Here is a 57,671-nt window from a genome sequence, read left to right as displayed (position 1 = left end):
TTTATTTCCCCTCACCTATTCATTCGGGTTATTAATTAATCTTTTTCATTCCTAATATTATCCCCATGAGCATACTCATGTATGTGATTCGGGTGAGCGACCGCCGATAACACCGCTGTAGCGCCAAGGACGAAGGGGTTAGCATCAGCACTATCACTCTTAATTTATAACCAACTAAAGTTATAACCCAAAGTCATTGCCGTTACAGCAAGGCAGCAAGCGAGTGAATCCCGATGAGCTTACTTATGTAAGTGATTCGGGTGAGCGAGCGCCGCTAACACCGCTGTAGCGTCAAGGACGAAGGGTTTAGCGTGAGCGCCGGACCTTATCACCGTAATACTGCATCATCTGCCGCAATGTATCTAGAGTAACAGGCTTAGATAAGCAGTTATCCATACCGGCTTCAAGGCAACGCTGCTTACTTTCCGCTAATGCATTTGCAGTAACGCCGATAACAGGGAAATGTTGATTCAACTGCCTTATACGCTGAGTGAGTCGATAGCCATCCATATTCGGCATATTGACGTCAGTTAGCACGATATCGATGTGATTACCACTTAGCACTGCTAAAGCATCCAACCCATCGTTCGCGGTCATGACCTGATAACCTAATGCAGTGAGTTGATCAGCCAGTAATCGACGATTGATTGGGTGATCATCCACCACCAGAATATGCATATCCGCATTATCATCCTGACTGGCTTTCGATACGGGTAACTGCAATGTTGTATTTTCGGCTACTTGGCGAGCTTCCAACAAAATGCGGTCCAGTAGTGGAATAATTTCGAGCAGCGTAGAGGTGCTCAGCAACCAATAACCAGGGCGTGTCTCTTGTGGTAAGCCGATATGTTCGATGGATAGTTGAATCCATGTCGATGAGGGTGCGCTAATTTGTGGTAAATAATCGCAAACAAGCACTTGATTGCCCAAAGGCTCATCAAGGCTGTAACGCCGCGCTGTTGCACCAAAATGGCCCAGTAAATCAAATAGATATTGCTCTAAGCGCGCATTACGAATATCCAACCATACTGTTTTTCCTTGCCAACGATCACTCTGCGGCAACAGGGTACTATTGGCTTGGGAGTGATTCTCGGCTAGATAGAGGGGAAGTCGAAAAGCAAAAATACTGCCCATCCCCAGTTCAGAAATCACTTCAACATCCCCGTCCATCAAGTTGATCAGTTTCTCACAGATAGCTAAACCTAAACCGGTCCCTTGGAAGTGACGCTGCACACCGGTACCGCTCTGGAAGAAGGGATCAAAAAGCTGATTTATCTCGCGTGAATTAATCCCTACGCCTGTATCTCGAACCCTGAATTCCAAATAATCGCCGCGCACCCGCACTTGCAGGATAATGCAGCCGGTATCGGTAAATTTAATCGCGTTATTCAGTAAGTTAGAAATAACTTGCTGCAGGCGAACAGGATCGCCCATCATCATTCGTGGCACATTCGGCTCAATAAAGCAGTACAATCCTAATTGTTTTTTAACCACCAAAGGGAGGTAATTGGCAGAGATATGCGTTATCACTTCGACGGTAGAAAATTCACTTGGCTCAATTTTCAGTTGTTCAGATTCAATTTTAGAGAAGTCGAGTATGTCACTGATAATTTTCAGTAATAGGCCGGAGGAGTTATTCATCGCCGTCACCAAGCGTTCCACTCCGTGGGGAAGTTCTTTGGTTTGCAATAAATCGAGGTTACCAATGATCCCATACAAAGGAGTGCGTAATTCATGGCTAACCGTGGCCAAAAACATCGATTTTGATTGGCTGGCCTGCTCTGCTGCTGCGGCCATTTCTTGCAGTGACTCTTCCATTTTGACGCGTGAACTGACATCCACTAGTACACAAATGGCAACATCTTCGTTGCGGTAGCGAGAATGAACAAAACTAATCTGCAGGTTATTATTATTACTGGTCATCACATCGACAAAATTTGCCTGCTGCTCACAGATTATTCGCGTAATACGTTCTCGGTCCTCGTTCGTTAGCAAATTAATATAATTATGCGCTAACTCATTACTCAGAATATTGGTTCCATCACTGATACGCAGGATAGATATTCCCACTGGAGCGGAGGCGACAATTTTACGGTTGAACTGCTCATGCTCTTCCAGCCTCAAGGCGTTATCTTCCGCCGGATGAAACATTTTCCGCTCAAACAGCCAAGCCAAAGTGAAAATCACCACTGCAGAAAGAATGTTTAGCAGTATTGCATTGAAAATCAATAGTTTGATTGTTTCTATTATTGTTTTGACGGGTAAAGAATAAGTGATGCTTAGCGTAGAAGGCAGCAAATTCTTTTTCAAAATCAGATCATTATAATCATCAACATAACCAAAATAGGAGGAACTATCTGGATAATTATCCAGCATTGAAGCGTGGCGTTCACCCGTGACCAACTGCAAGACCGGCGCATTGTCCTGGTCCAGCAAAGTCACACCAATCGGTAGCGGCCCCGAGGAGATAAAATCTTCTAGGCGAATAGTTTGCTCAGTGCCAATAAATGCTTCTAACTTGCTGCCCACATATAACGGGCTAAAAACATACAATGTGCCAATTTCTGGGCGAACTCCTGGGACCACCCAATAAAATGCGTCATCCTTGTCTTGATTGTCTGCATCCTTATAGCTTAAAACATGTTCATTCATTGACTTAAGTAGATTTTCTTGATCCATTGGTGTGTTACGAATATCGAAATCCACCATGCACAATGTGTCACTGCCAATAAAGAAAATGCGGTTCAGGTCATATGCAGCGGCAAAATTTTCTTTCCAAAACAGGATAAGGTTACTGAGCGAGCTTAATGACGAGTAACGAGATGAACTGAGTGCCGCACAATCGGCATCTGGATTGAGGGGATAAAATTTTGGGGCTGTTTTATTTTTGACAAACGCGCCCGACGCAATATCACTGCTCGCAGAATCCTGCTTTAACTTGTTTTCCGCCATATATTTAATATCACGGATAGTGTCCGACGAGTGCCTGAAGAAGCTCTGTGCCAGTTCAAAGTTAGTATTATATTCTTGACGAATATCAGATTTCTTCTCATTCAAAATGTTCAGGAGATAAAACGTCGTCAGTAATGCGCCCAGCGACCATAGCATGATAGCCAATACCCGAAAGAGGTAGCGGGAGATTTTTAGTGTCGTGCGAAATGAAGAAAGATATTTCAAACTGATACCTGGTCGAGCATCGCCGGAGAGGCTGCGTGGTTGACAGAATACACTACCCATAACACATAAAAAAGCCAGCACGATGGCTGGCTTTTGTTTTCATACTTTTACACGTTATACGTTGTCATCTTCAGCGTCGGCATCAGAATCATCTTCTGGCGCGTTAGGCGTGGTGTTTTCATCACCGCCCTCTTCACCTTCCAAGGATTCGCCCTCAAGGATATCATCATCCTCTTCAGGTTCTGCGACACGTTGCAGACCGACCACATGCTCATCCTCCGCAGTACGGATAAGCGTCACACCTTGGGTATTACGACCCACAATGCTCACTTCCGACACGCGGGTACGAACCAAGGTACCAGCATCAGTAATCATCATGATTTGATCGGTTGGTGCAACCTGAACGGCACCGACAACTTTACCATTACGCTCACTGACTTTAATGGAGATAACCCCCTGAGTCGCACGTGACTTAGTTGGATATTCTTCCACCGCAGTACGTTTGCCATAACCGTTTTCAGTCACGGTCAAGATTTCGCCATCACCACGAGGGATAATCAGAGAGATAACTCGATCATCGCCATTGAGGTTGATACCACGTACACCGGTTGCGGTACGGCCCATCGAACGAACCTGCGTTTCTGGGAAGCGAACCACTTTACCCAATGCAGAGAACAGCATGACTTCGTTGCTGCCATCCGTCAGGTCCACGCCAATCAGCTCATCGCCTTCATTCAGATTGACGGCAATAATGCCGGCACTGCGTGGGCGACTGAACTCGGTCAACGCGGTTTTCTTCACTGTACCACTGGCGGTTGCCATAAAGATGTGGCGACCTTCTTCATATTCCCGCACTGGCAGAATCGCGGTGATACGCTCATTCGGTTCAAGCGGCAATAAGTTGACGATCGGGCGACCACGCGCGCCACGGCTGGCTTCCGGCAACTGATAGACCTTCATCCAATAGAGACGGCCACGGCTGGAGAAGCACAAAATAGTATCGTGGGTGTTGGCCACCAGCAGACGATCAATGAAGTCTTCTTCTTTGATACGTGCAGCCGATTTACCTTTACCACCACGGCGCTGAGCTTCGTAATCTGTCAACGGTTGATATTTGACGTAACCTTGATGAGATAACGTCACAACCACATCTTCCTGATTAATCAGATCTTCGATGTTGATATCGGAGGTATTGGCGGTTATTTCAGTACGACGTGCATCGTTATACTGCTCTTTAATCGCCACTAGCTCTTCGCGGATCACTTCCATCAAGCGCTCTGGGTTTTCCAGAATAAAGATCAATTCACCAATTAAGGTCAGCAGTTCTTTATACTCATCCAGCAGTTTTTCATGCTCTAGGCCGGTCAGTTTCTGCAAACGCAGATCCAAAATTGCCTGAGCTTGCTGCTCGGTGAGGTAATACTTGCCATCGCGAATACCGAATTCTGCTTCTAGCCACTCTGGGCGAGCGGCGTCATTACCGGCACGTTCCAACATGGCCGCAACGTTACCTAACTCCCACGGGCTGGCAATCAAGCCCGCTTTGGCTTCCGCAGGCGTTGCTGCACGGCGAATCAATTCGATAATTGGATCGATGTTAGCCAATGCAATCGCTAGTGCTTCAAGGATATGCGCACGGTCACGTGCTTTACGCAGTTCAAAAATAGTCCTACGTGTTACCACTTCGCGGCGGTGGCGCACAAAGGCAACCAAAATGTCCTTCAGGTTAAGCAATTTAGGCTGCCCTTGAGACAGAGCCACCATATTGATACCGAAAGTCACCTGCAATTGTGTCAGCGAATAGAGGTTGTTAAGCACCACTTCACCAACCGCATCACGTTTGATTTCAATCACGATACGCATGCCGTCTTTATCCGACTCATCACGTAACGCGCTGATGCCTTCAACACGTTTTTCTTTTACTAGCTCGGCGATTTTTTCAATCAACCGCGCCTTATTCACCTGATACGGAATTTCGTGAACAATGATAGTTTCACGGCCCGTTTTTGCATCAGCTTCGACTTCAGCACGGGCACGGATATACACCTTGCCACGGCCAGTACGATAGGCCTCTTCGATACCGCGACGACCATTGATAATCGCAGCAGTGGGGAAGTCTGGCCCAGGGATATACTCCATCAGCCCTTCGATGCTGATGTTTTCATCTTCGATGTAAGCCAAACAGCCATCAATAACCTCAGAAAGGTTATGTGGCGGAATATTGGTTGCCATCCCGACGGCAATACCTGACGAACCATTCACCAACAGGTTAGGGATACGCGTAGGCATAACGGCAGGGATCTGCTCAGTGCCATCATAGTTTGGCACGTAGTCGACGGTTTCTTTTTCTAAATCCGCTAACAATTCGTGAGCAATTTTAGACATACGGATTTCGGTATAACGCATCGCTGCGGCGGAGTCGCCATCAACGGAACCGAAGTTACCCTGCCCATCCACCAGCATATAGCGCAGTGAAAACGGCTGGGCCATACGCACGATTGTGTCGTAGACCGCGCTGTCACCATGCGGGTGATATTTACCGATAACGTCCCCAACTACACGGGCCGATTTTTTGTATGGTTTATTCCAGTCATTGCCCAGTACATTCATCGCGAACAGTACGCGACGGTGAACCGGCTTCAGTCCATCCCGGACATCTGGTAAAGCACGTCCGACAATAACGGACATCGCATAATCCAGATAGGAGCTTTTCAGCTCTTCCTCGATGTTGACCGGTGTTATTTCTCTGGCAAGGTCGCTCATTGAGCCGCTATCCCTCTACTAATTACCGGATTTAAAGGTACGAAACTATATCACAAAACCCAAATTTTGGCGAAACTACATTACGCTAACGACAATCTCCCCGACTCTCGGGACAAACTGCGCGACACCTCAGTCATAGACACAAAACTGCCCCTATTGATAGGGAACATGTATAATCCGCGCAAAGAAACAGAACAGTGAGAATTCTTCATGCGTGCAGAGACCCCGACTCCTCATCATAATGTCGACGAGCAAGAAATCGCTAAATTTGAAGCTGTTGCTTCCCGCTGGTGGGATTTGGAAGGTGAGTTTAAACCTCTCCATCGTATTAATCCCCTGCGTCTGGACTATATTTTGCAGCGCTCCGGCGGCATCTTCGGTAAGAACGTATTAGACGTCGGTTGCGGTGGCGGTATTCTGGCGGAAAGCATGGCACATGAAGGCGCAAACGTCACAGGGCTGGATATGGGCTATGAACCCCTGCAAGTGGCCCGCCTGCATGCGCTGGAAACGGGCACCAAACTGGATTATGTGCAGGAAACGGTGGAACAACACGCACAAAAACACCCGCAACATTACGATGTAGTAACCTGCATGGAAATGCTCGAGCACGTGCCTGATCCGGCTTCCGTTATCCGTGCCTGCGCGCAATTGGTCAAACCGGGTGGTCATGTGTTCTTTTCAACCATTAATCGTAATACCAAATCTTGGTTGATGGCTGTTGTCGGCGCGGAATATGTTCTGAAAATGGTGCCGAAAGGCACTCATGATTCGAAAAAGTTTATTCGCCCATCAGAACTCATCGGCTGGGTGGATAAAACCTCATTGCTGGAACGCCACATTATCGGGTTGCACTACAATCCGCTGACAGACCACTTTAAGCTGGGTCGTAACGTCGATGTCAACTACATGGTACATACTCAGCGAGACAGTCAGTAATTGACCTTCATCATTGGCGTTCTTACGCCAAATCGCAGCGCCAATGATGTTTGTCCCATGGCCCAAATACGGCCCCATGAGTGACGTTAAGGTGTACCCATTTATGACTTTATACATCGTCAAGCATAAAATCGGGCAGAAACGGTTTTTTTAAGCAATAAAAGCGATAAGTAATACTGTTTTTTTCTAATGTTTAATAAACCGTCAAACGATCAAATTTTTAAGATTTTCAGTAAAATCTTATCCCCTAGATCACAGGGAGGTAAGCACCAGTCATGGCGCAGGCTGAGAGCATTTCGTAACAATTCACCCCCAAGTTATCCACACAATTATCCGATCTTGTTCACTTGCTAAAAGATACAATACTCACTATCTTGTTATCTAACCAACACCCACCCCCTATATATTGTGTTTACATACTGAACAATGACACTACTCGCTGTCTGATAATTCAGCGCGCTATTGGCATGGTTAACAGGATATGAACGCATGGAAGGTAAAAGATCACATGAACCAAAGTCTACTTGTTACTAAACGTGATGGCAGCAAAGAGCGCATCAATCTGGATAAAATCCACCGCGTCATCGACTGGGCTGCGGAAGGTTTGCATAACGTCTCAGTATCTCAAGTAGAATTGCGTTCGCACATTCAGTTTTATGATGGCATTAAAACGGCCGATATCCATGAAACCATCATCAAAGCCGCAGCAGATCTGATCTCCCGTGACGCGCCAGATTATCAATATTTAGCCGCGCGTCTGGCGATTTTCCATCTGCGTAAAAAAGCCTACGGCCAGTTTGAACCACCAAAACTCTTCGCCCATGTGTCGAAGATGGTGGAAATGGGTAAATACGACAAACATCTGCTGGAAGATTACACCGCAGACGATTTCGAACAGATGGACACTTTCATCGACCATTGGCGCGATATGAACTTCTCTTATGCTGCGGTTAAGCAGTTGGAAGGCAAATATCTGGTGCAGAACCGTGTCAGCGGTGAGATCTATGAAAGTGCCCAATTCCTGTACATGCTGGTTTCTGCTTGCCTCTTCTCAGGCTACCCACGCGAAACACGCATGGATTACATCAAACGTTTCTATGATGCCATTTCGACGTTTAAAATTTCGCTGCCAACGCCCATTATGTCTGGCGTTCGTACCCCTACCCGCCAGTTCAGTTCTTGCGTGTTGATTGAGTGCGGTGACAGTCTGGATTCTATCAATGCTACGTCCAGCGCCATTGTGAAATATGTGTCACAACGTGCCGGTATCGGTATCAATGCAGGCCGTATCCGCGCACTGGGTAGCCCAATTCGTGGTGGTGAAGCCTTCCATACTGGCTGTATCCCGTTTTACAAACACTTCCAAACGGCGGTAAAATCCTGCTCTCAAGGCGGCGTGCGTGGTGGTGCAGCGACATTATTCTACCCAATGTGGCATTTAGAAGTTGAAAGCTTACTGGTGCTGAAAAACAACCGTGGTGTTGAAGGCAACCGCGTGCGTCATATGGATTACGGCGTACAAATCAACAAACTGATGTATCAGCGTTTGGTGAAAGGTGAAGATATCACCCTGTTCAGCCCATCCGATGTTCCGGGGCTATATGACGCGTTCTTCGCCGATCAGGATGAATTCGAGCGCCTTTATGTCAAATATGAGCAAGACAGCAACATCCGTAAGCAACGTGTCAAAGCGGTTGAGCTTTTCTCTCTGATGATGCAAGAGCGCGCCTCCACTGGCCGCATCTATATTCAGAATGTGGATCACTGCAACACACATAGCCCATTTGATCCGAAGATTGCGCCGGTACGCCAGTCAAACCTGTGTTTGGAAATTGCCTTGCCAACAAAACCGTTGAACGACATCAACGACGAGAACGGCGAAATCGCACTCTGCACATTGTCAGCTTTCAACTTAGGTGCCATCGATAGCCTAGATGATTTAGAAGACTTGGCGGTACTGGCCGTTCGCGCGCTGGATGCATTGCTCGACTATCAAGATTACCCTATCGCAGCAGCCAAACGTGGTGCCATGGGCCGCCGTACCTTGGGTATCGGCGTGATTAACTTTGCTTACTACCTGGCGAAGAATGGCGTGCGTTACTCTGATGGCAGCGCAAATAACCTGACTCACCGCACTTTTGAAGCGATTCAATACTACTTATTGAAAGCCTCAAACGCGCTGGCCCGTGAGCAAGGGGCTTGCCAGTGGTTTAACGAAACCACTTACTCACAGGGTATTCTGCCGATCGATACCTACAAAAAAGATTTGGATACCATCAGCGACGAACCTTTGCATTACGACTGGGAAACGCTGCGTAAAGACATTCAGACTCATGGTCTACGTAACTCCACGCTGTCTGCATTGATGCCATCTGAGACTTCATCGCAAATCTCCAATGCCACCAACGGCATTGAGCCACCGCGTGGTTATGTCAGCATCAAAGCGTCCAAAGATGGTATTCTGCGTCAGGTTGTCCCTGAGTATGAGCGCCTGAAAGAGGCTTACGAATTACTGTGGGATATGCCGAATAACGACGGCTACCTGCAACTGGTCGGCTTGATGCAGAAATTCGTTGATCAGGCGATTTCAGCGAATACCAATTACGATCCAACCCGCTTCCCATCCGGTAAAGTACCGATGAAGCAGTTGTTGAAAGACTTGCTGACCACCTATAAGTTTGGCGTCAAAACCCTTTACTATCAAAACACCCGTGACGGTGCTGATGATGTGCAGGAAGATATTCAAAGCCAGCCGGGTGACGACGACTGCGAAGGCGGTGCATGTAAGATCTGATTTAGCATTTTGGCCATTCTCCGGCGTGAGGCGTTTCAATACGCCACCCGCCGGAGGATGATTCATTTTGATTTTTATCCCTTCTTACTGGGTATGGCAGATTATCTATCTCCGGCAATATCCAGTAAGCAGGCATAAGGGCCTTTCTTCATTTGCCCTTTTCTCCCCCTGAGGAAATCATGGCCTATACCACTTTTTCACAGAATAAAAACAATCAGTTACTCGAACCCATGTTCTTTGGTCAAAGCGTCAACGTGGCGCGTTTCGATCAGCAAAAACACGCCATATTCGAAAAACTGATTGAGAAACAGCTCTCTTTCTTCTGGCGTCCAGAAGAGATTGACGTCTCACGTGATCGCATCGATTACAACGCACTACCAGAACACGAAAAACACATTTTTATCAGCAATCTAAAATATCAAACTTTGCTGGACTCCATTCAGGGCCGCAGCCCGAACGTGGCTTTATTGCCGCTGATTTCAATTCCGGAGTTAGAAACTTGGGTCGAAACTTGGTCGTTCTCTGAAACCATTCACTCCCGTTCTTACACGCACATCATTCGTAATATCGTTAACGATCCCTCCATCGTTTTCGATGATATCGTGACCAACGAAGAGATCCTCAAACGCGCAAAAGATATCTCCGCGTACTATGATGATCTGATTGAAATGACAAGTTACTACCATCTGCTGGGTGAAGGCTCCCATCAGGTCAACGGTAAAACCGTCGTGGTCAATCTGCGCGAATTGAAAAAACAGCTTTATCTGTGTTTGATGAGCGTAAATGCGCTTGAAGCAATTCGTTTCTACGTTAGTTTTGCCTGCTCATTTGCCTTTGCTGAACGCGAACTGATGGAAGGCAACGCCAAAATCATCAAAATGATCGCCCGCGATGAAGCACTGCATCTGACCGGTACCCAGCATATTCTTAACTTGATGCGTTCCGGTGAAGACGATCCAGAGATGGCTGAAATTGCTGAAGAGTGCCAGCAACAGTGCTACGACTTATTCGTCTTGGCGGCACAACAAGAAAAAGAGTGGGCTGAATATCTGTTCCGTGACGGCTCCATGATTGGTTTGAATAAAGAAATACTGTGCCAGTACGTTGAATATATTACTAATATTCGCATGCAGGCCGTGGGCCTTGGTGTGCCGTTTAACACACGCACTAACCCCATTCCATGGATCAACTCTTGGCTGGTGTCTGATAACGTGCAGGTGGCTCCGCAAGAAGTTGAAGTCAGCTCCTATCTGGTGGGCCAGATTGATTCTGAAATCAACGCCGATGACTTGAGCGATTTCGAGCTGTAAGCCATGACATTGACGTCCAGTAAATGTATGGATGGGCTGAGTCAAAATAGCCGTCAGCCTGATGGTCTCTTGCAAAAGAACGCGACGGTGACGCTAAGCCATACCGGCGCTCAACTTAGTTGCCCTGCGGATAGCTGCAATTTGCTGGAAACCCTCGAGCGCCATCAGGTACAGATTGAGTACCAATGCCGCTCGGGCTATTGCGGCTCTTGCCGCTTGCGCTTACTCAAAGGGGAAGTGTGCTATTCACAGCAACCCTTGGCGTTTATTCAGCCTAACGAGATCCTGCCCTGCTGCTGCCAGCCGCTGGGTGATATTGAAATCGAGTTTTAACTCACGGTTCTTCATAGGGATAACAGATGAACACAAAAACAATCTTAGCCGCCTGCTTGTTTATGGCAACCTCCGCTAGCGCACTGGCAGAGACACTAAAGCCGCTTAATCAGCAGCAACCGCTAGAGAAAATCGCGCCTTATCCAGCACCTGAAAAAGGCATGACTCGGCAGGTTATCTTCCTTGAGCCGCAGCAAGATGAAACACGTTTTAAAGTGGAATTGCTGATCGGGAAAACGTTAGAAGTTGACTGTAATCGCCATATGCTTGGCGGTAATCTGGAAACCAGAACCTTATCAGGTTGGGGCTTCGACTATCTGGTGATGGATAAGATATCTGAGCCTGCTTCAACCATGATGGCGTGCCCAGATAATAGCCGTCACCCGCAATTTATCGCCGCTAACCTCGGCGATGCCGCCATGCAGCGCTATAACAGCCGCCTACCGATTGTGGTGTATGTACCACAAGGCGTGGACGTGAAATACCGCATTTGGGAAGCGGGCGATGAAGTCAGAAATGCAGTGGTGAAATAGTCGCTCATAACGCAAGATTAAAATAGGCGGATAATGGGGCAGTCTAGTGGGTGTATAAACCTATACAACGTCTAAATTGGACATAAAAGGCACCGATTAATTCTGGTGCCTTTTTTATTAAGGTCGAGTTGCTTTCACTACAAAATCTCAATCACTTCCAGCCAGCCGTGTTGCCCACAAACAGGGCGGCCTTTTAGCCAACGGCGCAACATATCCAACGCCAGCATGGCACTGCTCTCCTGACGAACCCGTAACCCGTGACGACTCGCCTGATAACGAATCGTCTGGGCAAATGTTCCCTCAGGCGTGTGCAAGGCGACACTCAAACAATCATTTTGCATTGCACTCACCGCAAGCACCAATTGCGCCCCGCACAGCATTGATAATGATTGCGCGCGGCTAGCCACCTCAGTCAATGGCTCCTGACAGTGCGCAGGTAGCAGTTCGCCGCCCACCAGCGGCACAGCCGCGCTCTGCAACTGCCAATGCATCAACCCGCCAGTGAATTGCTCACTCACGGCCAGCAGCAAGCCACGTTGCGTTAATTGCTCCGCTAGCCATGCCGGTAGACCCTGAGTACCTTCAAATATCGCGCTATCACCCACAATCTCCCTAACTTGTTGCCATACCTGTTCCATCTCGGACTGCGCAGACGCAGGGCCAGTGAGCTTCAATTCAATAATGGGTGCAGATGAGCGATAACCGATTACTGCGCCTTCAGGCAGCGGTAGCGGCTCAAGCTCGAGCGCTAAGTCACTTTCTGACCGGCCAAAAGTCGTCATACGTAAGCATAAAGGAGGCTCAGCCACATCAAAGTGTTGACGCAAACGCGGCATGATCTGCTGCTCTACCATCACTTTGAATTCTGACGGCACGCCTGGGGTGAAAAACATCAGGCATTTATTCAGCTTTAATGCGAATCCACAAGCCGTACCGACGGGGTTATCCAGCATTTCTGCATTGGCCGGAATATGAGCCTGCTTGCGGTTAGTCGATGACATCACCCGGCCTCGCTCCTGAAAAAAGGCCTCCATGCGTGCAATCCACTCAGGATGCTCAATCAGCTCGGTGCCCGCAGCACGCGCCGCAGCTAAAGCGCTCAGGTCATCACTGGTTGGCCCAAGCCCACCGTTCACAATCAAGACATCGGCAACTTGGCTCCGTTCTGTGAGCACCTCGATCAGTGCTGAGAGTGAATCACCCACGGTTTCCCGACTACTGATTGGCAATCCCTGATTAAATAAGTAATCCGCCAACCACGCCGCGTTAGTATCAATAATCTGCCCATGCAGCACCTCATCTCCGGTACTCAACATCTCAACTCTAATCATTTCTTTCTCCGTTGATGCCCATAAGAACCACTTTATGAATCCCAACCTCTAAACACAATCATTTCCCGCAAGGCGGAATAAATAACCATACTAAAGATGCTATTTTACCCCGCTGAATGTTTGTAACGATACCTTTACACAGGCCGTAACGTCGATTTGACACAAACAGGCCAATCCACTACCCTGCTGCACTCAATAATTCCAATAAAATGTTATGTAGTAGAGGAAAGCGTGAAGAATCGCACTCTGGGCAGTATATTTATCGTTGCAGGCACGACGATTGGTGCAGGAATGTTAGCGATGCCGTTGGCGGCGGCTGGTGTGGGTTTTGGTGTCACCCTTGCGATGTTAATTTCTCTTTGGATATTAATGTGTTATACCGCTTTATTGTTGGTTGAAGTTTATCAGCATGAGGCGGCAGATACCGGGCTTGGCACCTTAGCGAAACGCTATCTTGGCCATCGAGGCCAATGGCTCACCGGTTTCAGCATGATGTTTTTGATGTATGCACTCACTGCCGCCTATATCAGCGGTGCGGGTGAGTTATTGGCAACCAGTATCAGCCAATGGACGCAACAATCATTCCCCACCTCGCTCGGGGTATTGCTGTTCACGGTAGTGGCCGGCGGCGTCGTTTGCATCGGCACCCATTCAGTCGACCTTTTCAATCGCATCTTATTTAGCGCCAAAATTATCTTCTTGATTGCGATGTTGGCCCTGATGATGCCACACATTGAAAAGACCAATTTATTGACGCTGCCACTGGAACAAGGATTGGCGCTGTCTGCCATACCCGTTATTTTTACCTCATTTGGCTTCCATGGCAGTGTGCCGAGCATCGTCAATTACATGGGCGGCAATATCCGCAAGCTGCGTTGGGTGTTTATCATCGGCAGTGCGATCCCGCTGATTGCTTATATCTTCTGGCAGTTGACCACGCTGGGAGCGATATCGTCTCATACCTTTGTCGGGATCCTAGCCCAACAAGCGGGGCTAAACGGTTTATTGCAAGCCGTGCGCGATGTTGTCGCCTCGCCACACGTTGAGTTAGCCGTTCACCTATTTGCTGACTTAGCGCTCGCGACCTCGTTTCTGGGGGTGGCATTGGGGCTGTTTGATTATCTGGCCGATTTGTTTAAGCGCCGTAACTCAGTCCGTGGCCGCCTACAAACGGGTGTGATTACATTTACGCCTCCCCTGCTATTTGCGCTGTTCTACCCTCGCGGTTTTATTATGGCGCTGGGGTTCGCCGCCGTCGCGTTATCGATTTTAGCCTTAATTCTGCCTGCAATGCTGGCGTGGAAAGCCCGTAAAATCCATCAAGGCCATTATCGTGTTTGGGGAGGAAAACCTGCACTGGCGGCGGTATTTGCTTGCGGTGTGGTGGTGATTGGTATTCAGGTCGGCATTGTCACCGGCGCATTACCGGCAGTCGGATAGTTAAATCGGTTTTCATCAATAATAAGGGCGCCTCTAGAGCGCCCTTGTTCATTCATCAGAAACTATTTGGCATGCGCATCTAACGTCATTAGCGCCGCCAAGACAAATATTAGAAGTTTAAGCCCGCGCCGATGTATACCCCATCGGCAACACGGTTATCCCGTTTACCTTCTTTACCTTCCATATTAATATAGCGGTAGCCGACATCAACAGTCAGTGGACGGAAAACATTCCAGCGCACGCCGCCGTTAGCTTCGCTATAGGATTTCATGCCACTGGTCAGTTCTTCCGGTGAGAAATAACCTTCGCCATACAGGGTAAAAGATTTGTTGATTGGATACGTTAACCCACCACCGATGGCGACAGCGCCGCCGCTGCTACCGTCTTCTGGTGACATATAAATGCCTTTACCGCCTACGGTCGCCATCATTGGGCCAATAGGGAGATTAAAACCTAACCCCATCCCATAGATATCACCGTCATGGTCACTGCGCGCCCAGTTGCCACTGATCGCCAAACCGCCAGTATTTGTCCCTAGACCAAAACCTAAGTTGGTGTAATGACGCCCTGTTTCAGCGTTAAAACTCACAGCACTGGCAGAACCGGCCACAAACAACAGGCTCGCTGCGCAGGCGATTAAATGCTTATTCATATTATTCTCTCATGATTCATGATGTCACCCGTGAGCTAATCCCAGCTAACAGGTTTCCCTGCGTCGAGTTTAACCGAAAAAAACACCATAAACACACGTAAAAAACGAATAAATAGCGCAGTATTTCAAATGATTGTAAATATCCATTTGATAGAAGCCCTTTATGTTAACAATGGTAATGATAAGGCGTACCTATTTGCTGAATGTCCGCAATAAGGCTACAACTAGTGTGGAGATCAATGAATGACCCCCGGTTGTTGTTTAAATTATTATCTTGTCAATCAGGCTTTTGACGAAATCTAATGCTTTTGAGCACCCGAGAAATCAGTCAATTCAATAGCGATAATGGAGAGAATGATGAGCAAAAAGAAAGGATTAACCACTGCAGCGGGCGCGCCCGTTGTTGATAATAATAATGTCGTAACCGCTGGCCGCCGTGGCCCCATGCTTCTGCAAGATGTGTGGTTCTTGGAAAAGCTGGCCCACTTTGACCGTGAAGTGATCCCTGAGCGCCGTATGCATGCGAAAGGTTCTGGTGCTCACGGAACCTTTACCGTCACTCATGACATCACGAAATACACTCGAGCAAAAATTTTCGCTGACATTGGCAAGCAAACCGAGATGTTTGTTCGCTTCTCGACCGTCGCCGGTGAACGTGGCGCTGCTGATGCAGAACGTGATATCCGCGGTTTTGCCATGAAATATTATACCGAGGAAGGCAACTGGGATTTAGTCGGTAATGATACGCCCGTGTTCTATTTACGTGACCCGCTAAAATTCCCTGATCTGAACCACGTCGTTAAACGCGACCCACGTACTAACTTGCGTAACCCTATCTATAAATGGGATTTCTTCTCCCAACTGCCAGAATCACTACATCAGCTCACCATCGATTTCAGTGACCGTGGCCTACCGAAGTCCTATCGTCATATGCATGGTTTCGGTAGCCATACCTTCAGCTTTATCAATGCCAATAATGAGCGTTTCTGGGTTAAATTCCATTTCCGCTGCCAGCAAGGCATTGAAAATCTTATGGATGACGAGGCTGAAAAACTGGTTGGGATGGATCGTGAAAGTTCCCAGCGTGATTTGTACGAAGCCATTGAGCATGGCGACTTCCCACGTTGGAACCTACAAATTCAGGTGATGCCTGAGCATGAAGCTTCCCAGACACCGTATAACCCATTTGATTTGACTAAAGTGTGGCCGCACGGTGACTATCCGCTGATTGATGTGGGTTTCTTCGAGCTAAACCGCAATCCAGAAAACTATTTTGCCGAAGTTGAGCAAGCCTCTTTCAACCCTGCCAACGTGGTGCCGGGTGTCAGTTTCTCTCCTGACCGTATGTTGCAAGGGCGTCTGTTCTCCTACGGTGATGCTGCACGCTATCGTTTGGGCGTAAACCATCATCAAATTCCGGTGAACAGTGCGAAATGTCCGTTCCACAATTATCACCGTGACGGCGCAATGCGTGTTGACGGTAACAGTGGTAATGGTGCGACTTACGAGCCAAACAGTTTTGGCCTATTCCAAGAGCAGCCTGATTTTAGCGAGCCACCATTGACGTTAGAAGGTGCGGCGGATCACTGGAATCACCGTGAAGATACCGATTATTTCTCCCAACCAAGGGCGCTGTTTAATTTGCTGAGTGCAGAAGAGCATCAGCGGATGTTTGCCCGTATTGCCGGTGAGTTATCACAGGTGCCGGAAGAGATTCAGCGCCGTCAGGTTGCGTTGTTTAGTCAGGTTCATCCGGATTATGGTGATGGGGTGAAGAAGGCTTTGGGGTTAAATTAAGGTTTGATTTTTTGTTTGTTTGTGGCCCCTCTTAGGAGGGGCTTTTTTGTATTTGTTTTAGAGTTGAAGGTGAAGCTGATTTTGTTTGGTGATCGGTTCGGTTGACATGAAATCGGCGCTCACCTTGCCTCTGATGCCTCAACCGCCAAAGGGGCCATGAGCGAGGCCCCTTTGGATACCCGCGCTTGCGCACGCATCGCTTGCCTGCGTCGCAGGTTCCCTCACTCATCGTTTCGGCTGACGGACGGCTTTATTCGCATCCCTGCTCATCACGCCTAAAACGGGCGTCCTGCCCGTTTTCCTTGCCTTCTCTCTTCATTCGGCAGCTCAAATGTGCTTTTAACGTCAAGATCAAAACCAAGGGGCTTGGGTCTTTTGATGTTGAGCGCAATCAGGAGTATTGCCGACGAGGATAGAGGGTAGAGTGAGCGGGCAGGACGCCCGCGAAAAGCGCGTTTGGGCAAGGATGCCCATCGCGCTGGCTCGTTAGCCGGAAGACGTAGGAGGTTTACCCGCAGGGCAATATTTCGCGCAAAGGCGCGGGTGTTGGGCCGCCGCCCTGCGGCCCGACTCGGTTGAGGCGACGAGGTTAAAGTGACCGCAGAACGCCTATCAACCGAAACAAGATCCGGTATTCTGTTGAAGTATCAGAGCTAAAGTAAGCACCTAACTCATATCAACTCAAAACCCGATCCGATCCCCCCTCACCATCTCCCCCACCAACCGCCTCGACACCTTAATCCCCCCGACCTTCAGCGTCTGGGGCAAACGATAAAACGCCACTGGCCGTTGGAACACGGCTAGCTGAGGCGCTAACCAATCCGCTAATGCGGTTTCATCCACGGTAACGTCAGCGTCGATAACGGCCACTGGGCGGTGACCAAACTCATGGTCAGCAATAGGCACAACAAATGCTTGCTGCACACCGGGATATTGCAACAAAATCCGTTCGATATCCTCGGGCTGGATGCTCTCACCACCACTGAAAAAGACATTATCCAACCGACCTAGAATGCGTAACTCCCCCGCTTGCCATACCCCTCGGTCGCGGGTGTGGAACCAACCGTCATCATCCATAAGTGGCCGTAACTGCCCTTGTTGCCAGTAACCCGCAGCAAGACAGTCGGCTTTCATCCACACTTCATCATCCACCAGCTTAATCTCGCGGTGCGCCAAGGGAACCCCGACACCCGGTAAACCATCAGCCCGTTTAGCGCACACGGTTGACGCGGCTTCAGTTAATCCGTAACCACACCAGCAGCGAATACCGCGGGCCTCAGCTTGTTCCGTCAATTCTGTTGGGATCATCGCGCCGCCCAACAACACCTCTTTTAACGTTAATGCGGTGTCTTCGCTGGCCAATAATCGCCATAACTGTGTCGGAACGAGTGACGCATGGCTGCACCCTGCCAGTGCATCAACCAGCGGAACCCCTTCTTGCACAACCAAGGTGGCACCAGCACTTAACCAGCGCCAGACAATCCCCTGCCCCGAGACATGAAACAGCGGCAACGATAACAGCCAGCTATCTGTCGCCGTGAAATTCATTAGCTGCAATACACCGTCCGCGCTGGCTAAATGGGCTGCCACGGTATGCACTGCCGCTTTAGGCAAGCCCGATGAGCCGGAGGTTAAGGTCATGGTCGCCAACCGCTGGCTATCCCACACGACCGAATGCGCCACCGAATTTTCTGTACTGAATGTACTGAACGTCAGCGGGATAAACGTGAGAGAGTCAGGCAATGGCGCAGCCAGATTCAACGTAAAATCGATATCTAACTGCGGCAAAAGCGGCAACAAAAGCGAGTCAGGTAATTGGGGATTCAGCGGCAGAACACGGGCGGCACACTGCAACGCCGCCAGATACGCTAGCAACAGCGAATAACTGTTTTTGCCCCGTAGCACGACACCGCTACCCGAGGTGACACCTTGCTGCTGAAAATCTGATGCCAAATGATCGATATCAGCCGCGAGTTGTTGCCAGCTGATCAACTGAGAACCTACCCGTAGCGCTATCGCTTGAGGCCGCCACTCAGCCCAATGTTTCCAAGGGGATGATTGTGCCCAAAATGGCGATTGATGACCTAGCGGTGCCATAGCACGTCCAGTTGATCCTCTGTCACCAGCGGCAAAGTGCTTTCCGGCCACGGGCGCAATAACTGTGCCTGCATCAGATCCAGTGTGTCCAACCCTGGCACCGCTGCGGGCGTTAGCCAATGTGCTATTCGCGCGAGTTGAGTCAGGCCCAGACTCGATTCAATGCTGGAACTGATCACCGCCACTAACCCTGCCTGATGCGCTTGCTGCACTAATTGCTGGCAACGGGCTATGCTGCCCACCAGCGTCGGTTTAATCACAATCGCGGCGACGCCCGGTTCTGCTTCAACCTGAAAATCAGCTTCACGGACACTTTCATCCCAAGCAATAGCAATACCGGTGTCGCGGGCAAATTCGCGCGATTCTGCTCGCGTCTTGCAAGGCTCTTCCAGAAACGCAATCCGCGAACGCAGTTCAGGATTCACATATTTGGCGAACCCGTCCGCTTTGGCGCGTGTCCAACTGCGATTGGCATCCAGCCGCAATTTTAAGTCAGGCAAGGCTTCCAGCAGCACATTGACTATCATGCCGTCACGCACCGCTTCATATAACCCAACTTTCACCTTCGCGACTTTCTCACCGGGTAATGCCTGTAACACCGCGAACAACTCGTCAGGATCGCCCGTACACAGTGGGGCTTTACGGTAATCCGCCGTCAACGGTAAGCGTTGATCCAGCTCCGCCAGCGCGCAGCTCAGGCCGAAAGCCACAGAAGGCAGCGGGTCGAGATCTGGCTCATCACCGGTCACCCAGCTTTGTAACCATTGTGCTGCCGCCGTTTGTGCGTCATCCAACGACTCCTGACTGAACTCCGGTAAGGGGGCAATTTCCCCCCAACCCGTCTGTTCGCCCTGCTGTAGTTTCACCAAGATGCCGTCGCGACTTTTCAGCCGTTGATAGCGCAATATGACACCCGCGTCCATCGGCAGGCTGTAGCGATAAAGCGTGGCCGCGCGCATTACGGATTACGCTTGAATTTGCTGAAGTCCGGCTGGCGTTTCTCATTGAATGCGTTGCGCCCTTCCTGGCCTTCTTCGGTCATATAGAACAGCATCGTGGCGTTACCGGCCAGTTCTTGCAGGCCCGCTTGACCATCGCAATCGGCATTCAATGCAGCTTTCAGGCAACGCAGTGCCATTGGGCTGTTTTCCAGCATCTCACGGCACCAGCGCACAGTTTCTTTTTCCAAATCGGCGACTGGCACCACAGTATTAACCAGTCCCATATCCAAGGCTTGTTTCGCATCGTATTGGCGACATAAGAACCAGATTTCGCGGGCTTTTTTCTGGCCCACAATGCGCGCCATATAGGCCGCCCCCCAACCCCCATCGAATGAACCCACTTTCGGCCCTGTTTGGCCAAAAATCGCGTTATCCGCAGCGATGGTTAAGTCACACATCATATGCAACACGTGACCACCGCCAATGGAATAACCCGCCACCATAGCGACTATGGGTTTCGGGCAAGTCCGGATCTGGCGCTGGAAATCCAGCACGTTTAAGTGATGGGTGCCACTGGCATCTTGATAGCCGCCGTAGTCGCCACGAACTTTTTGATCCCCGCCTGAGCAGAAGGCTTTTTCGCCTTCACCGGTCAAAATGATCACGCCAATATTGTCGTCATAACGGGCATCGGCCAGCGCCTGAATCATCTCTTTAACCGTTAACGGGCGGAACGCATTACGCACTTGTGGGCGGTTAATGGTGATCTTGGCGATGCCATCGCTGGATTTGTGATAGCGAATATCTTCAAACCCTGTTGAGCAATCTTGCCATTCAATGGCGGCGTAAAGCTGTTCTTCGCTCGGATAAAGCATAGTAAGCATTCCTTCCTTTAACGGGAGAGTGATGAAAATGAAGACTGTGATAAAAATGAAAGCACCTGCGCGGCAAATGCGCCCGGGTTCGCTCGATGAGCATTGTGTCCGGCGCGGGCCAGCGTGCGCAGTGGCAACTGATACTGAGCGGCTAGCTGCTGAAATTTAGTGTCGCGATCACCGCACAGATAAGTATAAGGGACACGCAACTGCTGCAACGCGGGCAAAAACCAAGGTTGATGCCCCAAGGAAGTAACCTCAAGCATATCGGCCACTGCGGGGCCGTCATTATTGACCCGCAGTGAAATAAATTGCTCACGCTGTTGGGCATCTAAATCCGCGAACACATCTTGTTGATACCAGTCGGTGAGCACTTGCGACAAAGGTTCCAGACGAAAACGCTGCGCCCATTGGTGGTCATTGTGCAATCGCTGTTGACGCAACTCATCGTTTTCTAAACCGAGGTTGCCCCCTTCAACCAGCAAACCCAGCAAGCCCTGATGCTGACCATAACATGCGTGGTACATCGCAATTCGGCCCCCTAAAGAGTAGCCTGCCAGCCAATACTTGCGAATGCCGTTAGCCTGCAATGTTTGCGTTAACTGCTCGCTAATATCGGCAAAATCGCGAGTTTTCAACATGGAGGATTGACCGTGGCCGGGTAAATCAATGAGCAGTGACGGGTAATCGCCACACAATTCGGCCACGGGAAGCCAATCCTGACCACTCCCCAGCAAGCCATGTAGCCAGACTAACCATGGCTTATCCGCTTGTAGCTCAGAAGATCGTTGCACAGAGGATTGAGGATGTGCGGTGAGTTTACAGCATGCCAGTGTCATCATTGAGCCACCTGTTGCACCAATTGCTGTAGCGTTTCTGCCCCTTGGCTTGACGGTACCTGTATTTCGACAAGCGTCACGCCACCTTGTAACCAGCACTGTTCGACTCGCTGCTGCAATGCTGTCCAACTCTCAGGACAGGCATAATGGAGGCCAAACATGGCCGCCGCGTGCTCAAAGTTGACGTCTTGCGGCATGCAATAAAAGCGCTGACGATCTTCAGCCGGCGTTGGCAACAGTGAAAAAATCTGCCCGCCATTATTGTTGACTACCAACAAGACCATCGGCGCCGAACTTTGGCGCAATAACGCTAACGCATTAAGGTCATACAAGGCCGATAAATCACCGACGATAGCCAGTGTGGGTTTCGCGGTCGCGCGCTGGACACCTGCCGCGGTGGATAGCAGACCATCAATGCCACTGGCACCACGATTGCTGTAAACCGGATATCCTGCTGGCAATTGGCCCAAAGCATCAATCAAGCGAACAATCAAACTGTTACCCACAAACAACTGGCCGTTATCGGGTAACAACTCAGCCAACAAATGCGCCACTGCGGCTTCACTAAATTGTTCATTCAGCGTTTCAGCCACGTGGAACTGTGCCGCCTGCGAACATTCAATCAGTTCAGGTGCCCATGGGGTGCGGCGTAGCGCGGGATGCTGTTCCAGCCATGCATGCACAGACGATAGGATCCTACGCCCTCGGTGATTCGCCGGATCAAGGCGACCAGGGAGGTTATCCACCAACCAATATTCCTGCGGCTGGCACTGCGCCTGCCACTGTAAAAGCAGTTTACCCGTCAGGCTGCTCCCCAATTGCACCACCAACTGTGCCTCATTCAGCACCCGCTGCGCCTCGGGATGCCCGAGCCATAAATCTGCGCAGGGCAGTGGTTGGCCGGTTTGCGATAACACATCGCCAATTAATGGCCAGCCGAGTTGTTCCGCCCATTGTGCTAATTGCGCGCCCTCGTCTGCCGTCATACGCCCAGCGATGATTACGCCGCGCTTTTGCCGCCAGAAAAACCAATCAGCCTGAGGCTGCTGCGGTTGGTAGCTCGATTGGCGTAACCAAGGATGGCAGTCCTGCCACCAGTCACCCAAGGTCGCAGACCAGTCGGCATAGCATTGGTCATCACCGCCATAGAGTGGTTCGGCAAACGGGCAATTAATGTGCAAACCGCCATGGTGCAATTGCGCCATCGCGCTATCGACGGTTGAAACGAGCCAACTGGCGGGAATATCCGGTGTGGGCCGAGGTAAATTAAGGCTGACCGTAGGATGAGCGGCAAATAGCCCTTGCTGACGAATAGCTTGGTTAGCGCCGCAATCAATCAATTCCGGTGGGCGATCGGCAGTCAGAAAAATCAGCCGTTCACCGGTTAAACCGGCTTCAATGAGTGCGGGATAGAGGTTGGCAGCCGCCGTGCCAGAAGTCACAATCACGGCCACCGGTTCAGCGGACGCTTTCGCCAAGCCCAGCGCCAAATGGCCCAAACCACGCTCATCAAAATGGGTATGGCAAACCAGCGATGAATGCGCCGCCGCCGCCAACGTTAGCGGTGTCGAGCGGGAACCCGGTGCGATACAGATATGACGGACACCGTGGCGCGTTAACGCTTCCAGTAGTAATGCCGCCCAACGACGGTTAAAAACACTTGTCGACATGGTTTGCCCAAAAGTCAGTTAACAGACACGACAACCCAACAGTTAGCATGAGGAACGCCATTTATCCTCGAAAAAGTTCGGAGTGGCTGCTTAATGGTTAAAATTTTACCGTTCTGGTGGGGGAAATGGCCCCTAAATGACAGTTTACACTTGGTGTACGGGTGCCACAATCCGACCACATTAGGTGTGCGGTTAATAGCCGCATTTAGGATTTATTATCCTGCGGATGGCTATCCAACAAAGTCCGTAATCCTGCCGACTTATGGTTGATTTCTTGCCATTCCAGCTCAGGATCAGACCCAGCCACAATACCGGCGCCGGCATACAAATTGATCCGTTGGTCCTCAACCCATGCCGAGCGCAGTGTGACGCTGAATTCTGACTGTTGCAGTGAAAGGTAACCGGCAGACCCCGCATACCAACCACGAGAAAAGGGTTCGTTCTGCGCAATGAACTGGCGCGCAACATTGCGCGGCAAACCGGCCACGGCAGCCGTCGGTTGCAGCCGTTGCAGGCAGTCAGTATCACTGGCGCGATTGAGTTTCGCGTGGATACGGCGACGTAAATGCTGCACTTTTCGCAAACGGATAATCTCTGGCGGCATGACATCTACTGCCGCAACGCCGCCTTGCAAACGCTGGCAAATATCATCCACCACCAGCAAATTCTCTCGTTGGTTTTTTTCATCCTGCATTAACCAGTCACTGAGCACTCTAGCCTGTTGATGGTCGTCATCATTAGACGCAGTACCCGCCAACGCCTCGGTTTCCAAATGCCATTTTTGGCGCAGATACAGCCGTTCAGGGCTGGAACCTAAAAATGCCTTTGATGCATCAAAGCGCAGCATATAGTGGAAACAATGATGGTTGACCTGACGGCTGGCGGCCATAAAAGCGCTACAGGACAGAGGCTTATCGAGCATTAAGCGAGTTGCACGCGCCAGCACCACTTTTTCCATCGTTTGCTGTTCAATGCTGCCCAGCGCTTGCTCAATCAGATCACGCCACTGCGGGTATTCCGGCATATGGCTGGCCTGTTGGACATGAACATCCAATGCGGGGAGCGGTTTGGCGGTGACCAGTTGGTCGATAAAAGCGATGGCCAGTAAGGCATCTTGTTGCAGGGAAAAATCGCTCACCAAATTGAGGGTGACGTGGGTATGGTTGCCACGGCGTAAGATTTCAATTCGCGGGAGAAATAAGAAACTGGTCCGTGTTGATTGAATTGATTGAATTGATTGAGTTGATTGATCGAAATGAGTCGCGCAAGTTTTGCTGTCAGCAGCGGCATCGACAACACTCACCGGCTCATAGGCATTCAGCCCCCAAATTCGCAATCCCGTGGTTTCACTATTTAGCTTGGTCAATTGGTGCTGCTGGATAAATTCATCCGCAGATTGCATATCGTTAAATTGACGCGTTTGACCGCAAACGGCAGCTTCTTCATGGCCGCCACGGTGATGCCAATAAAACTGCGGAAAATGGCATTGCGCAGCCAGCCACTCCAGCAGTTGACTCCCCACCTGACCCGATGCGGGCAAGATAATTTGCCGAATGCCAGCCTGCTCAGGGAAACCGGCACGCAACTTTTGCCGTAATTCGCCCAACAAACCAGAAAGTTGTTTCACGACCACCTCGGCAAATCAACAGAAAGAGTGGGATTATACGGGCCATGAATAATAATAAAAGTCGGATTCAAAAGTTATTGTTAGTTATCACACTAATATTTGATATTGATGTTTTTGTATACTCAACAAGGGGTATTGGCGACAACTAATATTGCATGATCTTTACGCAGAGTGCACAGAGCAAGCCAAGCCTCTGCGCTGATGAAAGAGTACTATCTTGTGCATTTCGCAGTCAGTCGTATCACGAAGACAATGTTAATCTTCGTGATACGTGTGGCATTAATCATTTATTGATCATCATGCTGGCACAACACTCCATTGTTGAGTTTCAGTCAGCGTTGCCAATAATGAATAAACATTTCCTACGTATTTTAACTCACAGGCGTTAGTCACTGTTTGGGCTAAGACTTGCCCCATTTGAATCCCCTGACCAGCCGCAATAAAAAAGAGGGGTTCAGGCGTATAAATCTGCGTAGTATTGGTTAAGACTTGCTGCACAAAAGTTCCTTGCCCAGACATACCAATCCCTGTGGAATAGATGTTGTTTGGCATATGACTGCCTTCCAAAATCGTCAACTTGCCCGCTTGCCCACCGCTTGACAGATGACTAAACGCAGGAGTGTTATTTTCGGTATCAAATGTCACCTGATTATTACCTGCAGGATCAGCATTCAAAACCGCACCAGCTTCAAAAACAACACCATCCGTTAACGCCCCCGTTCTACCCCAGATAAATGAATAATCAATTGACCATTTAAAAGTGAAAAAACTATTTGGTGCAACTTTAAATGGAGATGCCTGCCAAGCTAAAGAGAATACCTCCGAGGGTTGATTAGGCATTTTCTGATATAAATAAACAATCCACGCTGAAGGTGATTGATTGATAAACTTAACTTGATAAGGTGTACCACTATACGAAGATAGATCGAGTATACTACTCATAATATATTCCTCATTATTTTTAAGCTAATTACTTTAACCACATTAAAATAAAAATAAATAAAATCATCAAGTTATCCATTTTGATAAATTTATTTTCTGATTAAGATAATGTTATGTCGATACAAAACCCCCTTTAAAATAAGGCTTAATATAAAGAGCCTAGGTTTATCAGGGTATTTAAAGTCAGGGTTTTTATTACCGTCACAAAATAGAATAGAGCATAAAAAATCAATTATTGTTACACGCATACTTATCACTGAACAATATGATTGAATGCGTGACTTACATCACATTATTAATTTTGAAATTTAATTCACCCATTTAATAGTAATTAAACAATTTAAAATACATTAATGAAAATAGAATATTAAACCTAACAAGTTTAAGTTATTGGATCTAATTAATTTAAATAACGAAAGAACAGGCTCCCCCTTGCCCTTAGTTTTCATATTAGGAAGAAATTCATAATAAAAAACGGCCCACCAAGGGCCGATATCAATTATTTAAAATAATAAGTTATTACCATTATCATTCAATAATATTCATTAACGCCGCGCCAGCAATAGTCCAACCACCAACCCCACCGTTGCACCGATCCCCACGCTACACCATGGTTTTTCGTGGACATAATCATCAGTACAACACGCCAGTGCTTTCGCCCGTTTGATGTAGCATTCACTGCGGCCACTCAAACGGTTCTGTACCTCCTTTAATGCCTTCTCCGCTCTGGCTTTAATCTCCTGATAGGTTTCATCCGCGGCATCACCCGAGGCACGTAACACTTCTTCTAACGTATCAGTCAGCATAGTAAGATCGTCATCCAGCGAGGTTTGCTGTTCTTTATCTCGATTCATATGCATTCTCCATGAGTGAAAAAAGTCGTCCCATAAGGATAGCTGAAAATAAGGGAGGGTAAGGAGGATTGGTGCGGTTTCAGGATTAATCTGCATGGCTCATGATCTAGGTTATAAATAACCACTGGAAAGTACAGTTTTCTCGCCAACCTCACTGCAACATGCGGGTTATCGGTCACCTCAGACGAGGTGACTCGCTCATTAACACCTGCTGAACAAACATCTGCTGAACACTAAAAACGAATACAGCATGCCCCCTGCTCTGCACCCGTCAATTGCTCTCGCAGTGCGCCAAATAACTCACGCCCACATCCCACATGGAACGCCGATATGTCCGGCGCAGACGGATGACGTGATGCCAGTTCAGCTTCATCCACCAACAGAGACAATTCCCCCGTCACACCATCGACTCGCACCCGATCGCCATTGCGAATTTTTGCCAACAGACCGCCGCAATAGGCTTCTGGCGTAACATGAATGGCTGACGGCACTTTGCCAGATGCACCAGATAAACGGCCATCGGTGACCAGTGCGACTTTAAAATCACGATCCAATAATACCCCCAGAGGTGGCATCAACATATGCAGTTCAGGCATACCAATGGCCCGCGGCCCCTGATAGCGCACCACCACCACACAATCACGATTTAACTCGCCAGATTCAAAGGCAGACACCACATCATGCTGGTTTTCAAAGACCACGGCGGGCCCTTCAATGATCTGATGGTCGCGAGGAACTGCCGACGTTTTCATCACCGCCCGCCCTAAATTACCGCTTAACACTTTCGTTCCCCCGTGCGAGGAAAAGGGCTGGGTCATGCTGGCAATCACTGAATCATCCAGCGACTGTTGCGGCCCACGACGCCATTGCAGTTGCCCCTCATCCAAATACGGCTCTTGCGTGTAGCGATGTAAACCGAATCCAGCCACAGTATGCACATCTTCATGCACTAAACCACCCTGTAGCAGCTCCTTTATCAGCAAGGCAACGCCCCCTGCTGCCTGAAAATAGTTGATATCAGCGGGGCCATTAGGGTAAATGCGGCACAATTGCGGTACTACTTCTGATAGCTCAGAAAAATCATCCCAATCGATAATGATGCCTGCCGCGCGAGCCATCGCTACCAAATGCATGGTGTGGTTTGTTGAACCACCGGTCGCCAGTAGCGCCACAATACCATTGACCACGACCTTCTCATCCACTAACTGACCCACTGGCAGATAGTTGCCACTGTTCTCGGTTAGGCGGGTAATCTGGCGGGCAGCGGCAGCGGTTAATGCCTCTCGCAGTGGCGTATTTGGCTGGATAAAAGAAGCACCGGGCAAATGAAGCCCCATCACTTCCATCACCATCTGATTCGAGTTGGCGGTACCGTAAAAAGTACAGGTACCCGCACTGTGATAAGACGTGGCTTCGGCCTCCAACAAGGCATGCCGGTCCACCTTACCTTCGGCAAACAACTGGCGAACGCGCACTTTTTCTTTATTGGACAATCCCGTGGTCATCGGGCCTGCGGGGACAAATACGGCGGGTAAGTGCCCAAATGACAACGCGGCCATCAGTAATCCTGGCACGATTTTATCGCACACACCGAGATACAGTGCGCCATCAAACATATTGTGCGACAACCCGATGGCTGCTGACATGGCGATAACATCGCGGCTCATCAGCGACAACTCCATACCATCCTGCCCTTGAGTCACACCGTCACACATCGCGGGCACGCCCCCTGCCACTTGCCCGACAGCGCCAACGTCATGCAGCGCTTCTTTTAGCTGCTTCGGATAACATTCGTAAGGCTGATGAGCAGATAACATGTCGTTATAAGACGTAATGATGGCGATATCGCTACGCACCATATTCTTCAACGAGGCTTTATCTTCCGGCTGGCAAGCCGCAAAACCATGAGCCAAATTGCCGCAGGCCAACTGCGAGCGGCGCACGGTATTTTCTTTTGCTGCACTGATCCGTTGCAGGTAGGCCGCGCGGGTTGTAGCTGATCGCGCCATGATACGCTGCGTGACGCGGATGAGAGTCGGGTTCATCGCCATTCCTTATTCGCTCAGCGGCGATAAAAGTTCAATACTGCCCGCGGGCAAACCAATAAAATCCGCCAACACCTGCAACAGTAAATTGTGATCATCCAAATGTGGCGCGCCGGAGACATTAACGCTGCCAATAATACCCGCATGTTTAACCTGCAATGGGAAACCGCCGCCTAGCGCAGCATAGTCGCGTAGATTGACACCATAACGTGCTTCAAGAGAGGTTTGGCGCTGTTGTAACATCAATCCGGCCGCATAAGAGCTGGTATTGAGCAGTTCAACCACATTACGTTTGCGGCGCAGCCAATCATGATTTTCTGCACTGGTGCCTGGCATGGCATAACTGAACAGTGATTGATGATTGACGGTGATATCGATAGCCAATGCCACCCCTTGTGTTTCAGCTTGCCGCTTTATTTTTTCGCCTAACTGCCAAGCGATTTCGTGATCGAAATGCATCAACTGTAACAATTGCTGGTGCTGCTGGCAGTAGATGAGTTGCTGCTGCAAATTCATATTATTCTCCGGTATTCACCCGCAGGGGCTATCGTCAGATTCAGCCGATAGCCCCGACTGGATTTAAGCGCGTTTTGCCTTCGGCAAAACTTTGTCAGCCAAGCCCTTGCCCTGTTTGCTCACTTCAACATCACACTCTTTCGGCAATGTCAGCGTAATCAATCCGGCAATAATCAATGAGCCCGCTAACATGCAAACCGCTGCACTTTGGCCGTAGAAGAAAATCATCACCCCGACCAGATACGGGCCGCAGAATCCGCCCAAATTACCTAAGCCATTGATAACGCCGCGCGCACCACCCGCCACTTCAGGTATGGCGATACGACCAGGAATTGACCAGAATGGGCTGGTTGCTGCTTTAAGGAAGAATCCGCACACCACCAATGCCAGATAAGCGATCAACACGTCGTGGCGGAAAATCACCGATGTGACAAGGCCAGCGGCAAAACAGAACAGTGAAATCATGATAAGCAAGCGGCGTTTGCCGGTTCTATCCGACAAAGTAGAAATGGTATAAATCCCCGCCATGGTGGCAATAAACGGCAGTATCGCCAGAATGCCGACCGAGGCCATATTCCCGCCAGTGAGATTTTTCAAAATGGTCGGTAACCACAGGGTATAGCCGTAATCCCCTGTTTGATAAAAGAAGTTAAGCGCCACTAATTTCATCAGCCCTTTATTGAGGAATACGGCTTTCAATGGCGCATTGGTCACTGGCGCATTGAGCATCCGCTCAGCACGTTCCCGCGACAATTCTGTCACTAAATAATCGCGCTCTTTCGCCGATAGCCATTTGGCTTCTTCAGGGCGATCACTGATAACAAACCACCACATCACCAACACCAGCGCGGACAAGCCCCCTTCAAGGAAGAACAGCCAACGCCAATCAAGCGCATTGATAATAAAGCCGGACAACGGTGCCGTTAACATGCCACCAATGGGCGCAAACATCATGACGAAGGCATTGGCGCGGCCAATTTCACGCTCTGGGAACCAATTACTGACCATGGTCAAAACCACCGGTAACATACCGCCCTCAGAGACCCCCAGCACAAAACGCAGGAATAACAACTGATAATGGTTAGTCACAAAGCCAGTCAGAATGGAGACGATGGCCCAAACCGTGAGGGAATAAGCGATAAATCTCCTGCCGCTACCGTGCACGGCAATTCGGCCACCAGGGACTTGTAAAAATAAATAACCAATAAAGAAAATACCGCCGGCTAAACCGGCCATTTGGCTGGTAATAGCCAGATCGCTTTCCATACCGCCAGGAAGTGCAAAACTAATATTGACCCGGTCCATAAAAGAAATAATACAAGCAATCATTATTGGCACGATAACTCGGAACCAACGGGCATTAGGGATCTTACTGTCCATATCAACACGCCTCATGATAATAGCGAAGTATTCCCTTGCATTAATCCTAAAAACACAAGGAAAACCGACAGCAAATAAGGGATATTTGCCACATTTAATTAATTTCAATAAACACTTTTATTATTAATATGCCCGATAGATTTCAAATATGAGTCAGGTCGCGAGTCAATACAATCTGCCTCTATTCAATTTGAAAAATTAACGAAATTAATAATGAATTGCGGTTGGTGCTTTATTTCCCGAAAAGTGCGCGAGAATATTTGAAAAAACAATGTCACTCATTTGGATACGTGTTTCTTTTGTCGCACTGGCAATATGCGGCAGTAATACAACATTATCCATTTCAATTAATGCCTGTGGCACATTCGGTTCATCGGCAAAAACATCCAGACCCGCGCCGCCAATCTCTTGCTGTTGTAATGCCAGAATTAATTCGTCCTGATTAATCATACTGCCACGGGCGATATTGATCAGAATGGCATCGTTTGGCATGGCGGCAAAAATGGTTTTATCCACCAAACCTACACTGTCTTTCCCGCCTGAAATAGCCACCACCAGAATGTCGCTTTGTTTCGCTAGGCTGACTAAATCAGACACATACTGATAGGGCAGACTGTCAATGTGCGCGGTATCGGTATACGCAATCTGCATATCGAAGCCCGCAGCGCGACGCGCAATCGCTTGACCAATACGACCCATTCCAAATACGCCTAGACGTTTGCCCGTCACTTTGGACGCTAAAGGCAAGCTGCTGTGCGGCCATTGCCCTGCCCGAAGGAATTTATCGGCCTGACATAAGCGGCGAGAGGTGGCAATAATCAGCCCCAGTGCGGTGTCTGCCACATCGTCGGTCAGTACGCCCGGGGTGGTCGTGACAATGATTCTACGCTCACGGGTATAATCCAAATCGACCGCATCCGTCCCGACACCAAAGATGGAGATAATCTCGACTTCAGGTAATAACGCCAACACTTCGTTAGTGACCCCAATATCACCGCGGGTCACAATACCTTTAATGTTCTTGCCCTGCTCCGCAAGAAATTCGGTCTGATCCGCGACGTCGAAGAGTTTATAAACCGTAAAGTTTTGCTCCAACTTCTCGGTCAAATAGTCCATTACCGGCGCAATAATTAATACGGCTTGTTGGGATACAGAGGTTGAGCTGTTTTTCATTACGAGTACCTGACCATGTCAATAAATCAAAGAAACTAGAATGGCGGCAGGTCATCAGCAGATGATTGAGCCATTCAGCGAATGTCGTTATAAGACCTGTTTTCAATGTTTTATTTTGTGATGCAAGTCACTCTAAATCATGTTAAAAAAACATGTTACCGGTAACGTGAGCAAGCTATCATTGTTGGAGCTGAATTGTTTCAGCTAAACGGATGAGCGTTAAAAACTTATGTCATGTCGTCACTGAAATGTTATCTGCTGCGGTGATTTGTTATCGCGTGAAGCGAGTGATAGCAAAGGAAACCGTAAAGCGCGACTGACTGCCATTGAGTCGCTCAAGGGCAGAATATGGCGGGTAACAAAGTGTGCTGACAGAGTGAAAGCGTTAAATCGTGCCACCCAGAGAAATACGATAGTGAAGATCAACCTGTTCAATTGTCGGGATTTTTTTGATTTTCTTAATCAAAATCTCCGCAGCGACTTTGCCCATTTCAAAACGAGGTGTGGTCACACTGGCCAGCACTGGCGTGGTGGCCTGACCGATATCTAACCCATGAAAACCTGAAATAGCCATTTCAACTGGGATTGCCATGCCCAATTTCAAGCATTCTTGTAACACCCCCACCGCCATATCATCATTGGTACAGAAAATCGCATCCACTTGCGGATACATTTGTCGTGCCAATGCCAACATCCCAGCACCAATAGAAACTGACGAGACTTTGTTCGGGGTAATATGCAATGGGGTGAAACCTGCATCACTCATGGCTTGGCTATAGCCTTGATAACGCTTGCGATCACGCACATCAGACATCGAACCGAAATAGACAATATTTTGCTTTCCACTCGCAAGCAGCGTTGCCGTCATATCATAGGCGGCTTGATAATTATTAAAACCGACGGTAATACGGTTGAATTGAGGCTCCAGATCCATCACCTGCGCGACGGGAATCTCAGAAGCATTCAAATACTTATCTGCACGTAAGGTATGTTCGGAGTCCGTTAGGATTAACCCAGAAATTTGGCAGGAGAGTAGATTAATGATCTGCTCTTCTTCCCGCTCTTTACTGTAGTTATAGTTGACCACCAAAGTTTGGTAGCCGCTGGCGGCAGTCACCGACTCAATACCGGCCAATAGATCGGAAAAAATCTGATTATTAAAGGAAGGCACTAAGATACCGATGCGCGGAATTTTTTGATTAAGCCCCATATCCCCTTCAGAATCAGCGCTGTAGTTAACTTCAGCCATCACCTGAGCAATGCGTTCACCGGTTTCTGGTGCCACTTTTTCCGGCGTGCGCAGATAGCGGCTAACGGTCATTTTGGTCACGCCGGCCAGTAACGCAATATCTTGTAACGTAACACGCTGGTTTTTCATGGCAAATACCTAGGACAAGAGTGCGGGATAGGTCAGGTGATTATGCACTGTTAACTTGGGTAATGAAAAGTATGTTACCGGTTAAATATGCTATAACAGCGCGAATGAATACGATTAAGTTATTTTATTATCAACAAGTTAATCTTTAATCATACGATAAAAAGAGCGAAGTCCCTGCTTGCGGTGGTCTTTTTCTGTTCTCAAGGCGATGTGGCTCACGTAAGCGGTAACAGCTTGTCGTAACATGATTTAAAGTGATCTACGTCACAGTTTGATAAGACAGAAAACGGTTTCATAGTCACAAGTTTTTTTGACGGCCAGATTAATGGAAATGCCTTGAGTGATAATTGAATCTCTACCTGCTTTAAAGCATTTCCACCTGCGTTAAAGCAAAGTTAAGGAATAATAATAGTTTTATTGTTCTAGCTTACTTTTTATTTTTCTAGTTTGCTATTGCCGAAAATAAATTATTGCCGTGTTAATTTAGCAGTAATCAACCATGACATTTATTATATATGTCGCCAAATAAGCGACATTAGGAATCGACGATGAAGAATCTATTTTCATTAGAAAAACGCAAAGTATTAATTACCGGTTCCGCACAGGGCATCGGGTTTTTATTAGCCAAAGGGTTGGCTGAATTTGGTGCTGAAATCATTATTAATGATATTACTGCCGAACGAGCAGAGAAAGCCGTCACTGAATTACGGGAAAATGGTTTTATTGCTCATGCTGCTGCTTTTAATGTCACTGACCATGATGCGGTTAAAGCCGCCATTGAACAAATTGAAAGCAGCATTGGCGCTATTGATATCTTAATCAATAATGCCGGTATTCAACGCCGCCATGCTTTTACCGAATTCCCAGAAAAAGATTGGGACGATGTGATTGCAGTCAACCAGAAATCTGTCTTCTTGGTATCACAGGCTGTCTCCCGTTATATGGTCAAGCGTCAACGCGGGAAAATCATCAATATTTGCTCGATGCAAAGTGAGCTTGGGCGCGACACCATTACGCCATATGCCGCCTCTAAAGGTGCGGTCAAAATGTTGACCCGTGGCATGTGTGTCGAACTAGCCCGTTACAACATTCAAGTCAATGGTATTGCGCCGGGTTATTTCAAAACCGATATGACTAAAGCCTTGGTTGATGATAAAGCCTTTACCGATTGGTTGTGCAAACGGACACCGGCGGCCCGTTGGGGTGACCCAGAAGAGTTGATCGGTGCGGCGGTTTATCTGTCGTCGAAAGCATCTGATTTCGTTAACGGGCATCTGTTGTTCGTTGATGGCGGCATGCTGGTCGCCGTTTGATTTGCGAACTGACATTGGTCAATAGCTGATACCGAGGAAAGCTATGTCTGGTAAATGCATTATTGTCATGGGTGTCTCTGGCACCGGTAAATCCTGTATCGGACAGGCACTGGCACAAGCGCTTAATGCTAAGTTTATTGATGGCGATGACTTACACCCTCGCGCCAATATCCAAAAAATGGCATCAGGCCAGCCACTCAATGACCAAGACCGCGCACCTTGGCTCGAGCGATTAAGTGACGTGGCATACAGCTTACAGCAAAAGAATGAAGTGGGTTTTTTAGTCTGTTCGGCACTGAAAAAGCAGTATCGCGACCGGCTACGTGCAGGGAACCATGGCATTCGTTTTTTATGGCTGACGGGTGATTACGATTTAGTGCTGCACAGAATGCAGCAACGCGCAGGGCATTTCATGCCTGAGAGTCTGCTAAAGAGCCAGTTTGCAACGCTGGAAACACCAGATGCCAGCGAACCGGATGTGGTCCAAATTGATATTTCGCCAGACGTAGCCGGTGTAGTTGAACACTGCATTGCTGCACTGGCATCTGAGAATAGCGTGAGCCATTGTGCATAGCGCACAGGTCACACACAAAGACAGGAAGAGTTATGATACTTGATGAACTGAAAATTGCGGTGAATAACCCGTTGTATCCTGACGTGATCCGCCGGACCTTAGCGGCAATCAACCAACTGGATTTAGCCAATCTACCGGCGGGTGAGCAAGAGATTGAAGGGCGTGAAATTTACCTCAATCATATTATTGCGACGACTAAACCGCTGTATGAGCAGGCACCTGAATTACATCGCTATTACATTGATATTCATATTTTGCTGGAAGGCAGTGAAGTCATTGGCGCGTCACCTTCCACTCAGGGTCAGCGCCCCACCATGGATTTTGATAGTGAGCGAGATTACGGCCTGTTTGAGGGGGTCAGCACAGAAACCTTGTTAACACTGGCTCCCGGTGATATCGCCCTGCTCTTCCCGGGTGAGTTGCATCGGCCAATGGGGACACTGGCAGAAGTTGGGCCGATTCGCAAAATTGTGGTGAAGGTCGCAGCGCATCTTATCTAATCGAATAACTCATTCGGTCATTAACGTTTCACCGTTCACCTTGCGCACGTAAGGTGAACATTAAACGATGATTAACCGCCGTTAGACGCGTTCTTACGGCAGGCGAAATTTGATTCAGTCCCCCCTAATCAGCATCTATGCTCACCGCGGCCCCCAACGGGCTCTTCCCTTGCCGATCGCGCTTCGCCGCCAACCACAAGCCACTATTCTTCATCGCATAGCCAAACACCACGCCAACTAACAGCGAAACAACCACGAGCTTCCAATTACCATTACCGGCAAAGGTCGCACATGCGCCGATAAAAGTCCCGGGGACAAAAGATAGCCACTGCTGACAGGCCTGAATACACATCAAAAACGCAACGATACCTGTCAGTACATACCCGAGGATCGCCCACTCCGGCTGCAAGGCGCTGCCCTGAATGATCATCATCGCCCAGAATACCCCGCTTAAACAGGTTAATAGCGTGATGAGCAATCCCTTTAAGCCACCTTGTGGGCAGGCGAAATAAGCCGTGCAACCCAGAAAGCCTGCCCAACTGATCAGTCCCAAGCTAATTGCAACCCAGCCCCAAATGCCTGAGAGGATGCCTGTGGTAATCGCAATCATCAGAATAATGTTCATTAGCATTGACCTGCGCGAGAGGGTTAAACAAAACGTGTATTGAGTGAAAGTCGCGCAGTTTACCTGAATCAAGATGATTTTTATGGATTCAAATCACAATAATGCCAATTTATTATCATTGTTTGCATTTTTATTGTGATATTTATCACAAATAAAAAACTAGAGGTAATTTTGAATATGCATCGCATTGCGGCGAGCATCGCTTGGGGTATTCCCCATTTCACGTAACTCACGATAAAAACCGGCCCTATCTGTAGCTGTACTTGTCTCTACATTGCTCGCAAACACAGTGAGAAGTAATGCATCAGTCAATCCTTTAACATAATTATCTAAATCTAAAGAAGCGCGCTCCTCCATTTTATATTGGTACTACTGGATCACTCTATCGGAGATAACTGCATTAATATTAGGTTGGTCATGATTAGCGCCAATGCAAGATATCATTGCCTTGGTTAACGGATTATTAGCGACCCAATCACTATTATTGATATCCATTACGCTGACGCCTTTTACATCCGCTACGATGAGCTGATCTAGAATTGCCCCCGCTGTCACGTAGTTCGAGTTTCCTTTATCTATTTCGTCCTGTAAGAGTTTCGATGCTTTTCTGGCAATAATATTAACTTCATCAATTTGATTAAAAACAGGATTTTTTGTATAGCTATTATTCTCATTCACAACAAAATACGCTCTTTCTATCATCACAGCATTGAAACTTTCATTCTCCTTTGCTTGCTCGAGCGCATAGTTGATGGTTGTTTTATCTCTAAAGAAATTACCGTATTTAACGAGTTCATCTGCATCTGGCATCGAGATAACATCATCTACTGATGAATATTTCATATAAGAATTAGTTGATTGATTGGAATGAGGAAAACAAAGCATAAGCATCCTTGAATCAGTACAGTGAAAAAATCAATGATGAGGATATTAAAACAGAGCTGAGTTTGGTCTCAGCTAATTACCCCACTTCACTCTTATATAATCTTAGTTATTTTGGGGGTCATCCTACCTAAAATCAGACCTCATAGGTTTATTAGGTCAGATATGCCGTACATCATCTGAAGTTGATAATAATACTTATGGCTTGGACGTATGCTAAAAATACATTAACCTCCTAGCTACCAAGCCTAATTCTACTGTCCGGTGTAAGCTGCGATTTCTTTTGCTAACTCCAGCGTATTTGCTGGCATTTGCCATTTTCTATTATGCTGAAACTGGCTACTGTTACCCTCTACCCCAGCAAGTAAAGCATTCGCTGAAAACCTTGAGCAATTACTACTTATTATATTAAATTTAAAGTTATCCTTATTTTTTAGAATATAATCATCAACTTTTTCAACATTCAGATTATGCAAAAAAACCAAATTATTTTCTTGCAATCCATCCTTACATTTTGTCATTTCATCCGCGACAAACTGTGTGATCAGATCCTGACTTACCTTGCCGTTAAATTTATGATAATTATTACTAATTTTATCATGATGCATTGAGATATAGCTGAACTTATTGTTTCCATGATGGATAGCAATCGCGTTATGTTCAGCTTTACCAAAGCTTAGCAGAACAACACTGTTATCTTTCTTTGCTAAGGTATTCATAATATTTTTAGCATAATGAGTGTAGGAGTTTTCAAAGTCGTTAGTGTAATGCTTCGGGTTCTTTACAGCCGAGAGCCAACATCTAATGCCTCGGAAATTTTTATGGCTTTTAGGTTCATAATGAAAAGAACCATTATTGATGTCATTCCTTCCATTTTCTCCCCCAAATGCTGATAAGTCATTGCTGTTTTCTTTAGCAACTCCATCCAATTTCATCAACATTGAGTGATATTTACTCGCTGCTCTAAAATCGTAATTTTGTGAAGAATTTGTGATAGTCGCTATTTCTTTAGCAATAACCTTTTTAGCATCCCTCACCTCAACATTACCATTCAATGCTTGGCTATATATCTTATTAATACTGCGGGCTTTAAAAAATCCACTTAATGAAGTTAACAACGCGATCTCCTATAATATAGTTCGCCATAAATTCATTAATGGCTTAGTAAGCATGACTCATTATCTTTTATCTATATTATTCTCGCTTGTAAAAATCGCGCTTAGTCGAGATTGTCATATTTAAGGGTGTCAGTAAAATTTGCTTATTGCGAGCCTAGATATTATAGCTCTCTGAAAAATCAGATTATTGTATAAAACAAAACCCCCTGGCAGCATAACTGACAGGGGGTTTGGAAGGGCCGAGCTAGCGGTGCATTACATCAGGGGTTGCGCCAATTGAACCAGCGAAATCAGTGGCTGCGGGTAGACACCCAAGAACAGCACTAAAATGGCGGAAATCAGCACCACTACACCACCGGCAGTCAATGCCCAGTTATTCGGTGTATCACGCACTAATTTTTCTGGCGCGCTGAGGAACAAGCTAACGGTGACGCGTAGATAGTAGTACAGGCCGATAGCACTGCCCAAAACCACTGCCCCAGTCAACCACCATAAGTTAGCGCTGACACCCATTGCGACCACGAAGAATTTACCGATGAAGCCCAGTGTCATTGGGATACCCGCCAATGACAGCATCATCACTGTCATCACCGCAGACAGGATTGGCTTATGCCAGAACAACCCACGGTAGGAGAACAGAGATTCCGCATCCGGCCCTTTGTACGGGCTGGACATCAAGCTGACAACACCGAAGGCACCCAAGCTGCTGAACAGGTAACCCGCCAGATAGACACCGGCAGTTTCCAGTGCCAACTGATGAGTTTGCACCGCGACCAACGCAATCAGCAAATAGCCAAGGTGCGCGATAGAGGAGTAACCCAGCAGACGCTTGATGTTCGTCTGGCTGATAGCCATCAAGTTACCGAACAGAATCGATGCCACGGCAATCAAGGACAGCACTAAGCGAATTGCTTCACTGTCGGCAGCCGGTGCGTACAAGAACAGACGCATCACCACGGCAAAGATAGCAATTTTACTGGCTGTGGCAAGGAAGGTGGATACAGGGGCAGGTGCGCCCTGATACACATCCGGTGTCCACAGTTGGAACGGCACCAGTGACAGCTTAAAGCCCAGACCAATAATCATCATCCCCAAACCGGCCAGAATCAGCGGCTGATGGATCATAGAATCACTCAGGCTTTTGCCCAAACCGGCGAAAGACAAACTACCGGATTCAGCATACAGCAGCGCCATACCGAACAGCAGGAAGGACGAGGCTGCCGCAGACAACAGCATGTATTTGATACTGGCTTCCAGCGAACGCTTCTGGCGATAGGCATAACCAATCAGGCCGAACAGCGGCAGAGAAATCAGTTCGATACCCAAGAACAGCGACGCCAGATGATTCGCACTGGCCAACAGAATGCCACCCATGGCCGCAATCAGCACCAACAGGTAGAACTCTTCACGGTTATCGGGATAACCCGCCAACCATGGATAGGCAAAGGTCGCCGTGGCCAGACTGGCAGCAATCACCAGACCGGTATAGAACATCGAATAGCCGTCAACCCGCATCAGCGGAGTGACATCCATTGGTCCTACCTGCCCCACGAAATAGAGGGAAAGTAGTGCCACGTTTAGCCCGATAACCGTCAGGGTGGCGTTGACAAAGTGATCGCGTCGCCACGCAATAGACAGCATCACAACCACCACCGTCAATCCGACGATCAACAGCGGTAGCATTGCGATCAGTTGTTGAGGAGTTATTGTCATGGCGAATTACGGCCTTGTTGTTGGAATAGATGAAGCATTAAACCACTGCTGTACATTACTCATCGCAGCATGAGACGTGTCGAGAATAGGCTGCGGGTAAACCCCTAGCAACACTAACAACGCCACTAATAGCAGGATGATAGACAGTTCCCTTGCGCTCATGCCCGGTAACGTCTCTTCTGATTTTGGCGCGCCGTAATAAGCACGCTGCATCATGATGAGTGAGTAAACCGAAGCAAAAACCAGCCCAAATGTAGAGATTACCGTAATCACTGGTACGACTTGGAAGCTGCCGAACAGGATCATAAATTCGCCGACGAAGTTACCGGTCCCCGGCATCCCCAATGTGGCAACCGCGAAGAACAGTGACAGTGCAGGCAAGTATTTAATCCGCCCCCACAATCCACCCATCTGGCGCATATCACGCGTATGCAAACGCTCGTATAACTGACCACAAATGATGAACATACCGGCGGCAGACAAGCCGTGAGCAATCATTTGGATGACTGCACCTTGGTAAGCCAATTGGCTACCGGTGTAGATGGCAATCAAGACAAAGCCCATGTGGGAAACGCTGGTATAAGCAATCAGGCGCTTAATATCGGTCTGGCAGAACGCCATCCATGCGCCGTAGAAGATACCGATAACCCCTAACCACATTGCAATCGGAGCGAACTCATGTGACGCATTCGGGAACAGTGGCAGACTGAAACGCAGTAACCCGTAGGCCGCTGTTTTCAGCAAAATCCCGGCTAAGTCAACAGAACCCGCTGTTGGTGCTTGGCTGTGCGCATCAGGCAACCAGCCGTGTAATGGCACCACTGGCATTTTCACCGCGAAGGCGATGAAGAAGCCCAGCATCAGCAGATATTCCACGTGGTAGGACATGGGTGTTTTCAACAGATTTTCGTAGTTGAATGTCCATACGCCTGTGGCTTTATAGTGCACAAACACCAGCCCCAAAATGGCAATCAGCATAATCAGGCCGCTGGCCTGGGTATAGATGAAGAACTTGGTTGCCGCGGCGATTCGGGTTTTACCGTCTGATGCTTTGTGGCCCCACAAGGCAATCAGGAAGTACATCGGCACCAACATCATTTCCCAGAAGAAGAAGAACAGGAACATGTCGATGGCGAGGAACACGCCGATTACGCCACCCAGAATCCACAATAGATTCAGGTAGAAGAAGCCCTGATTGCGCTGAATTTCACGCCACGAACACAGGATAGCAAGCACACCAAGCAAGCCGGTCAGTACCACCATCAGCAAAGATAAACCATCTAATGCCAGATGGAACTCAATGCCAAACCGTGGGATCCACGGCAAGGTGAATTCTGATTGCCATTGCGGGATACCCGCTGGATTAATCAGTGAATATTGACCCTGCCCCCACAGTAGCAAGGAGAGCACCAGTGTCAGCCCCATCGCGAATAACGCTATCCAACGCGGTACTCTCGTACCGAAGCGCTCGAACTGCCAAGACAGCAGGCCGCCGATAAAGGGGATAAGAATTAGCCAAGGTAATAGCATGGCGTTTTGTGTCCCTAATTAAACGAAAAGCAACAGAGCCAGTACGACGACTGCACCCAAACCCATAGACGCGACATACCAACGCACCTGTCCATTTTCACTAACGGTCAGACCGCGATTACTCCAACGTGACAGTACCGCTGGGGTATTCATTAGTGAGTTCAGCGGATCACGCTGTATCAATCTTGCGATCCACAGATAAGGGCGGACAAAGACGTTATGGTACAGCCAGTCGAAGCCCCACGCATGGAACCACCAGACCGTAAAGAAGCGGCCCGGCGCACTTTGCGCAATGCTGTTGACCAGTTGACGCTTGCCCAGATACAGGAACGCCGCCAACGCAATACCCACGACCACCAACACGCCAGAGAAGATTTCCAGTGGCATTTTGCCCTCTTCACTGAAGTGAAGCTCTGGTAACACACCGGCAAGTGGTGGCGTTATCAGGGCACCGACAAACGTCGACAGCACCAGCAACACCAGCAGCGGCAGGCTGTGAGTGATCCCTTTAACAGGATGCGCTTTGGTTTTTGGCTCGCCGTGGAACACAATGAAGATCATCCGGAAGGTATAGAGCGCGGTGAGGAATGCCCCAACTAACCCTGCTACCATCAGATTGATATGGCCGCTGGCCAATGCGCCCCACAGAATTTCGTCTTTACTGTAGAAGCCTGCGGTGACAACTGGCAATGCTGCCAGCGCCGCGCCGCCCACCAAGAAGCAGATATAGACCAATGGAATGGTTTTACGCAAACCACCCATTTTGAAAATATTTTGTTCGTGGTGACAGGCTAAAATCACTGAACCGGAAGCGAGGAACAGTAATGCTTTAAAGAAGGCATGTGTCATCAAGTGGAAGATTGCGGCATCCCACGCCTGCACGCCCAGCGCGAGGAACATGTAGCCAATCTGGCTCATGGTGGAATAAGCCAGCACTCGCTTGATGTCGGTTTGCACCAGTGCAGCGAAGCCCGCTAGCACTAAGGTAACGGCCCCGATAATCCCCACCAAATGCAGGACTTCTGGTGCCATCAGGAACAGGCCATGTGTACGAGCAATCAGATACACACCCGCAGTCACCATCGTGGCCGCATGGATCAGCGCGGAAACTGGCGTCGGGCCAGCCATCGCATCAGCAAGCCAAGTTTGTAATGGCAACTGAGCTGATTTACCCACCGCACCACCGAGAAGCATCAGCGTCGCCCAAGTAATGGCTGTTGAGCCCATTTCCAGTTTTTGCGGTGCCAAGACCATCAGTTCGCGGATATTCAGCGTGCCCAATTCTTGGTAAAGGATGAACAGCGCGATAGCCAAGAACACGTCACCCACACGGGTCACGATAAAGGCTTTCATCGCCGCTGCGCCGTTAGCTGGATTGGTGTAGTAGAAACCAATCAGCAAGTAACTGCACAGACCCACGCCTTCCCAACCGAGATACATCAGCATCAGGTTATCGGCTAGCACCAAAACGACCATGCTGGCGATAAATAGGTTGGTGTAAGCGAAGAAGCGGGAATAGCCCTCTTCCCCACGCATATACCAAGAGGCATACATGTGAATGAGGAAGCCCACGCCAGTGACCACAGACAGCATGGTGAGCGATAAGCCATCCAGTGTTAGGGTCAACGGAATATTGAAGGTGCCGACTGACATCCAGTTCCACAGTGTTTGGTTAAACACTTGTACACCGGTTGCTTTTTGACTGAGGAAATCCACTGCAACATACAGTGTGACCAACGCAGTCAGACCAATCGACCCGACCCCGACAGTGGCAGCGGTATTTTCAGACCAACGCCCACGGGAGAATGCCAACAGCAAGAAGCCCAGCAGTGGCAGCAGAATTGTTAAATATAATAGGTTCATCCGCGCATCTCACTGACTGTATCGATATTCAGAGTATGACGGCGACGATACAGCTGTAGCAGCAATGCCAAGCCAATACTGGCTTCTGCTGCCGCGAGCGTGATCGCCAGGATATACATCACCTGACCGTCAGCCTGACCCCAATAACTGCCCGCCACGACGAAGGCGAGCGCCGCTGCGTTGATCATGACCTCAAGGCTTATCAGCATAAACAGCAGATTACGGCGAATGATCAGCCCCGTCAGCCCTAGCACAAACAGAATGGCCGCGAGAATCAGACCATGTTGTAGAGGGATCATGCTTGTTCCTCCGTTTTTCTTTTCGCTGAATCGCTCGCGCCCAGCACTTCACCTGGCTTATGTTCGCGCCCGATATGGAAGGCGACGATCAGACCCGCTAACAGCAGCATTGACGCCAATTCAACCGCCAATACATAAGGACCGAACAGGCTAATACCCACCGCTTTGGCATCCACCATTTCACCACTAATGCCAGAATCACTGACCGAGCGAATGGCATAGATCAGGACTGACAACAGCACCAGCGCCAGTAAACCTGGGCCAATCCACAGGGTAGGTTTCAGCCAATCGCGCTCTTGTTGCTCAACGTTGCCCAAGTTCAGCATCATCACCACGAACACGAACAGCACCATAATGGCCCCCGCGTAAACGATGATTTCCAGCGCACCGGCAAAGTAAGCACCCAACGAGAAGAACACCGCTGCGATAGCCAGTAACGAAATAATCAGGTACAGCAAAGCATGTACCGGGTTGGTGTGAGTGATTACGCGAATAGTCGCCACCACTGCCACCAATGCTGCAATATAAAATGCAAATTCCATGGAAGCTGGCTCCTAAGGCATCAGACCTTTAACGTCGATCGGTTTGGCTTCATTTTCAGCTTCGCCTTTCGGCTTACCGTCAACGGCCATACCGGACATCCGGTAGAAGTTATATTCCGGATATTTACCCGGACCCGAGATCAACAAATCCTCTTTCTCATACACCAGATCTTGACGCTTAAACTCACCCATTTCGAAATCCGGCGTTAGCTGGATAGCGGTAGTCGGGCAAGCCTCTTCACACAGACCACAGAAAATGCAGCGGGAGAAGTTGATGCGGAAGAATTCCGGATACCAGCGGCCATCTTTATGCTCTGCTTTTTGCAAAGAGATACAGCCAACGGGGCATGCCACTGAGCATAAGTTACAAGCAACACAACGCTCTTCACCGTCCGGATCACGCGTCAGCACGATACGGCCACGGTAGCGCGGCGGCAGATAAACCGGCTCTTCCGGATACATTTGGGTTTCGCGCTTGTGGAAGGCATGAAGGCCAATCATCCACAGGCTGCGCACTTGGGTGCCGAAACCAACCACTAACTCTTTCAACGTCATGGTTCATTCACCCCTTATTGAGCGTTGTACAAAATGACCGCGGCAGTCGCCAGCAGATTCAGTAGGGTCAACGGCAGGCAAACTTTCCAGCCGAATGACATCACTTGGTCATAACGTGGGCGCGGCAAGGAGGCACGGATCAGAATGAACATCACCATGAAGAAAGCCGTTTTCAGCGCAAACCAGATAAATGGCGGCAGGAACGGACCTTGCCACCCCCCGAAGAACAAGGTGACTATCAATGCAGAGACAGTCACGATGCCGATGTATTCACCGACGAAGAACAGACCGAATTTCATGCCGGAATATTCAATGTGGTAACCATCGGCCAGTTCTTGTTCTGCTTCTGGCTGGTCAAAGGGATGACGGTGACAAACAGCAACACCCGCGATGGCAAAGGTTAAGAAGCCAAAGAACTGCGGGATAACATTCCAGACGTGTTCCTGAGAGTTAACAATATCTTGCATGTTGAACGAGCCAGCCTGTGCCACCACGCCCATCAAAGATAAGCCGAGGAACACTTCGTAGCTCAGGGTTTGCGCAGATGCACGCATCGCCCCTAACAGAGAGTATTTGTTATTACTGGACCAACCGGCAAACAGCACGGCGTAAACCGCCAGCCCTGCCATCATCAGGAAGAACAAAATGCCGATATTGAGGTCCGCAACCATCCAAGTCGGGCTGACTGGGACGATGGCGAAAGAGAGCAGCAGCGAAGTAAACGCAATGACCGGCGCTAAGGTAAAGATGGCTCGGTCAGAAAACTTCGGTACCCAGTCTTCTTTGAAAAACATTTTGATCATGTCAGCGACCAGCTGCAATGACCCACCCCAACCGACACGGTTAGGTCCGTAACGGTTCTGGAACAGGCCCAGCAGGCGGCGCTCACCGAAGCTCATAAATGCGCCACAGGTCACGACCACCAACAGAATCACCACCGCTTTCAGGACAGAGATTAAAATCTCAATCAATTCAGGGGTAAACCAGCTCATAGTCCTGCCTCCCGCAGATTCTCAACGCGCGCACCCACCAGAATCGGTGGAATCCCCGGTAAGCCAAGCGGCAAGCCGACCTGACCCTGAGCCAAGGTGTCACTCAAACGCACAGGCAGACGCAATGTCTGACCGGCACAGTTGAACTCCACCAGCGTACCGAGGTTAACCCCTAACTGCGCCGCATCGGCTGGGTTGACCATCACATAAGGTTCTGGCATCCGCTGTTGAATCACATCTGAACGTTGGGACATTTCTTCACTACCAAACAGATGGTAGTAAGGGGCAATCTGCCAACTGTCAGCGTTCGCGCTAAAGGCGGTTGGCACGGAATCAAAGTAACCGAGCGTTCCCTCCCCTGCTTCAATCAGACGCACACCCGGATCACCGAAGCGTAACTTGCCACCCACTTCCGCTTGGAATTTGTTCCATGCTTGCGGTGAGTTCCAGCCCGGCGCCCATGCAAATGGGATCTGCTGGCGATCGGCCAGTGGGCTGTTGTTCCCTTCCATCGAGAAAGCGAACGGCGTGTCGATATCTTGCGGCTGGCGCGGTTCGTGCACACTGATGTTCGCGCGCATGGCGGTACGGCCACTGTAGCGAATAGGTGAACGTGCCAATTTCTGACCACGAATGCGGAAAGTCGCATCCGGTGCCGCATCAACAATGCCTTCTAACTGTGGCAATGCGGTGACACAGGCTTGAATCACGTGATCCAGTTGCGTCCAGTCCACATGGCGGCTGGTATAAGTTGAATGCAGGGAGTGCAACCAACGCCAGCTTTCCAACATGATGCTGTGGGTTTCAGGTTTCTTCGGATCGTCGTAGTAGGTCGGATCGTAAACTTGGAAGAAGCGCTGAGCGCGGCCTTCCTGATTCACCAGCGTACCATCGCTTTCAGCGAAGCTGGCCGCAGACAGGATCAAGCTGGCTTTATCCATAATCGCGGTGCGTTGGTGATCCACAACAATCAGGTTAGCGACTTTTGTCAGTGCAGCATCAATCTGGTCTTTCGCGGCATGGCGATAGAGGTCATTTTCCATCACGATGGCGGTATCGGCTTCACCGCTGGACAACTGTACCAACGCCTGATCCAGTGAACCGCCACCAATCATGGTCAGACCCATGCTGTTGGCTGCACTGGCAACAAAGGTGATGCCGACGTCAGAACCACGGCCTTTCAGCGCTTTCGCGACGTTAGCGGCGGCTTGAATTAGGGCATCGCTGCCTGCACTGCTGCCGGTAATGATCAGCGGTTTTTTCGCACCGGCCAACGCCTGTACGATGATATCCACTTTGCCTTTCAGCTCTTTCGCCAAATCATCAACCGCTGGCGCAGACTCATCTAACGCATGGGCGATAGCGAAACCTAAACGAGCTTGATCATCAACAGGCGCGCGATAGTTCCAAGCGGCGATATCATCCATACGGGTGTTATCCACGTTGGTGATAAACAGCGGGTGCTTCGCATGCTGGCCAATGTTCATGATGGCGGCAATCTGCCAGTCAGCCACTTTTTGTGCTGCGGCCATTTCGCGCGCTTTGCCTTTCACCGCCTGACGAACAGACAGTGCAATACGTGCGCCAGTTTGGGTTAAATCTTCACCCAGAATCAGCACCGCATCATAACTTTCAATTTCGCGTAGCGCTGGCGTGTAAATACCGCCTTCACGCAGCACTTTAAGCATCAGTTGCAAGCGTTGTTGCTCGCTAGCAGCGATACCGGTATAGAAGTTATCGGCACCCACCAACTCACGCAGCGCAAAGTTACTTTCTAAGCTGGCGCGGGGTGAACCGATACCGATAGTCTTCTTCGCTTGACGCAGAATGTCCGCCGCGCCTTGCATCGCTTGTTCAGCATTAAGCTGAATCCAGTCATTACCACGCAATTGTTGCGGCTGACGTGGACGATCTTTGCGGTTGACGTAACCATAACCAAAACGACCACGGTCGCACATGAAGTAGTGGTTTACGCTGCCGTTATAGCGGTTTTCAATCCGGCGCAATTCACCATAGCGTTCGCCTGGGCTGGTGTTACAACCCACACTGCACTGTTGGCAGATACTTGGCGCGAATTGCATATCCCATTTACGGTTATAACGCTCGGAGTGCGTTTTATCCGTGAATACGCCAGTTGGGCACACTTCAACGAGGTTGCCGGAGAACTCGCTTTCCAGCGTGCCGCTCTCAGTACGACCAAAGTAGACGTTATCATGCGCACCGTAGACACCTAAATCGGTGCCATCAGCATAATCTTTGTAGTAACGCACACAGCGATAACAGGCGATACAGCGGTTCATTTCGTGAGAGATGAACGGACCGAGATCCTGATTTTGGTGGGTACGTTTACTGAAGCGGTAGCGGCGGAAACTGTGTCCGGTCATCACTGTCATATCTTGCAGGTGACAGTTACCCCCTTCCTCACAGACCGGGCAATCGTGCGGGTGGTTGGTCATCAACCATTCAACCACACTTTCACGGAACGCTTTGGCTTCACCGTCATCAATGGAAATAAAGGTTCCATCAGTGGCCGGGGTCATACAGGACATGACCAAACGCCCACGAGTATCATCGGCGTTTTGGTATTGCTTTACCGCACATTGGCGGCAAGCGCCGACGCTTCCCAGCGCCGGATGCCAGCAAAAGTAAGGAATATCGAGTCCCAGGGAGAGACAAGCTTCTAACAGGTTGTCGGCCCCGTTTACGTCGTATTCTTTGCCGTCTACATGAATCGTAGCCATATCAGCATGCTTCCAAGTGGCTTGCGTTAGAACCGATTCAAGGTCTGTCTCGATGACCTTGAAGGGGTACGTTCACAAGCGTTAATCAAAAATTCTGGCCCCTGCTGAAAGCAGCAAGGGCGTCAATGCTGCTACCAGCGCGCTTTTAAGAGGTTTGGTTGAATACCGGCTATGGTTCGGGTGTTACCATAGTCCTTCGTTGCGATCCCGGCTTCGAATTCTTCTCGGAAATATTTGATCGCACTTTGTAGTGGTTCAACCGCGCCCGGCGCGTGAGCACAGAAGGTTTTGCCCGGCCCTAAGAAGCGGCATAGCTGTTCCAGCGTCTCAATGTCACCCGGCTGACCTTCGCCGCGCTCCAATGCACGCAGGATCTTCACGCTCCATGGCAAACCATCGCGGCAAGGTGTACACCAGCCACAGGATTCACGGGCAAAGAACTCTTCTAGATTGCGGACCAGTGGCACCATGCCAATTTCGTGGTCTACTGCCATCGCTAACGCAGTCCCTAAACGGCTGCCTGCTTTGGCAATGTTCTCGAAGTCCATCGGCAAATCCAAATGATCAGCGGTCAGGAAGTCAGTCCCTGCACCACCGGGTTGCCACGCTTTGAACTTCAAACCATCGCGCATGCCACCGGCGTAATCTTCCAGAATTTCACGGGCAGTGATACCAAACGGCAATTCCCACAGGCCAGGGTTTTTCACCCGCCCAGAGAATCCCATCAGTTTGGTGCCTGCATCGTTACTCTTACCGGCAGTGATCCCCTGATACCAATCCACGCCATGCTCAAGGATGGCTGGCACGTTACACAGCGTCTCAACGTTATTCACGCACGTTGGTTTGCCCCAAACACCCGAAGATGCAGGGAAAGGCGGCTTAGAACGTGGGTTGGCGCGGCGGCCTTCCAGTGAGTTAATCAGTGCGGTTTCTTCACCGCAGATATAACGGCCGGCACCGGTATGGACAATCAGTTCAAAATCAAAACCGCTGCCCATGATATTTTTGCCTAGTAAACCAGCTTCGGTTGCCTCAGCAATCGCACGGCGCAAGTTAGCGGCGGCTTCGATATATTCGCCACGCAGGAAGATGTAGCCACGGTATGCTTTCAGCGCAAAAGCACTGATCAGCATCCCTTCCACCAACAGATGGGGTAATTGCTCCATCAGCAGGCGGTCTTTATAGGTGCCCGGCTCCATTTCATCGGCGTTACACAGCAGATAGCGGATGTTCATGCTTTCGTCTTTAGGCATCAGGCTCCACTTCAAACCGGTGGAGAAACCTGCGCCGCCACGGCCTTTCAAACCCGCGTCTTTGACTAAGTTCACAACATCAGGCGGTGCCATGCCTTTTAATGCTTTTTCAGCGCCTAAATAACCGGTTTTGCTGCGATATTCATCCAGCCATACCGGCTGTTTGTCATCACGCAAGCGCCAAGTTAGCGGGTGCATTTCCGGTGTCCGAGTCACCTCTTTGATAAAACCTGAGTTAGCTGTCATGGATATTGCTCCAGTAACTTTTCGATATCTTCAGGTTTCAGGTGGCTATGGGTATCGTCGTCAATCATCATGGTTGGACCACGATCACAGTTACCTAAGCAGCACGTTGGCAGCAGCGTAAAGCGGCCGTCAAAGGTGGTTTGGCCGGGCTGAATACTGAGCTTTTTCGAAATTGCCGCCTGAATGCCTTGGTAACCGGTGATGTGGCAGACCACGCTGTCACAGTAACGGATCACATGACGCCCAACCGGTTGACGGAAGATTTGGCTGTAGAATGTCGCCACCCCTTCCACATCACTGGCAGGGATACCCAACACGTCAGCAATGGCGTGAATCGCCCCATCCGGCACCCAACCGCGTTGCTTTTGCACAATTTTCAGTGCTTCAATCGACGCAGCGCGAGCATCTTCGTAATGGTGTTTTTCATGCTCGATGGCATCACGTTCTTCAGCGCTCAATTCGAAAACGTCAGTTGTGGTCGCCGGTTCAGCCGCATTGACTGCCAGGTCCACCACATTTTGGCTTTCTTTATGATCCTGAGTCTCTTTTTGATCACTCATAATTAGCGGTCCACATCAGACATAACAAAATCGATACTGCCCAGATAGACAATCAAGTCAGACACCAGGCTGCCACGGATAACCGCAGGGATCTGCTGCAAATGCGCATAGCTTGGTGTACGAATCCGGGTGCGATAGCTCATGGTGCTGGCGTCACTGGTCAGATAGTAACTATTGATCCCTTTCGTCGCTTCAACCATCTGGAATGATTCGTTAGCTGGCATCACCGGACCCCATGACACTTGCAGGAAGTGGGTGATCAGCGTTTCGATATGTTGAAGCGTACGTTCTTTCGGTGGCGGTGTTGTCAGTGGGTGGTCTGCCTTGAATGGCCCTTCTGGCATGTTTTTGTAACATTGCTCCAGAATGCGCAGGCTTTGACGCAACTCTTCCACTTTCAACATCACGCGATCATAGCAGTCGCCGTTATTGCCGATTGGCACTTCAAAATCAAAGTTTTCATAACCGGAATACGGACGCCATTTACGCACGTCAAACTCAACACCGGTCGCACGTAAGCCTGCACCGGTCACGCCCCACTCCAAAGCTTCTTTGGAATTATAGGCGGCAACGCCCACAGAACGCCCTTTAAGGATGCTGTTCTGTAACGCCGCTTTGACGTAGGAATCGAGTCGTTTTGGCATCCAGTCGAGGAAGTCACGCAGCAAGCGATCCCAACCACGTGGTAAGTCATGTGCCACACCACCGATACGGAACCAAGCCGGATGCATACGGAAGCCGGTGATGGCTTCAACCAAATCGTACACTTTCTGGCGGTCGGTAAAGGCGAAGAACACCGGCGTCATTGCGCCGACGTCTTGGATAAAGGTACTGATGTACAGTAAATGGCTGTTGATGCGGAATAATTCGGACAACATCACGCGAATAGTATCGACTCGCGCGGGCACTTTGATACCGGCCAATTTTTCAACGGCGAGTACATAAGGCATTTCGTTGACGCAACCGCCGAGGTATTCGATACGGTCGGTGTACGGAATGTAGCTGTGCCAAGATTGGCGCTCGCCCATTTTTTCCGCGCCACGGTGGTGATAACCCACATCCGGTACGCAATCGACAATTTCTTCGCCATCAAGCTGCAAGACGATACGGAACGCACCATGTGAAGAGGGGTGGTTCGGGCCAAGGTTAAGGAACATAAAGTCCTCGTTCTCAGTCCCGCGTCTCATACCCCAATCTTCAGGTTTGAAGGTCAGTGATTCCATTTCCAGATCTTCTTTCTGCTTGGTCAGCACAAAGGGATCGAACTCCGTCGCTCGCGCTGGGTAATCTTTACGCAACGGGTGGCCTTCCCAGCTCTGCGGCATCATGATGCGCGTCAGATGAGGGTGACCCTCGAACTTGATACCGAACATCTCCCAGGTTTCCCGCTCATACCAGTTGGCATTGGGAAAAATCTTGGTGGCTGTGGGCACATGTAAGTCTTTTTCAGACAGCGCCACTTTCAGCATGATGTCGCGGTTGCGTTCGATGGAAATCAGATGGTAGAAAACAGAAAAATCCGCAGCAGGAAGACCCTGACGGTGAGTACGAAGGCGTTCATCCATACCATGCAAATCAAATAGCATGACATAAGGCTTCGGCTGTTTTCTTAAGAACGACATTACTTCCAGCAATTGTTCACGCTTCACCCATACCACGGGCATACCGGTACGGGTTGCTTGAACAACAATGGCCTCAGGCCCAAAACGGTTCGACAATTCACCCATCACCGGATCATCAAGATGATCACGGGTCTGCCACGCTGGCAGGGTGCTGTCGGACGTCGTTAAATCGGTCATTATTTATTCACCACACTGTTTTTGCACCACACTGAATGTGTCATCTTGTGGTCATTTGCCGCACACATGTTCTGGATAAAAACGTTCCCATCCAAGAACAAATCACTTACGCACAAAAATCTAACACCGAAGGCCAGCGTTAGATTTCGTCAGGTGTACGCAAGTTAGTTACTGCAATACGTTCAGCATGCTTACGTTCTCTTTCTGGCTGCATGTTGGCGCGGTAGACACCTTGATCACCGACAACCCAAGAAAGAGGACGACGCTCTTTACCAATAGATTCCTGTAGCAGCAACAGTGCTTGCATATACGCTTCTGGGCGCGGTGGGCAGCCAGGAATATACACATCAACTGGCAGGAATTTATCCACGCCTTGCACGACGGAATAGATATCGTACATGCCACCTGAGTTAGCACAGGCACCCATGGAGATAACCCATTTAGGTTCGAGCATTTGTTCGTACAGACGCTGAATGACGGGAGCCATTTTAGTAAAGCATGTCCCAGCGACGACCATAAAGTCAGCCTGACGCGGAGAAGCACGCAACACTTCTGCACCGAAACGAGCAACGTCATGTACGGCGGTGAACGAGGTCACCATTTCGACATAACAACAAGAAAGGCCGAAGTTATATGGCCAAAGAGAGTTCTTACGCCCCCAGTTCACCATGTCATGCATGGCGTTCTCAAGTTTACCCATGTAAACACTGCGGTGGACATGTTGCTCGAGAGGATCGCCGCTGACGGTTTCCTGAGTTTGCAGGGGGTAACGGTCGTTCTCACCGTTAGGGTCTATGCGGGTGAGCGTATAGTCCATGTTAATGCCTCACTGTATTTATTGGCGACTATCTTGCGGATGACTGCTGGCGTATTTGACTATGCTCGGTTTGCTTACACGACGATTCGAGCGTGCAGGCGTCCAATCCAGCGCACCGATGCGCACCAGATAAACCAAACCAGCCAAAAGGACCAAAATGAAAATGGTTGCTTCGATAAAGCCTATCCAGCCACTCTCACGAATTGAGATTGACCACGCGTATAGATACAGGGCTTCAACATCGAAAATAACGAAAAACATGGCGACCAGGTAAAACTTAGCGGATAAACGCATACGCGCCGATCCTACCGAGTCTATACCTGACTCATAAGGGACGTTTTTTGCACGGGCCCGAGCTCTCCCACCCAGGAAGAACGCGCCTAGCAGCATCAGACCGCACAGCCCGATAGCGCCGATCAAAAATACAGCGAACGCCCAATGATGAGCGATAATTTCAGTGGTTGTTGACATACGCATTGCTTACTCATCAAAAGTGGTGTCGAACATCCTGCTCTTGTCTTGGCAGTTAGCGCACCACATCGATTCAAAGGGAAGGATAAAAACCACACAAAACACACTGTCTTTACAGCTGTTTAGCCAGTGTTTTACTGTGGGCTTTTTACTCCTTTCAGTAACCTTTTGTCAACTTTGACAAAAGTAACAACAGATTAATTTACAAATGCACGATCTTACTTAACATTTGGTGCTGACGCCCAAGCTAAATCGAGTCAGTCATTTGTTAAATCAGAACATACACATATAAACCAACTTGCATACTTCGCATTAACTATACCATTGTCTCAGGAATATCCGGTTCTTCCACTCACTAGCTAGGGGTATTTTTTTGATCCAGAACACGTTTTGAGTGTTATTTAATAAATATCCGGTAGGAAAAGTTGCACTTTATTATTAAATATTAATGAAACGGCGTTTTAATAAAAATAACACCCCATTAAATGAGAATGAATATTAATCGTATTTAATTCTAGTTTATATTTTTTGTTTTCTCCTGTTGAATAATGCCAAATCTAATAAAACGACCTTTTGAACATAGAATTAATTTGAATAGGGAGTAAAATCATTTTTTATAAATAGATAAAAATAAAAAGCCCCTAAAATTAGGGGCTTATGATGTTATGCTTGAGTGAAATGATTAATCTATACTGCTTGTCAAATAATCGGAATCTAAAACTAAATCCGACCCCGGTTGTAAATCATGTTGATGGCCTGACTGCATGGCATCGAAAATGGCTAATGCCAATTCATTGTCACACAGACTGCTTTTGCAGAGTGTGTACTGTGTTTCAGGCAGGCGAGGTAGCCCTTCTGTTTCACCAAGCACACGTAAATCAGGACTCATCATCTCAATCGGTCTAGCTGTCACACCTAGCCCTGCTCTAACTGCCGCTCGAATGGCAGAAAGTGAAGAGGCTACATAAGCGATACGCCATGCGATACCGGCTCTGGTGAGATGCTCTATTGCCATATCACGGAAAGGACTTGGCTCATCCATCACCACGAGAGGTACTGATTCGCCGGGTAAGAATTGATAATCGGCAGAGCAATACCAAAGCGTCGGTGATGTTCTCAAAATGACATGAGGATGGTTGTCAACTTTGGCCGTAGTAATAGCCAAATTGACCTCACCACTACTCAGCATGTCAGCGATAAGAGGGCTGCGTTTCACCCGCACATCGATTGCCAGCCGAGGGTATAGTGTCGCCACCCGGTTCAACAAGAAAGGCAACAGCGTATCGGCGGTATCATCAGATGCCCCAATAGCAAGCGACCCTTCTACATTGCTGTACATCAGAGAAGTACAAGCCTCATCGTTAAAACGTAATATTTTTCTGGCATAGCCAAGTAACTGGAGACCATGTTCAGTCAGTAATTTATTACGCCCATGACGGGCAAATAACTCTTTACCAACTAACTGTTCTAACCGTTGCATTTGTTGGCTAACAGCTGACTGAGTTCGACAAACCGCCGCAGCAGCAGAGGCGAAAGTATTCAAGTCAGCAACAGCTACAAAGGTTCTAAGCAGATCGAGGTCGAGATTAATTATCGGACGATTTGCATTTGTCATAGTGTATTCTTCACTTTTTTGAATTCTAATTACAAACTACCCTGGTGTTTAAGTATTAGCGCTATCAATAAGGGACAACGCTAAGTATGACAGTACCCCACTCATTAGAGTAGGGCAAAAAATTTACTTATATTTCGTTACCGCTATCTCTTTTTATAAAAAACTTTTGACTGAATTACGCTGTTGTTTGTGAATAGCGTCATTAAAAAAAGCTAAATCTTCGATTTATGAAGATTTTTTTGCTTTAGTAACGCCGGATTTTAGGCCTGATTATACGCCATGAGATCTCATTTAAATTAGGGCATCAGGAACAATGACTTGAGAAAACATCAATTTATTTGGATAAAGACAAGTAATCTAGCCCAGTAAATTCAAGCACTAACACTTTATATACATTAATAACTCAAAAAATATCATTAATAATATTTAATAGTTTTCCTATTTACAATTCCTCCCTAAACCGTACCCCCATTGTTTGTATGATGATATAAACTGTTGAATTAAGATTTTCATATTTAAGCCCAAGCCTCACTGAGAGGGTTTGGCATCATTACAGCAATGCTTTGTCGCAAATAAAAATGTCTTAACCTTGTGATGGCTCTTTTTTTGTTAAAGATTGTGTTTGTCTGAGTTTTGTAGGGAAAACCTTCAGATAAATTCATCAATGTTACATTCAGGTAAAGAGATATCGTGAAAACGCTACCTCCAATGCTTCATTGCTGCCAACGCGCCACCGTTTGAAGTAAAACCCAGCATTCGCACTAAAGATGTGCGTAGATCTTCAAAAAGCAGCGCCGTCGGAGTACATTGATGACCTTGCCGTGTTCCACGCTGAGGACACGCTTTTACCAGTAAAAGGCTCAATTTTTTATGTCCCCTATTGAGAAATCCAACAAACTGGACAACGTTTGTTACGACATTCGCGGCCCAGTGCTCAAAGAAGCTAAGCGTCTTGAAGAGGAAGGTAATAAGGTTCTGAAACTGAATATCGGCAACCCTGCCCCGTTTGGTTTCGATGCACCGGATGAAATTCTGGTGGATGTGATCCGTAATTTGCCCACGGCACAAGGCTATTGCGACTCCAAAGGCCTCTTTTCGGCGCGCAAAGCCATTATGCAGCACTATCAGGCACGGGATATGCGCGACCTGACTGTCGAGGATATCTACATTGGGAACGGTGTTTCTGAGTTGATAGTGCAATCCATGCAGGCGTTGCTGAATATTGGCGATGAAATGCTGGTGCCAGCACCAGATTACCCGTTATGGACCGCAGCTGTTTCGCTGTCGAGCGGTAAAGCTGTGCATTATATGTGCGATGAAGAGTCAGGTTGGTTCCCTGATTTGGACGATATTCGCAGCAAGATCACCCCGCGCACCCGTGGGATTGTGATTATCAACCCGAACAACCCAACTGGTGCGGTCTATAGCAAAGAGTTGTTGTTAGAGATTGTTGAGATCGCGCGCCAGAATGACCTCATTATTTTCGCCGATGAGATCTACGATAAGATTTTATATGACGAAGCCCAGCATCATTCTATTGCCGCGTTAGCACCGGATTTACTGACTGTCACTTTTAATGGTCTGTCCAAGACTTATCGTGTCGCCGGTTTCCGTCAGGGCTGGATGGTCCTTAATGGGCCGAAAAAACACGCGAAAGGCTATATCGAAGGTTTGGAAATGCTGGCATCGATGCGTTTGTGCGCCAACGTGCCTATGCAGCATGCGATTCAAACGGCATTGGGCGGCTATCAGAGCATCAGTGAGTTTATCCAACCGGGTGGCCGCTTGTACGAGCAACGCGATCGTGCTTGGGAGTTAATTAACCAAATCCCCGGCGTTTCCTGCGTGAAACCTCAGGGTGCGTTGTATATGTTCCCACGCATTGATCAGAAGCGCTTTAATCTGCATGACGACCAGAAAATGGTGTTGGATTTGTTGTTGCAGGAAAAAGTGTTGTTGGTCCAAGGCAGTGCCTTTAACTGGCCGTATCCAGATCATGTGCGGATTGTGACGTTACCGCGCGTGGATGAGTTGGAGATGGCAGTGAGGAAGCTGGGGCGGTTTTTGGAGACGTATCGGCAGTAAAGTTAGCTTTCATTTGTTTAGTGGTTTGGTGAACGGTTTGGTGATCGGTTCGGTTGACATGAGATCGGCGATCACCTTGGCTTTGATGCCTCAACCGCCAATGGGGTCACAAGCGCGTGACCCCCTTGGAGCCCCCGCGCTAGCGCACGCATCGCTTGCCTGCTTCGCAGGT

The 57,671-nt window shown here is 48.8% G+C and carries 45 protein-coding genes; 11 read left to right on the top strand and 34 right to left on the bottom strand.

Annotated elements, in window-relative coordinates; genetic code table 11:
* Positions 1-306: 306 nt before the first annotated feature.
* Both rcsC and gyrA read right to left on the bottom strand, forming a co-directional pair.
* Positions 307-3,177 (bottom strand): two-component system sensor histidine kinase RcsC, encoded by a 2,871-nt coding sequence (gene rcsC / locus BN68_RS01405; RefSeq protein WP_042806468.1) that lies wholly within the window; start codon positions 3,175-3,177, stop codon positions 307-309.
* A 114-nt stretch (positions 3,178-3,291) separates the two neighbouring features.
* Entirely contained in the window at positions 3,292-5,940 is a 2,649-nt protein-coding gene (gene gyrA / locus BN68_RS01400) for a DNA topoisomerase (ATP-hydrolyzing) subunit A (protein WP_019209362.1), read from the bottom strand.
* A 210-nt stretch (positions 5,941-6,150) separates the two neighbouring features.
* Between gyrA and ubiG the strand changes: the two genes are divergently transcribed.
* The 5 genes from ubiG to eco all read left to right on the top strand — a co-directional run bounded on the left by ubiG (position 6,151) and on the right by eco (position 11,849).
* Positions 6,151-6,879 carry a bifunctional 2-polyprenyl-6-hydroxyphenol methylase/3-demethylubiquinol 3-O-methyltransferase UbiG gene (ubiG, locus tag BN68_RS01395; protein WP_019209361.1) on the top strand — a complete coding sequence of 243 codons (729 nt, stop codon included), beginning with the start codon at positions 6,151-6,153 and terminating at the stop codon, positions 6,877-6,879.
* 508 nt (positions 6,880-7,387) lie between these two features.
* Positions 7,388-9,673, top strand: a complete 2,286-nt coding sequence (gene nrdA, locus BN68_RS01390) for a class 1a ribonucleoside-diphosphate reductase subunit alpha (RefSeq protein WP_019209360.1) — start codon at positions 7,388-7,390, stop codon at positions 9,671-9,673.
* Positions 9,674-9,852: 179 nt separating this feature from the next.
* Positions 9,853-10,983, top strand: coding sequence for a class Ia ribonucleoside-diphosphate reductase subunit beta (nrdB, locus tag BN68_RS01385; RefSeq protein WP_019209359.1), 1,131 nt, complete (start codon positions 9,853-9,855; stop codon positions 10,981-10,983).
* Positions 10,984-11,010: 27 nt separating this feature from the next.
* Positions 11,011-11,316, top strand: a complete 306-nt coding sequence (yfaE, locus tag BN68_RS01380; protein WP_019209358.1) for a class I ribonucleotide reductase maintenance protein YfaE — start codon at positions 11,011-11,013, stop codon at positions 11,314-11,316.
* A gap of 26 nt (positions 11,317-11,342) precedes the next feature.
* A complete protein-coding gene (gene eco / locus BN68_RS01375) occupies positions 11,343-11,849 on the top strand; it encodes a serine protease inhibitor ecotin (RefSeq protein WP_019209357.1) in 507 nt (168 codons plus the stop codon).
* A 137-nt stretch (positions 11,850-11,986) separates the two neighbouring features.
* Here the strand turns inward: eco and BN68_RS01370 are convergent, their stop codons facing one another.
* Positions 11,987-13,180 carry a nicotinamide mononucleotide deamidase-related protein YfaY gene (locus BN68_RS01370; protein ID WP_019209356.1) on the bottom strand — a complete coding sequence of 398 codons (1,194 nt, stop codon included), beginning with the start codon at positions 13,178-13,180 and terminating at the stop codon, positions 11,987-11,989.
* 231 nt (positions 13,181-13,411) lie between these two features.
* Between BN68_RS01370 and tyrP the strand changes: the two genes are divergently transcribed.
* Positions 13,412-14,620 (top strand): tyrosine transporter TyrP, encoded by a 1,209-nt coding sequence (gene tyrP, locus BN68_RS01365; protein ID WP_019209355.1) that lies wholly within the window; start codon positions 13,412-13,414, stop codon positions 14,618-14,620.
* Positions 14,621-14,729: 109 nt separating this feature from the next.
* Here tyrP and BN68_RS01360 read toward each other — a convergent pair whose 3' ends face one another.
* Positions 14,730-15,272, bottom strand: coding sequence for a YfaZ family protein (locus tag BN68_RS01360; protein WP_019209354.1), 543 nt, complete (start codon positions 15,270-15,272; stop codon positions 14,730-14,732).
* 357 nt (positions 15,273-15,629) lie between these two features.
* On the opposite strand from BN68_RS01360, the gene BN68_RS01355 reads away from it, so the two are divergent.
* Positions 15,630-17,069 carry a catalase gene (locus tag BN68_RS01355; protein WP_019209353.1) on the top strand — a complete coding sequence of 480 codons (1,440 nt, stop codon included), beginning with the start codon at positions 15,630-15,632 and terminating at the stop codon, positions 17,067-17,069.
* A 681-nt stretch (positions 17,070-17,750) separates the two neighbouring features.
* Here the strand turns inward: BN68_RS01355 and menE are convergent.
* The 13 genes from menE to BN68_RS01290 form a co-directional block, all read right to left on the bottom strand.
* Positions 17,751-19,166: an o-succinylbenzoate--CoA ligase gene (gene menE, locus BN68_RS01350; RefSeq protein ID WP_019209352.1), complete on the bottom strand. Its 1,416-nt coding sequence runs from the start codon at positions 19,164-19,166 to the stop codon at positions 17,751-17,753.
* Positions 19,154-20,125 (bottom strand): o-succinylbenzoate synthase, encoded by a 972-nt coding sequence (gene menC / locus BN68_RS01345; RefSeq protein ID WP_019209351.1) that lies wholly within the window; start codon positions 20,123-20,125, stop codon positions 19,154-19,156. The genes menE and menC overlap by 13 nt, the downstream gene beginning before the upstream one ends.
* Positions 20,125-20,982, bottom strand: a complete 858-nt coding sequence (gene menB, locus BN68_RS01340) for a 1,4-dihydroxy-2-naphthoyl-CoA synthase (protein ID WP_019209350.1) — start codon at positions 20,980-20,982, stop codon at positions 20,125-20,127. Before menB ends, menC begins: the two co-directional genes overlap by 1 nt.
* 17 nt (positions 20,983-20,999) lie before the next feature.
* On the bottom strand, positions 21,000-21,824 hold the full coding sequence (gene menH, locus BN68_RS01335; protein WP_019209349.1) for a 2-succinyl-6-hydroxy-2,4-cyclohexadiene-1-carboxylate synthase: 825 nt from the start codon (positions 21,822-21,824) through the stop codon (positions 21,000-21,002).
* Positions 21,821-23,491 carry a 2-succinyl-5-enolpyruvyl-6-hydroxy-3-cyclohexene-1-carboxylic-acid synthase gene (menD, locus tag BN68_RS01330; protein ID WP_019209348.1) on the bottom strand — a complete coding sequence of 557 codons (1,671 nt, stop codon included), beginning with the start codon at positions 23,489-23,491 and terminating at the stop codon, positions 21,821-21,823. The genes menH and menD overlap by 4 nt, the downstream gene beginning before the upstream one ends.
* Positions 23,492-23,696: 205 nt before the next feature.
* Positions 23,697-25,118: an isochorismate synthase gene (locus tag BN68_RS01325; RefSeq protein ID WP_042806355.1), complete on the bottom strand. Its 1,422-nt coding sequence runs from the start codon at positions 25,116-25,118 to the stop codon at positions 23,697-23,699.
* Positions 25,119-25,415: 297 nt separating this feature from the next.
* A complete protein-coding gene (locus BN68_RS01320; RefSeq protein ID WP_019209346.1) occupies positions 25,416-26,060 on the bottom strand; it encodes a hypothetical protein in 645 nt (214 codons plus the stop codon).
* Between the two features lie 545 nt (positions 26,061-26,605).
* The gene (elaB, locus tag BN68_RS01315) at positions 26,606-26,914 is read right to left on the bottom strand and encodes a stress response protein ElaB (protein ID WP_019209345.1); all 309 of its coding nucleotides are present in this window, start codon (positions 26,912-26,914) and stop codon (positions 26,606-26,608) included.
* Between the two features lie 233 nt (positions 26,915-27,147).
* Complete coding sequence (edd, locus tag BN68_RS01310) at positions 27,148-28,959, bottom strand: phosphogluconate dehydratase (protein WP_019209344.1); 1,812 nt, start codon at positions 28,957-28,959, stop codon at positions 27,148-27,150.
* Between the two features lie 9 nt (positions 28,960-28,968).
* A complete protein-coding gene (locus BN68_RS01305; RefSeq protein ID WP_019209343.1) occupies positions 28,969-29,475 on the bottom strand; it encodes a heme-degrading domain-containing protein in 507 nt (168 codons plus the stop codon).
* 63 nt (positions 29,476-29,538) lie between these two features.
* On the bottom strand, positions 29,539-30,855 hold the full coding sequence (locus tag BN68_RS01300; RefSeq protein WP_019209342.1) for an MFS transporter: 1,317 nt from the start codon (positions 30,853-30,855) through the stop codon (positions 29,539-29,541).
* Positions 30,856-31,062: 207 nt separating this feature from the next.
* A complete protein-coding gene (locus BN68_RS01295; RefSeq protein ID WP_019209341.1) occupies positions 31,063-32,028 on the bottom strand; it encodes a 2-hydroxyacid dehydrogenase in 966 nt (321 codons plus the stop codon).
* A 385-nt stretch (positions 32,029-32,413) separates the two neighbouring features.
* The gene (locus tag BN68_RS01290; protein WP_019209340.1) at positions 32,414-33,406 is read right to left on the bottom strand and encodes a substrate-binding domain-containing protein; all 993 of its coding nucleotides are present in this window, start codon (positions 33,404-33,406) and stop codon (positions 32,414-32,416) included.
* A 548-nt stretch (positions 33,407-33,954) separates the two neighbouring features.
* On the opposite strand from BN68_RS01290, the gene idnO reads away from it, so the two are divergent.
* From idnO to BN68_RS01275, 3 genes are read left to right on the top strand one after another with little or no spacing between them, the layout of a single operon-like run.
* Positions 33,955-34,719: a gluconate 5-dehydrogenase gene (gene idnO, locus BN68_RS01285; protein WP_019209339.1), complete on the top strand. Its 765-nt coding sequence runs from the start codon at positions 33,955-33,957 to the stop codon at positions 34,717-34,719.
* 43 nt (positions 34,720-34,762) lie between these two features.
* Positions 34,763-35,293: a gluconokinase gene (locus BN68_RS01280; RefSeq protein WP_019209338.1), complete on the top strand. Its 531-nt coding sequence runs from the start codon at positions 34,763-34,765 to the stop codon at positions 35,291-35,293.
* 32 nt (positions 35,294-35,325) lie between these two features.
* Positions 35,326-35,793: a YhcH/YjgK/YiaL family protein gene (locus BN68_RS01275; protein WP_019209337.1), complete on the top strand. Its 468-nt coding sequence runs from the start codon at positions 35,326-35,328 to the stop codon at positions 35,791-35,793.
* Positions 35,794-35,917: 124 nt separating this feature from the next.
* On the opposite strand, the gene BN68_RS01270 is transcribed toward BN68_RS01275, so the two are convergent.
* The 17 genes from BN68_RS01270 to rovM all read right to left on the bottom strand — a co-directional run bounded on the left by BN68_RS01270 (position 35,918) and on the right by rovM (position 55,414).
* The gene (locus BN68_RS01270) at positions 35,918-36,418 is read right to left on the bottom strand and encodes a DUF1097 domain-containing protein (RefSeq protein ID WP_019209336.1); all 501 of its coding nucleotides are present in this window, start codon (positions 36,416-36,418) and stop codon (positions 35,918-35,920) included.
* Between the two features lie 369 nt (positions 36,419-36,787).
* On the bottom strand, positions 36,788-37,228 hold the full coding sequence (locus BN68_RS01260; protein ID WP_019209334.1) for a hypothetical protein: 441 nt from the start codon (positions 37,226-37,228) through the stop codon (positions 36,788-36,790).
* Between the two features lie 326 nt (positions 37,229-37,554).
* Positions 37,555-38,418: a hypothetical protein gene (locus BN68_RS01255; protein WP_019209333.1), complete on the bottom strand. Its 864-nt coding sequence runs from the start codon at positions 38,416-38,418 to the stop codon at positions 37,555-37,557.
* 255 nt (positions 38,419-38,673) lie between these two features.
* Positions 38,674-40,131: an NADH-quinone oxidoreductase subunit NuoN gene (nuoN, locus tag BN68_RS01250; protein ID WP_019209332.1), complete on the bottom strand. Its 1,458-nt coding sequence runs from the start codon at positions 40,129-40,131 to the stop codon at positions 38,674-38,676.
* A 6-nt stretch (positions 40,132-40,137) separates the two neighbouring features.
* Positions 40,138-41,661 carry an NADH-quinone oxidoreductase subunit M gene (gene nuoM / locus BN68_RS01245; RefSeq protein WP_019209331.1) on the bottom strand — a complete coding sequence of 508 codons (1,524 nt, stop codon included), beginning with the start codon at positions 41,659-41,661 and terminating at the stop codon, positions 40,138-40,140.
* 18 nt (positions 41,662-41,679) lie between these two features.
* Complete coding sequence (gene nuoL / locus BN68_RS01240) at positions 41,680-43,524, bottom strand: NADH-quinone oxidoreductase subunit L (RefSeq protein ID WP_019209330.1); 1,845 nt, start codon at positions 43,522-43,524, stop codon at positions 41,680-41,682.
* Complete coding sequence (gene nuoK / locus BN68_RS01235) at positions 43,521-43,823, bottom strand: NADH-quinone oxidoreductase subunit NuoK (protein ID WP_005159229.1); 303 nt, start codon at positions 43,821-43,823, stop codon at positions 43,521-43,523. The genes nuoL and nuoK overlap by 4 nt, the downstream gene beginning before the upstream one ends.
* A complete protein-coding gene (gene nuoJ / locus BN68_RS01230; RefSeq protein WP_019209329.1) occupies positions 43,820-44,365 on the bottom strand; it encodes an NADH-quinone oxidoreductase subunit J in 546 nt (181 codons plus the stop codon). Before nuoJ ends, nuoK begins: the two co-directional genes overlap by 4 nt.
* Positions 44,366-44,377: 12 nt before the next feature.
* Entirely contained in the window at positions 44,378-44,920 is a 543-nt protein-coding gene (gene nuoI / locus BN68_RS01225) for an NADH-quinone oxidoreductase subunit NuoI (protein WP_019209328.1), read from the bottom strand.
* A gap of 14 nt (positions 44,921-44,934) precedes the next feature.
* On the bottom strand, positions 44,935-45,912 hold the full coding sequence (gene nuoH, locus BN68_RS01220; RefSeq protein ID WP_019209327.1) for an NADH-quinone oxidoreductase subunit NuoH: 978 nt from the start codon (positions 45,910-45,912) through the stop codon (positions 44,935-44,937).
* Entirely contained in the window at positions 45,909-48,653 is a 2,745-nt protein-coding gene (gene nuoG, locus BN68_RS01215; protein WP_019209326.1) for an NADH-quinone oxidoreductase subunit NuoG, read from the bottom strand. Before nuoG ends, nuoH begins: the two co-directional genes overlap by 4 nt.
* 131 nt (positions 48,654-48,784) lie before the next feature.
* Complete coding sequence (nuoF, locus tag BN68_RS01210; protein WP_019209325.1) at positions 48,785-50,152, bottom strand: NADH-quinone oxidoreductase subunit NuoF; 1,368 nt, start codon at positions 50,150-50,152, stop codon at positions 48,785-48,787.
* A complete protein-coding gene (gene nuoE / locus BN68_RS01205) occupies positions 50,149-50,712 on the bottom strand; it encodes an NADH-quinone oxidoreductase subunit NuoE (protein ID WP_019209324.1) in 564 nt (187 codons plus the stop codon). Before nuoE ends, nuoF begins: the two co-directional genes overlap by 4 nt.
* A 2-nt stretch (positions 50,713-50,714) precedes the next feature.
* Positions 50,715-52,511, bottom strand: coding sequence for an NADH-quinone oxidoreductase subunit C/D (nuoC, locus tag BN68_RS01200; RefSeq protein ID WP_019209323.1), 1,797 nt, complete (start codon positions 52,509-52,511; stop codon positions 50,715-50,717).
* Positions 52,512-52,650: 139 nt separating this feature from the next.
* Positions 52,651-53,328, bottom strand: a complete 678-nt coding sequence (locus BN68_RS01195) for a NuoB/complex I 20 kDa subunit family protein (protein WP_002210278.1) — start codon at positions 53,326-53,328, stop codon at positions 52,651-52,653.
* Between the two features lie 18 nt (positions 53,329-53,346).
* Positions 53,347-53,805: an NADH-quinone oxidoreductase subunit NuoA gene (nuoA, locus tag BN68_RS01190; RefSeq protein WP_019209322.1), complete on the bottom strand. Its 459-nt coding sequence runs from the start codon at positions 53,803-53,805 to the stop codon at positions 53,347-53,349.
* Between the two features lie 676 nt (positions 53,806-54,481).
* On the bottom strand, positions 54,482-55,414 hold the full coding sequence (gene rovM / locus BN68_RS01185; protein ID WP_019209321.1) for a virulence transcriptional regulator RovM: 933 nt from the start codon (positions 55,412-55,414) through the stop codon (positions 54,482-54,484).
* 870 nt (positions 55,415-56,284) lie between these two features.
* Between rovM and BN68_RS01180 the strand changes: the two genes are divergently transcribed.
* A complete protein-coding gene (locus BN68_RS01180; protein WP_019209320.1) occupies positions 56,285-57,499 on the top strand; it encodes a pyridoxal phosphate-dependent aminotransferase in 1,215 nt (404 codons plus the stop codon).
* Positions 57,500-57,671: the final 172 nt, after the last annotated feature.

This window comes from Yersinia massiliensis CCUG 53443 (assembly GCF_000312485.1).
Lineage (GTDB): Bacteria > Pseudomonadota > Gammaproteobacteria > Enterobacterales > Enterobacteriaceae > Yersinia > Yersinia massiliensis.
Note: the sequence above shows the minus strand (reverse complement) of the source record. Positions and strands in the feature narration are given on the sequence as shown.

Excerpts from the sequence above, each read along its gene's own strand:
- BN68_RS01270 (WP_019209336.1), bottom strand. The coding sequence starts at position 36,418 with ATGAACATTATTCTGATGATTGCGATTACCACAGGCATCCTCTCAGGC.
- nuoC (WP_019209323.1), bottom strand. The coding sequence starts at position 52,511 with ATGACCGATTTAACGACGTCCGACAGCACCCTGCCAGCGTGGCAGACC.
- BN68_RS01195 (WP_002210278.1), bottom strand. The coding sequence starts at position 53,328 with ATGGACTATACGCTCACCCGCATAGACCCTAACGGTGAGAACGACCGT.
- BN68_RS01355 (WP_019209353.1), top strand. The coding sequence starts at position 15,630 with ATGAGCAAAAAGAAAGGATTAACCACTGCAGCGGGCGCGCCCGTTGTT.
- nuoL (WP_019209330.1), bottom strand. The coding sequence starts at position 43,524 with ATGAACCTATTATATTTAACAATTCTGCTGCCACTGCTGGGCTTCTTG.
- ubiG (WP_019209361.1), top strand. The coding sequence starts at position 6,151 with ATGCGTGCAGAGACCCCGACTCCTCATCATAATGTCGACGAGCAAGAA.
- nrdA (WP_019209360.1), top strand. The coding sequence starts at position 7,388 with ATGAACCAAAGTCTACTTGTTACTAAACGTGATGGCAGCAAAGAGCGC.
- nrdB (WP_019209359.1), top strand. The coding sequence starts at position 9,853 with ATGGCCTATACCACTTTTTCACAGAATAAAAACAATCAGTTACTCGAA.
- BN68_RS01295 (WP_019209341.1), bottom strand. The coding sequence starts at position 32,028 with ATGAAAAACAGCTCAACCTCTGTATCCCAACAAGCCGTATTAATTATT.
- menH (WP_019209349.1), bottom strand. The coding sequence starts at position 21,824 with ATGATGACACTGGCATGCTGTAAACTCACCGCACATCCTCAATCCTCT.
- BN68_RS01305 (WP_019209343.1), bottom strand. The coding sequence starts at position 29,475 with ATGAATTTGCAGCAGCAACTCATCTACTGCCAGCAGCACCAGCAATTG.
- nuoG (WP_019209326.1), bottom strand. The coding sequence starts at position 48,653 with ATGGCTACGATTCATGTAGACGGCAAAGAATACGACGTAAACGGGGCC.
- nuoN (WP_019209332.1), bottom strand. The coding sequence starts at position 40,131 with ATGACAATAACTCCTCAACAACTGATCGCAATGCTACCGCTGTTGATC.
- idnO (WP_019209339.1), top strand. The coding sequence starts at position 33,955 with ATGAAGAATCTATTTTCATTAGAAAAACGCAAAGTATTAATTACCGGT.
- BN68_RS01180 (WP_019209320.1), top strand. The coding sequence starts at position 56,285 with ATGTCCCCTATTGAGAAATCCAACAAACTGGACAACGTTTGTTACGAC.
- edd (WP_019209344.1), bottom strand. The coding sequence starts at position 28,959 with ATGAACCCGACTCTCATCCGCGTCACGCAGCGTATCATGGCGCGATCA.
- elaB (WP_019209345.1), bottom strand. The coding sequence starts at position 26,914 with ATGAATCGAGATAAAGAACAGCAAACCTCGCTGGATGACGATCTTACT.
- nuoJ (WP_019209329.1), bottom strand. The coding sequence starts at position 44,365 with ATGGAATTTGCATTTTATATTGCAGCATTGGTGGCAGTGGTGGCGACT.
- menD (WP_019209348.1), bottom strand. The coding sequence starts at position 23,491 with ATGTCGACAAGTGTTTTTAACCGTCGTTGGGCGGCATTACTACTGGAA.
- menB (WP_019209350.1), bottom strand. The coding sequence starts at position 20,982 with ATGCTTTATCCGAGCGAAGAACAGCTTTACGCCGCCATTGAATGGCAA.
- BN68_RS01275 (WP_019209337.1), top strand. The coding sequence starts at position 35,326 with ATGATACTTGATGAACTGAAAATTGCGGTGAATAACCCGTTGTATCCT.
- BN68_RS01370 (WP_019209356.1), bottom strand. The coding sequence starts at position 13,180 with ATGATTAGAGTTGAGATGTTGAGTACCGGAGATGAGGTGCTGCATGGG.
- BN68_RS01260 (WP_019209334.1), bottom strand. The coding sequence starts at position 37,228 with ATGCCAGATGCAGATGAACTCGTTAAATACGGTAATTTCTTTAGAGAT.
- BN68_RS01280 (WP_019209338.1), top strand. The coding sequence starts at position 34,763 with ATGTCTGGTAAATGCATTATTGTCATGGGTGTCTCTGGCACCGGTAAA.
- nuoA (WP_019209322.1), bottom strand. The coding sequence starts at position 53,805 with ATGCGTATGTCAACAACCACTGAAATTATCGCTCATCATTGGGCGTTC.
- menE (WP_019209352.1), bottom strand. The coding sequence starts at position 19,166 with ATGGCACCGCTAGGTCATCAATCGCCATTTTGGGCACAATCATCCCCT.
- nuoF (WP_019209325.1), bottom strand. The coding sequence starts at position 50,152 with ATGACAGCTAACTCAGGTTTTATCAAAGAGGTGACTCGGACACCGGAA.
- nuoI (WP_019209328.1), bottom strand. The coding sequence starts at position 44,920 with ATGACGTTGAAAGAGTTAGTGGTTGGTTTCGGCACCCAAGTGCGCAGC.
- BN68_RS01360 (WP_019209354.1), bottom strand. The coding sequence starts at position 15,272 with ATGAATAAGCATTTAATCGCCTGCGCAGCGAGCCTGTTGTTTGTGGCC.
- yfaE (WP_019209358.1), top strand. The coding sequence starts at position 11,011 with ATGGATGGGCTGAGTCAAAATAGCCGTCAGCCTGATGGTCTCTTGCAA.
- gyrA (WP_019209362.1), bottom strand. The coding sequence starts at position 5,940 with ATGAGCGACCTTGCCAGAGAAATAACACCGGTCAACATCGAGGAAGAG.
- nuoK (WP_005159229.1), bottom strand. The coding sequence starts at position 43,823 with ATGATCCCTCTACAACATGGTCTGATTCTCGCGGCCATTCTGTTTGTG.
- rovM (WP_019209321.1), bottom strand. The coding sequence starts at position 55,414 with ATGACAAATGCAAATCGTCCGATAATTAATCTCGACCTCGATCTGCTT.
- BN68_RS01290 (WP_019209340.1), bottom strand. The coding sequence starts at position 33,406 with ATGAAAAACCAGCGTGTTACGTTACAAGATATTGCGTTACTGGCCGGC.
- menC (WP_019209351.1), bottom strand. The coding sequence starts at position 20,125 with ATGCGCGCGGCCACGCTTTATCGCTACAGCCTGCCGATGGACGCGGGT.
- nuoH (WP_019209327.1), bottom strand. The coding sequence starts at position 45,912 with ATGAGCTGGTTTACCCCTGAATTGATTGAGATTTTAATCTCTGTCCTG.
- BN68_RS01320 (WP_019209346.1), bottom strand. The coding sequence starts at position 26,060 with ATGAGTAGTATACTCGATCTATCTTCGTATAGTGGTACACCTTATCAA.
- eco (WP_019209357.1), top strand. The coding sequence starts at position 11,343 with ATGAACACAAAAACAATCTTAGCCGCCTGCTTGTTTATGGCAACCTCC.
- nuoM (WP_019209331.1), bottom strand. The coding sequence starts at position 41,661 with ATGCTATTACCTTGGCTAATTCTTATCCCCTTTATCGGCGGCCTGCTG.
- BN68_RS01300 (WP_019209342.1), bottom strand. The coding sequence starts at position 30,855 with ATGGACAGTAAGATCCCTAATGCCCGTTGGTTCCGAGTTATCGTGCCA.
- nuoE (WP_019209324.1), bottom strand. The coding sequence starts at position 50,712 with ATGAGTGATCAAAAAGAGACTCAGGATCATAAAGAAAGCCAAAATGTG.